This is a genomic window from Psychrobacillus sp. FSL K6-2836 (genome assembly GCF_038003085.1).
Taxonomy (GTDB): domain Bacteria; phylum Bacillota; class Bacilli; order Bacillales_A; family Planococcaceae; genus Psychrobacillus.
The window spans coordinates 2,710,559-2,768,229 of record NZ_JBBOOM010000001.1 but is presented as its reverse complement, the minus strand read 5'-3'; the positions used below and the strand labels follow the sequence as shown (position 1 = coordinate 2,768,229).

Here is a 57,671-nt window from a genome sequence, read left to right as displayed (position 1 = left end):
AGCTTACACCCAGTACGATAAGCTGGATCGACACCTAGAATCACTTTTCCTTTTAAAGGTGGTTGCAATAATAGATTACGTAGGTTTTCAGAGAAAATATGAATAGCCTGCGCTTCTGCTTTTTCAGTAAGCTCCGCTCGAATTTCTCGTTCTACAGAAGGCTGAATTAGTCGCTTATACGAATCTTCTACCGCCAATTCGATCTGTTCCACCGCATCACTAGAGGAAGATTTAACCCATTGAGCTTTCATCACGTTAGTTGCTTTCTCCATTGGAACTTGAAGACCAACTTTTAGGATATCCTCTTTTTCTCCGCGATTTAACGCTAATATACGGTGAGGAACTATCTTTTTCACAGGTTCTTCGTACTCGTAATACATCTCAAATACATTCTTTTCGTCTAGTTCAGCTTTTTTAACAGACGCAATAATTTTACCGTCCGCACGGGTTATATTTCGAATTTGCTCTCGTATTTTGGCATCATCGGCGAATTGCTCCGCCAGAATATCCCTAGCTCCTAGTAAAGCGTCTTCCACAGATAAGACTTCTAAGTCCTCATTCAGAAATTCTTCTGCTAGTATAGCTACAGACTCTTTAGGGAAAGTCATTATTAGATTAGCCAGTGGTTCTAATCCTTTTTCCTTTGCAATAGTAGCTTTTGTTCTGCGTTTTTGTTTATAAGGACGATATAAATCTTCTACTCGCTGAAGCACTGTTGCATTATTAATAGAAGTAGTCAACTCTTCGGTTAGTTTACCTTGTTCTTCGATTAGGCGGAGGATTTCTTCTTTTCTTTGTTCTAGTTGTTGTATGTAGTTATAGCGATCTTCGACGGCTTTTATTTGAACTTCGTCTAAAGATCCTGTTTGTTCTTTTCTATATCGAGCGATGAAGGGAACTGTATTTCCCTCTTCTAGTAATTTTATAACCTGTTCTGCTTGCGATGATTTAACACCTGTATCTTTTGAAACTAATTGGAGCATCTTCTTTATTTCCAAAACAAACACGTCCTTTCTTTATAGTACTCATTTTACCATATCTGGCGCCTTCTAGAAAAAGATCAAACAAAAAAGCTTACCCCTGATTAGAGTAAGCTTCCAACTATAAATGTAGAGTCGTCTCCATGTTCGATTTCCTTAAAAACTGTGTCATAGAGACATCGAGCATTTGCCGCAACTTTGATAGTAGATTTTGGACTATTCATCACAACACCATCGGAGTGCAGCATGAACAAATCATTTTTATCACATGCGTATGTTTGAGTATTAGTCCTTTGTTTTCTTCCAGACAAATATCCCATTACTGGTAAGGGATAAATCATTTTGTCTGTAGCACGTTTATACATATAAAACTTTACATTTCCTACACAGCTATAGGATATAGTTTGATTTTTATAATCTATTTTTACTAACGCTACTGCCGCACCGCGTTTTTGAACCATCAAATCATTGCAACGTAATAATAATTCATCTAGTGTTTCTTCTTTATATTGCTCTAAAATTTCGGGAATAATATCAGCAGACTCTTTAGCTACTGGCCCGTTTCCCAATCCGTCTGCTATAGCACAAAGCATAAAATCGTCTGTCTTTGTAATGTAATAGGTATCTCCAGATTCTAAATTTCCACTTTTGGCTTCTTGGTATACAAACAATTCTACTTTGTCATCTGAAAAATCCATCATTTTACTACTCCACCTGACGATAAAATGGCCTCTTGTAATTTCTTTATAGCTTTGCGTTGAATTCTAGATACGTGCATTTGGGATATACCGAGACGTTCACCCGTCTCTTTTTGACTAAGTTGCTCCATATATGTAAGTTGAATTATTTCTTTCTCTCGTTCAGATAAAACATTAAGCGCATTGGCTACAAGTAAACGCTGATCTGTTTTCTCGTACTCGCTATCCGTTTTACCTATTACGTCAAATAATGTAATTGTGCTTCCATCCGAATCCGATTCAAGCGAATGATCCATAGATAATGCTTGATAACTTTTACCCATTTCCATAGCTTCTAGCACATCTTCCACTTCTACCCCTAGGAAATCAGCTATTTCGGGGATAATAGGTGAACGTTGAAATTCAACTGTTAGTGTTTCAACCGCCGCTCGGATACGTGGTCCTAGCTCTTTAATCCTTCTTGGAACATGAATAGCCCACGTTTTATCTCTCAAAAAACGTTTTATCTCGCCGATAATTGTCGGAATTGCAAAAGCTTCAAAGTTTTTACCAAAGGATGGATCATATCTTCGAATAGCCCCAAGGAGACCCAGCATGCCTACTTGTGCGATATCCTCATGATGCGATTTACCATTAGAGTATTTTCGAGCGATAGATTCAACCAATCTAGTATAATTTAGCACTAAATTTGTTTGAGCCTCTTCACTTTCTGTCTCTTGATATTCCTTGATCCATTCCAATATTTTCTCTTTCGATTCTTTATTAGGAAGGGACGTGTTCGACATTTTCATCCACCTGCTCTACTCCGACATGTTTCGTCATAAATACAGTAACACCTTCTTGGTGATGGACTTTCACTTCATCCATTAATGTCTCGATTAAATATAAACCAAGACCGCCTTCTCTTAAAAAGGATATTTCTTCTAATTCGTGATATGGTCCTACTTTTGCTTTTGTTTCTTCAAAGTTAAAACTTTTCCCATGATCCGCAACCATGATTTCCATTTTTTCTTCGTACAAAGCGCAGCCAATGACCACTTCGCCTTCCTCATTATCCGCATAGGCATGTTGTACAGCATTTGTAATGGCTTCACTTGCAGCGATTTTTAAATCTTCAATATCGTCATACGTAAATCCGATGCGATTGGCTAAACCAGAAATTGTGAGTCGTGCAACGCTAACATACTGTGGCTTCGCAGGCACTCGGATTTCTACATAATCAAACGGTTTCATCTATTTTCACCTCTTTATCTGTAGCCTGGATATCCATAATTTCTACTAAACCAGTTATATCGAATAGGCGTTTTAATCTAGATGAAAGTCCCGTTAACTCCATATGACCATTTGCAGCATTTATACTTTTATAAAAACCAACAAAAACACCTAACCCTGTACTATCCATATATGAAACGTCCATTAAATTCAATTCAACATTCGTATTTTCTTGTAAGTCTATCTCCATTAGTTTCTCTCTTAGTATTGGCGCTGTATAAGCATCAATCTCTCCACCAATGAATCCTTTAATGTGCAACTCATCTAATGTATGTAATTCAACTGAAATATTCATTTATTGTTCCCCCGTTTTCGCTATATATAGTCTGTATACCACCAATTAGCTTTTGATAAACCTTAAATTACTTCTTTTTGAAAATAACGAGTGTAAAATCATCTCGTTGTTCAAACTCCTGCAATTCCTCCAGCTTATGAAATACATATTCCACCATATCTTGGGCGGACTGATCTCTTACGCTTTCAATAATATCCATCACGGTATTTTGGTCAATGAATCCATCTTTTGAACGACATTCAGTTACGCCATCGGTCATCATAACGATAAAATCGTCTTTTTCTAAGGAAATAGAATGTTGTTCATATTTAACATTGGAAATAACACCTAATAATAATCCCTTTGCTTGTAATTCTGAAAAACTATTAGATTTAGCGCAATAAAATAAAGGTGGTTCGTGTCCGGCTGATGCATATGTAAACACACTTTTCGAAGTGTCGTAAGTTCCATAAAACATAGAAATAAACATCGAATCACTTACACTTTTCTCAACGATTCTATTAATGACATCTAGTACTATTATAGGTTCAGTTTCTGCTCCATTCAAACTATCCATTCCATATTTAATCATGGACATGCACAAGGCAGCTGGAATCCCTTTTCCGATTACATCAGCAACAGCGATACCTACTGTAGTATCATCATTTAGAAAATGCGTATAATCACCGTTCATTTCTTTTGCAGGAACTGAGATCATCCCTATATCCAAATCGTTCAACTGTGGCACCTTTGTTTTCAACAAGGTTTGTTGAACATTAGACGCTAACTCCATTTCCATCTTAAAGTTTTCCTGTTTCTTTATTAACGTTTGATGTTCTTTTAATGCTAGTCCATATCTAATCATCACTTCTATTAATAAATCAAAAGAATGCCAAACATTGTTCGGCAAATCAGGCATAAGCTCTTCTAAAGAAGCCTTATGTATGCTTATAACTTCCTCTGGAGAAATATTCTTTTGGATGAGTTGTCTACTGAAATTTTGCCCCTCATACAAATTATGTTCTGTTTGTCTTTGCGTGTATTGTTCTAAAATCTCTTTGTATTGTCTCTTAAACTCTTGAGGCATACTTTAAATTCACCTCCTATCTTAATAACTTAGATGCACTAATTGTAGTGCCTTCTCCTAGTACAGTTTCAATTCTAAAATCATCCATTAATCGCTTTACACCTGGTAGACCGGCGCCAAGACCACCCGACGTTGTATACCCATCTTCCATGACTTTACGAACATCTACAATTCCTGGTCCGCTATCAGATGCAATTACTAATAGACCTCTCAGATTACCTTCTGTAATTTGTCTAATTTCTATTTTACCTTTACCTGCATATAAGTATATATTACGAGCGAGCTCACTAATCGCTGTCGTAATTCTTGCTTGGTCAACTGTACCGAAGCCAACATCTTTCGCTTCATTTCTTCCAAGTTGCCTTGCAGCAACGATATCCCACTCAGTTATTATATCAACAGAAGACCTTAAGTTCATATGGATTAGTCCTCCAATTCTCGTTCTAATTTTTCCAATCCATTTTCTAAGTCTAGAGCCGTGACTACATTCTCAAGCCTAATTCCTAATTCTATGAGGGTAATAGCTACTGCAGGTTGAATACCCGTAATCACTACCTTTGCACCCATTAGACCGGACATACTAATAACATCGCCCAGTACCTTTGCGATGAATGAGTCGATAAAGTCGATCGGCGTAAGATCAAGTACTACTCCTCTCGCTGCGGTTGTATGAAGCTTATCAAGTAAATCTTCTTGAAAAGCAAGAGCAGTTTGATCATCTAACTCCCACTGGATGGAAACGATTAAACAATCTCTCAGTTTTAAAATTGGTATTCTTGTCATCATTATATATTCACCTCTACTATTGCACGATTTGTCATTGCTAGGGCTTGTTCAACCCCTTTTTGTAAAGTGCTTGTTGTTGTGAAATCATTTAAATTAATGCCTAGAGTGACGATAGTTTGAGCAATTTCTGGTCGAATTCCAACTAGCATACATTTGGCTCCGACTAAACGTACAGCATCTGCTGCTTGAATAATATGATGAGCAACCATCGTATCTACTACAGGAACTCCTGTTATGTCTAGTAATACTACTTCTGCCCGATGCTTGACTACTCCCTGTAGTAGGTTTTCCATGATTAGTTTTGCTCGTTCTGTATCAATTGTACCTACTAAAGGCATAACTGAAATTTTTTCAAAAACAGGAATTAATGAAGCAGAAAGCTCTTGTAAAGCAATTTTTTGTAAACTCACTGTTTTTTCCCACACTACAGAATAAGCATCCACAATACTATGGTTTAAAGGAGTAATCCAATTAGTTAATAATTCTCTGTGTGATTTGAAATTACCTTCATTTAAATACTCTACTTCGTCCATTTTTTCATAAATTACTTCCGTAAAGTTCGTTAGTGCCTTTAATACAAAAGAAATAGACCACCCATAGCGTACAATCTGAACAGAGAAATCATTTAACTTTGCCGTGTATGTCGCTTTTTCTTCCGTTAGATTCGAAATCATTAACTCTCCGAATTCACGAACTGTGTTGTCAACAATTTTATCCGACATAATTTGGAAGAATCGATCATCTTTCTCTTCTTCCATTTTGACTCTCCAATTTTCTAAAATTTCATCAATATTTTCATGAATATACGAAGCAATTCTTTTATTCATTGTTCCTCATACATCTCCTCGTTGAATATTAGTAATTATATTGTACAGAATTTCATCTTACATTACATCTTTTATACATAGTTTATGTGATCTTTTATACTTGTCCATATTTTAAAAAGCAGAGATCCTGCATTACTGTTACTAGTTTCTTTTGCGTCGGGCAAGTTGAATTGGTAATGTTTCCCACTTGTTATAGGAATTATTTGTCGGAAGTTTTCAGACCTTTTATACACTTATTAACAAAAGTTTTTTACCTATTAAAAAACACAATGTGTCTTTGTCGGTTACACATTGTGTTCTTACTATGTATTAAAATTTAACGATACCTAAGCTAATCCCTAATGCATGATCCACATCTTCCATCACGTCTACGTCTAGGTGGGTGATTTTATCCGTGAGTCGAGATTTATCAATTGTTCTTAACTGTTCCAATAAAATAACCGAATCACGTTCAAAATCATATTCTTTTGCATTTATTTCTACATGCGTTGGTAATTTCGCCTTTTGAATTTGAGCTGTGATAGCTGCCACAATGACAGTTGGACTGAATCTATTACCGATATCATTTTGTATCACCAAAACGGGTCTGGTACCACCTTGCTCAGACCCGATTACTGGTGATAAATCCGCAAAAAAAACGTCTCCACGTTTTACGATCAAATTTTCATCCTCCACTTACGAGTCGCTCTGTTGTATGTTGAGCTTCGTATTCTGCATGTAAACACTCCGTACAAATGGATAGATTTATATGAGACATCTCAACATAGCCTTTCATCATCGCTTCTCTTATAAGATTTGCCTGACCATTTTTTACATATTCATTTGCTTGGACACGAACGAAACTTTCTACGCCAGTTAATGATTGTTTTACGGTTTTTACTCCTTCATTAACCAATTGATTTGGAAGCTGAATAATCGCTTCCTTTTTCTTTTTATCACTTACCACAGCAAACACCTCCGACAAAACATTTCCCTATATGACAATATACTTCATCTTACCATTTCTCAAGCTGAAATAAAAGACATTACGAGAAATGGTTAGACAAATTATGCATATATTCTTAAATTTTGTCGAAAGTTTACTTGCTATATATTCTGGGGATTCTATTGGAAAATGTGCAGCAAACTTCATAAGGGATAGTTTCCAGTGCTTCAGCCCATTCTTCAATAAGAATCTCCTCGGTTTCTTGTTTACCTATTAATACAACTTTTTCACCAATCTTTACTTTTTCATCGAGACGAATCATGCATTGATCCATACAAATTTTCCCGACGATTGGCATCTTTTTTCCTTTTATCAATACAGATTGATTATGTAGTTTTCTTAATAAGCCATCTGCATAACCAATCGGAATTGTTGCAATCCACTCGTCCGATGGAGCTACATATGTAGCCCCGTAACCAATGGTAGAGCCCTTCGGAACCTTTTTTACATGTGTAACCTCTGTGTGCAACGTAAGTGCTTTTTCTAATGGAAATGGAAGTTCTCCATTAACCCAAGGAGATGGCGCTATCCCATACATAGATATACCAAAACGCACAGCATTCCAGTGTTGGTCAGGATATATTAATGTCGCTGCACTATTAGAGGTGTGCACTAAGGTAGGTCTTAGCTCAAATACATTTAATAACTTTTCAAATCTTGACACTTGTTGTTGGAATACCGTTTGCTCTTCCTCATCCGCGGTTGCAAAATGCGTGAAAACACCCGTAACATGCAACCAGTCTCTTTCACGAATGAAAGCAAGTGCCTGCTCTAGCTCTGTTTCTTCCGTAAAACCAATTCTGCCCATACCGCTATCAATCTTTATATGCAGCTTTAAAGGACTTTGGAGATTCCGAGTAGCATTTAGCCACTCATATGAATATGCTGTAAGTGTAATGTTATGTCTGGAAGCCTCTTCTAAGAAAGAGAGCGGAGATGTGCCTAATAAAAGTATATCCGCTTGAATACCCGCTTCCCTTAAGCGTAATGCCTCTTCCGGCGTGGCAACCGCCAAGAGATTGGCTCCTGCTTTTAATGCAGCTTGTGCAACAGCAATATCTCCATGGCCGTATCCATTCGCCTTTACAACGGCTATTACTCCAGTATGTTCCGGAAGTATTTCCTGGAGTCGTTTTATATTATTTTGTATGGCTTGTAAATTTACTTTTATGAACGTTGGTCGGTAATACTTTTGCGACATATAGTTCCCTCTTTTAATCAGTTTAAACCGATTATCCTACTAGTGTAATGAAGTAGTCAACCCTAATCACTTTAAACCACCAGTAGTCATTGATGCTGCAACTTCAATCATCTCTTCTTTTGTTAAAGTTGATGAAGCAATAAAGAATGACATTCCATCCTGCTCCCAAGAAAGAGATTGGTCTGTTATTGCACCAATTGCAACTCCTAGGTCAACTGGATCTCCAGGTGAAAACACAGGAATGATAGAAGAATCGCCTTGTTCACTTCTATGTTGAATAATCGTAAATTCTTTATCTCCGCTATATGTTAAGATAATTCTTTTTTCTCCGTCTACTTCCATTACTTTCTCATCAATATTATGCACTTGTTCCCATTTTAACATTGGATAATATGTTTCAAATTCAGCATCATCAATTTCCGCAGATGCCTCTACTGTTTCTTCCGTGCCTTCTGCTTTACCAGTAGGTGTTTGTTCAATCTTATATTCTGCTGCAGCACGAGTTTTTCCTAGTGATACCTTGTCGAATTTAATATGAATTTGTTCTTCTTTATTTTCATTCATGATAGAAACATCCGTTGGTAGTAACGTCTTTTTGTTGATGTAAATTTTTTGATACGGCAACATGTTTTTATGGTTATTACTTGTTTTTGTTTCAAAGACATAATTGTCACCTTCTTCTTTGAAGGTTGCCGCCTTGTCTTTTTTTATGTCGTTTGCTAGTGAACCGATCAAATATGCTTGGCTATTTTCAGTTGGCCATTTGCTTTGAAACTTATATGTTTTGTTTAGTGCTGGTGTTACGACAAATACGCCTTCTGTGTTACGAATAATCATTTGCGTATTCTCAGCATTTGTATCCGACACCTCTACTCGGTAAAAATCAGGTTTAGTATGCCAAACTTCCACACCGTACACTCTTGGTTCATCCCCAGTTAAGATGCTCATCTCAGCTGTGAGCTCATATCCCTTTGCATCCACCCACTTGTTACTTAGTTTTTTCACAACATCTTCTTTTGAATCGGCTCCACATGCAGACAGTACTAAAATTGTTACAAATAAAAATAATAGTTTAGCCACTCGGCTCTTCAATCAGTCCATCCTTTCTATTATCACTGCGTTCATTCATTGTATGTAGATGGACGACCGGTTATGATTGTAGAATTACCTGAGCAGCCGCATAAACTTTTGTATGAGTGATAGAAACAAATCCATTAACTTCTATTCCCTTAAAATACAGGATTGGCTTACCAGAAGGCTCTTTTAGAATTTCAATATCTTGAAAACTGCAATCTTTTCCTATTCCAGTTCCTCGGGCTTTAGAAAATGCTTCTTTCGCTGCAAATCTTCCAGCTAAATATTCTATTTGTCTTGCCTCTGATAATTCGTTTAATTGAAGTCTTTCTTTGTCGGTAAGTACACGTTCTTCAAATTTACTTGTTTTAGCCTGAATTGATTTAATTCTTTCAATTTCAGTTATATCTAATCCTATTCCAGTAATCATAAATGTTTCTCCTTTCCAAATATCCTTCTTACAGGATATACTAATAGTAGAAAACTTGAGGTGAAATAATGTTTAGTAGAACAGAAAATTTCAAACAATACATAAAACTATATCCAGTTGTTTCTTCTTTGCTCGTATTAAATATCGCTATTCATATTTTAACGTTGGTTCCTATAGTTGGACCCCAACTCTATAATTTTGGTATTCATTTTAACCTATTGATTAGTGAAGGTGAATATTGGCGTTTGCTAACTCCGATATTCTTGCATGCAACCATTGCTCACTTATTATTTAATATGTTCTCCTTATACATATTTGGACCAGAGTTGGAGCAATTGGCAGGGAAAGCTCGTTTCCTAACTATTTATATGTTAGCGGGATTAGTCGGTAATGTTGCCACCTACCTAATACATGACTGGAATTATACGAGTGTTGGTGCAAGTGGTGCGATTTATGGGATATTCGGAGCTTTTGGGGCTTTAGTTTATTATACGAGAAATTTCATGCCACAGCTAAAACAAATCATTATCCCGATTATCGTTATTGGGGTCATTATGACATTCTTACAGCCACAGATTAATATCACTGCCCATATAGCAGGGTTGATAACTGGGTTTATACTAGGAATGATTTACTTCCATCCTAAGCGAATTGCAGCTTGGAAGAAACGGCAACGTAAGCTTAAATCTGTGTAAGGGAAGCATATTGGAAAACTGTGCAAAAGACGCCCGGTTTTTTAAGTTCAAAACCTGTTTCTATCATTTTCGAATGGCTTTGGACAAACGTTTTGCTATATGATTACCGAGTGAATTTTTCGGGATGCTAGTTAGTTGTGACGTCCGTCACAACTAACCAGCATCCCTTTTTTCGGTAATCTTATAAGAAGCACCCGAAGATACAATTTCGGGCGCTACCTCCTTCTTTATTGGGTAAACACTTACTATCCCCTACTCTTTCACTATTATATAAAAACTAGTAATTTATTTTCTAAATCACTATGAGAACGGTAGTTAAATAACACTAGACACTCTAATCTTAAATTTTTAATAGGTTGCACTAAATCTTTCTTGTGGATCCTACATTGATTGTAGTAAAAGGTGGCGACTTCAGCAGGAGGAGTGAGACAGATAAGCCATCACAATCGAACACGCAAGCGGTGGTGATGGCTTATTGCTCACCCGGCGGAGGCCAACAGGATGTTGGTCACGAAGGCGCTGCCACATGACGTGGCGCACTTAGCCTTTGTACCCCACCTGTAACGAAAATCACTAGTATTATTCATTCTTTAAAGTACTATGAGTGTTCACAGGACATTTTTATATACTTGCTTATCTATCAAAAAAGAACAACCTATAAAGGCTGTTCTTTTTGTATATCTACAGGTTCTATTCTAGCTGGTTCGTACCATTCCATTAGGCTTTCTGCATCAGCTTTTTCAATATGTTGAATAGTAGTAGCCGATCCAGACACACCAGACTTAATAGTAGTCATAATAGAAGAAATGTCTGCTTTTTTCTGAAAATACGTTGTACGTCCTGTCATTGCCTGAATACGTTTCTTTTCCATCCAAATAGATACTCTACTAAATAGGCGGTATTGTACAACTAGCTGTTTTTCATCCATCCAATATCCAGCCGTCTTGTGCTGCCACGCCCCAAATAGAAAGCTTAGCGGAAATAGTAATAGAGACAACAAACCAAACGGATAAAAGAAATAGCTAACTCCTGCTGCGACTGGTATCATCCATAAGAAATCTAAACGATAGAAAAACTTTCTAGAGCGCTTCGGAGCTCGTGTAAAGCTAGGTTCAAAGTCGTAATTAGGAAAAATTTGAACGAGAATAGGATTAATTTGGTCCTTTTTAATAAGAGGAATTAACCTAATTTTCTCATCCTTCTCAGCTAAAGACCCCCCAGCACTGTCAACAATGACTGTTGCATACCCCGTAAGCTGACGTAGCGGATTTTCCACAATACGTACTCCTTGTATGCGCGATAAAGGAATCGTAATCTTTTTCTTTTCGAGTAAACCTCTCGTTATAATGATTTCCTCATCTTCTACCCGAATAGTAAACTCATAGTAATTTATAAAAGTAATCGCCACTGATACAATCCAAGCAACAAATAGCACAAAAAATACAACTAAAGCGATTAGTAATGCCCCAAACCTGATAAACATAATAATTTCATTATAAATAGTTTCGTATGGAATCACTTCCGAGAATTGTGAGACAAACACAGCTAAACCTGAGAAAAAGACACCAACCCCGCCAGATGTACTAGCAAGAATGAATAAATCTTTTTGAGACAGACGGAATAATGGCTTCCGTTGTTCCACTATTAGCTCTTCTTGTTGTACCGTCTCATCAAAAATATCTGATTCCTTATTTTTAGCTAGATTCATCTCTTTTTTTATTTGTTCGGCTGCAACTTTAGATATTGCCGTCAACTCTGCATCCGCTTCTTTTGTTGCTCCTCCACCAGCTGTTTCTACTTTCACCTTTACCAACCCGAATGGTCTATGAAAGATACCCTCCGTGTAATTTAAGCTTTGAATGCGCTCAAATGGGATATATCTTTTTTTCTTTACGAAAAGACCATATTCAATACGGAGCTCTTCCTCTTCGAACCAATAACGAAATCTTTTCCATTTAATGATTCCGCTAACCAACATTGCAACTAATACTACTGCATAAATAATATAGATTATATAGGAGCTCCAGCCTTCAGAATCTCTGCCTCCTCCAAATCCATTTACCGCAATGACTACGACTAATGGTATAATCATTTCTTTTAATACTTTTACAAAGTTAATAACTGCAGATATAGGATGTAAAGTAAATTTCTCTTTAGACATCATCTTCCGCCACCCTTGCAAGTACAGAAATTCTGCCTCGAAGTTCGTCTGCCTCCGAAGTTATGAGTGCAGGAATTGTATGACTAGTTGCAGCAGTCGAAATAGTAATCGAGGATAAATCATACTTTCTCAAAATAGGACCCTGTTCAGTATCTACATGCTGCACACGAACCATTGGCACAAGCGTTCTTTTAACGATAAACAAACCATGTTGCAATTCGATTTCTTGTTCTCGCACCTCGTATCTCCAACGGGTCCATCTAATTTTTGGAAACAAATAAATTAATAAGTATCCTATGAGTAATATCACTACCCCATCCACTATGTATAACCATATATATTGTCCTGTGAAATAATTGATAACCCCTACCCCAATACCTACTAGTAAGGCAATTAAGGATTGAAATATTCCATAAATTCTCCAAACACGTAATCCTTTTTCAGATAACCGATTAATTGGTTCTTGTCTCATAATAAACCCCCTCTTTCATCATTGTATACGAAACCGACAATAAAATGTTTCAATATATTACAATTTTCTACGAGTATTAACTTACAGTTTTATTTTCCAAAAGAAAAAGGATGAGCTTACATCGAAATGTAAGTCCATCCTTTGAAATTTTGTCCAGCTTCAGTACCTAGCTCTTCGAGTCGCTTCAGAATTTCGATAAAGGCAAAGGACGCCTTTACCCGAAATCCTTCCAGCGCTTGTCAGAGCTTGCATAGGTGCTTACGCTTTTCTTGTCCAGCTTCAGCACCTAGCTCTTCGAGTCGCTTCAGAATTTCGATAAAGGCAAAAGACGCCTTTACCCGAAATCCTTCCAGCGCTTGTCAGAGCTTGCATAGGTGCTTACGCTTTTCTTATCCAGCTTCAGCACCTAGCTCCTCGAGTCGCTTCAGAATTTCGATAAAGGCAAAAGACGCCTTTACCCGAAATCCTTCCAGCGCTTGTCAGAGCTTGCATAGGTGCTTACGCTTTTCTAATTAGTTTTCGCTACGTGAAGAGCGAGTTCTTGTGCTGCGTTGTGTAGAGCCGTCACGGGGACCACTGCTACGACGTCCACCTGAACTTGGGCGTGAACCGCCACTTGAACGAGGTCCGCGATCGCTGCTTCCTCCACGACTACCCGATGAACTACGTCCGCCGCCGCTACGGTTACCTTTGTAACCACCGCCAGAACGAGAACTGCCTCCACCGCTACGTTCTCTACGAGCAGGTAGTGGACGTTCTTCAGAAAGAGAAATCGGAGTATCATCCGGTTCTTTCGTCATTGATTTTAAAGCTGCAGCAATTACATCTACTGCTTCAAATTTTTCAAGCATTTCTTGTGCTAATGGACGATAATCGCCTAAATCATTTTTGTTTACAATTTCAGATAAAGATTCTACCGCTACTCGTTTAAGTCCAACTAGTGCTTCATCTGAGCTTGGAGGGATTAAAGCTTCCATACGTTTTTTCGTTGTATTCTCAACGATACGTAAGTATCCCATTTCTCTTGGTGTTACGAATGTTGTAGCGATACCACTTTTACCTGCGCGTCCTGTACGACCTATACGGTGAACATAGCTTTCAGGATCTTGTGGGATATCAAAGTTATACACATGTGTTACGCCAGAGATATCTAATCCACGTGCTGCTACATCTGTTGCAACAAGAATATCAATTTTATTTGATTTGAATTGTTTTAATACAGACATACGTTTCGCTTGGCTTAAATCACCATGAATTCCTTCTGCAAGGTAACCACGAATGCTTAGTGCATGCGCTAATTCGTCAACTCTACGTTTTGTACGGCCAAAGATAATCGCAAGCTCTGGTTGATGTACATTTAAAATTCTTGAAAGAACATCAAATTTTTCACGCTCAGTAGCTTTTACGTAGTACTGCTCAATGTTTTCAACAGTCATTTCTTTCGACTTAATCTTTACTTCAACTGGATCTTTCATGAAGCGATCAGCAATTTTACGAATTGGTCCTGGCATTGTAGCAGAGAACAATAATGTTTGACGCTCAGGAGGTACGCTTTCTAAAATTGTGTTGATGTCTTCGATGAATCCCATGTTAAGCATTTCATCTGCTTCGTCTAAGATAAGTGTTTGAACTTGATCAAGCTTCAACGTACGACGGTTGATGTGATCAAGAATACGACCAGGTGTCCCAACAATAACTTGAGGTTTATTTTTTAGTGCACGGATTTGACGACCAATTTCTTGTCCACCGTATACAGATAATAGACGAACCTTTTTGTCATATCCTAATTTATAAAGCTCTTCCGAAACTTGGATTGCAAGTTCACGTGTTGGAGCGATGATTAACGCTTGGATATTCGGGTTTTTAGTATCAATTTTTTCAATCATAGGGATACCAAATGCAGCAGTTTTACCTGTACCAGTCTGTGCTTGACCGATAACATCGCGTCCACCCATAGCATGTGTAATAGTACCTTCTTGGATTGGTGTTGCTTCTTCAAACCCCATACGTTGTACGGACTTTAATGTAGAAGCGCTAATATTTAATTCTGAAAAATTTGTCAAAATTTTAATCTCCTTTTTGTTCTGTTTTGACAAATGGTTACATTTTCAGATGAAATTGCGGCAAATTCGAGCCTATACGAGGAACGTTTCCGTTACTTAAAATTCTCTGTGGTTTTAGATCAGAGGGGTCTTATATAAAGGGAAAGCCCGGTCTTTTGCCGAGCGGTCTGTTAATGAGTGATCGTGCAATACTACTTCAACAAACCGTTATGTTCAAAAAAAAGTACTCTTCAATAAACGCTGAAGAGTCTTCACACAAAATGTATCCATTGCTCTAAACGTAGTATATCATGCAACAAACTCAGTTGCAATGAATAAGCAACTGTTATAATTATTAGTTAATTACTTAGTCTCTTCCCCCTCCTCTTTCTCTAAAAAATTTAGTGCTGCGTTAAACCAATCTTCGCAGTCCTCGCTATAGCAAATATGGTGTTTCCCTATTTCCGAATAGACAATTTCCTTTTTCAAAGAACCAATTTCATCATAGATAAACTGGGCAGTGGCATAAGGGACAATACCATCTTTTTTACCTTGGACTATATAGACTGGTACTGTAATTTGACCATAATAGGGCTGAACTATACGTACTAATCGCATAAATTCTATCGTCGCTGGAATTGGAGTTCCTTTTACTTTATAACTGTATCGTTTATATAAAGAATTTTCCTCAAGTTTACCGACAAACGCTTCTTTTGCTATATCCTTTATATCTTGTAAAAGCTGTGCGGGATAAATGTATTTCGCTGCAGCACTCAATAAAACAAGTTTGTGTATTGGATAACGATTGGCTAAGTACATTGCAATAATTCCACCCATTGAAAATCCTACAATAATTACACGATCCACTTCATTTTGCAGTTGTCTCAGGGTTTGTTCTGCCGCCATCATCCACGATTCAGCAGTTACATTTCTTAGCTCCAATATTTCACCATGACCAGGTAACGTAGGGACAACAATATGCCAGTCTGTATGTGCTTGTAAATAGTCAACAAATGGTTGAATTTCATATGGTCCACCTGTAAAACCGTGAATACCTAATACTCCTGTTTTCATTGTCCCCACACCTGTCATATTATTTTTGAAACGGCTCAATAACTCTTTCTAACTGCATTCCCCTTGAGCCCTTCACTAAAACAATAGAGCGATCATTTATTTTATTTGCTAAAAAGGAAACAAGTTTTTCTGTGTCGTCATTGACCCAAATAAGTTGTTCAGCTGTAAATTCTTCGACCAGCTTGTTGTATAGCCACTCCATACGAGGTCCATATAAGCAAACTCCGTCAAATACCTTATTTGAAATCGATTTGCTCATCTCTTCATGATATTGCCGTTCATTGTTTCCAAGCTCCAGCATATCACCTAGCACCAGCCACTTTGCTGGCTTAATAGTAGACTTTTCAAGGAAAGAAATTGCCGCAAGCATGGAAGTAGGAGCAGCATTATAAGCATCGTTAATGAAAATCGCACCATTATTCCCTTCGATTACCTGCATACGCATATCAGTCAAAACTATTTGTTGTAAAGCTTCACGCATCTGCTCTGGAGTCAATCCAACTTCTTTTCCTATCAATAATGCCGCAAGTGTATTTTTCACTTGATGCTCCCCTAAAACAGGGATAGACATTTCCTCGTTTAGCTCGCCCGCTACACGGAAAGCACTTCCTTGCTCCGTAAAGCTAACTTCTGAAATCCGCAAATCATTTTGCTGCTGTACACCAAATGATTTCGCCTTTATATTAGGAGCATTTTCTACAAATGGACGAAGTAAAGGTTCATCCCCATCATAGAATAATTGCCCTTCAGTATCTAATCCTTCAATGATTTCAAATTTCGCTTTTGCAATACCTTCTCGTGAGCCAAGATCTTGCATATGTGCTTCCCCAATATTCGTAATGACTACATATTTCGGCTTAGCTAAATTTGATAAAAACTCAATTTCTCCAAAGGAGCTCATACCCATTTCGAGCACTGCAAACTCTGTATCTTCTTCCAGAGAAAGAATAGTTAAAGGTAAGCCTAATTCATTATTAAAGTTGCCCTCTGTCTTTTTCACGCGGAAATACGGTGAAAGCATACCTGCCACTAAATCTTTTGTGGACGTTTTACCATTAGATCCGGTAATGCCGATAAACACCGACTTCAGTTCAGCTCGATAAGCCTCTGCCATTTGCTGAAGTGCTTCTTCCCCACTTTCTACAAATAAAAGCGGAACGTCTTCAGGTGGATTCGGTTCGTCCTTCAGCCAAAATGATGCCGCTGCTCCTTTTGCAAAAGCATCCTGAACAAATCGATGACCATTGACTTGTTCTCCACGAAACGGAATAAATAAATCGCCTGGTTGAATCGTTCTCGTATTTATGGAAACTCCCGTAACGACGGGATTATCTGTTGTTTCCTTTTGAATGTGTAACCATTCTGCTATATGTGCTAATGTTTTTTTCACTTGGTCACTTCCCGTCTTTCGAGTGTTCAAGCTGCTGTTTTTCTTCATGGCGTTCAATTGCCAAACGAATAAGTTCTTCTATTAAATCGGGATAAGAAAGGCCTGATTCCATCCAAAGCTTTGGATACATGCTGATTGGTGTAAATCCTGGCATTGTATTTACTTCATTGATAATAACTTCTTCTTGATCAGTTACAAAAAAGTCTGCCCGGACAAGACCCGAGCAATCCAATATTTTAAACGCACGAATAGCAGCATCCTCTAACTTTTCTTGAAGATCCGCAGAAATTTTAGCAGGAATTGCGTAATTCGTCGTACCATCCTCATATTTTGCTTCGTAGTCATAGAAATCCTTCGTCGGTAACACTTCCCCCGCAACGGAGCATCTTGGCTCATCATTTCCAAGAACACTCATTTCAATTTCACGTGCAAAAATCCCTTGCTCTACTATAATCTTACGGTCATATTTAAAGGCATATTCTACCGCTTTGATAAGCTCTTCCCGGCTTGTAACCCTGCTAATCCCTACACTGGAACCAAGATTGGCGGGTTTTACAAATAAAGGCCATTGTAAGTTATCTTCTATTTTTTGAAGTAAAGCATCCTGATTTTTTTTCCACTCTTTACTTATGAAGTAGACATAAGGAACTTGAGATAAGCCAGCCTGTGCAAATAATTGCTTCATCACCACTTTATCCATGCCCGCAGCAGATGCCAATACGCCATTACCTACATATGGCAAGTTCAATACTTCTAACAATCCTTGTACTGTTCCGTCTTCCCCATTAGGTCCGTGCAAAAGAGGGAAAATCACATCTAGCTGAGTTGTATCGTCCCCTTGTTGCGGAAGAAAACTAGAAATGGTATTTGGGTTTGTTAATTCATTGCCGAATTTTAGAGATTCTATTGACTCTACCGGTGCAGTTAACTGACCTTCTTTTCTCCATTCACCTGTTTTCGTGATGAAAATTGGATATACTTCATATTTATCAAAATTGATCGCTTGAGAAACTGCTCTTGCTGTAAGTAGCGACACTTCATGCTCTGCAGATTTCCCACCGTATAATAAGCCCACTTTAATTTTCATTGATTAAATTACCTCCATGTTTTGGATACTATTAGTTTATCACGGACAGCCTCAATAGTTGAGTATTTACCCAAACAATTTAAGGCCCACTACCCCCATGATAATACAGCTTAGAAAGAACAGTTTCTTTCTACTTTTTTTCTCCTGAAATAGATACATCCCCAGTAGAACGCTTCCTGCCGCCCCAATTCCTGTCCATACAGCATAACCAGTACCGACTGCAATTTCTTTTAACGCTAAAGACAATAAGAAAAAACTCAAAGAAGCAGAGATCACTGTGAGAATCGTAAATTTCACATTTTTGAAGCCATCCGATAACTTCATGCAAATAACAAATGCCACTTCAAACAGCCCAGCAATCACCAATAAAAACCACTCCATTATGTCGCCTCCTCTTCATCATCCACTAATTTTAGACCGATAATCCCAAAAAGTAGGACAAATAAAAAGAAGAGCTTACCAGCGCCTAACTCTTCCCCAAACCAAATAATTCCTACAATAGCCGTGCCTGCTGCTCCAATGCCTGTGAATATAGCATATGCTGTACCAATCGGAATCGTCTTCATGGCTTTAGCAAACAGGAAAAAACTCACGATTAAAAAAATAATCGTTACAATAGAAGGAACAAGCTCCGTAAATCCATGAGCCTCTTTTAAACCAATTGCCCATATTATTTCTGTCAGTCCCGCAATTATTAATAAAATCCAGGCCATATATTTCACCTCATTACCTAATAAACGCTCCTGCCTCTTCCTAAGGCAAAAGCGTTCTATTTATACTTCTATCAAGACATCTAAGGGCTTAGACATATGCAACTTTAAATCTCCCAAAACTTCATCTGGGAAAATATTCTCAGGGAGAATCCGAATTTCAATACCATAATTAGATTTATCTGTTTTAAACAAAGACATAAGCACACCATCTTCAAACAGTTCATTATGTTCTGTTACTTTGTCTGCTGACAATTTTGGTAACACGATATTGTTCTTTTTACGCCAAAAAGCAGTTGACTTTGACTTTTCACCAATCAGTTGGGTAAAGATATTTGCAACTAAATGGTTAAAATCTTCCAAGTCTCGGAAATATATTTTTGTAATTTTCTCACCTTCGTCCGATAGATAGACAAATCTATTTTGTAGGTGATGATAAAAAGGAGAACGAAAAGTTTCTTTTTTATGTGCTATGTATAGTAGCTCCGCCTGTTCTTGAGGAGAAAGCATATTCAATTTGCGCTCATCTTCAAAATCCATGAAACAAACTTCAAAAGGTCCTTCGGCAAATTCCTTTATAAAGTGGTTGTATTGCTCGGGAACTATAAATTCAAGCTGTGTATGCATATTAAAAGAAGCATCATCATAACTATGCTTTAGCAATAAAAGAGCGGACAAGTCAGAGAAATTCCTTATAAATTGTTGAACCGTAATACCGCTGAACAGAGCAAAGTGCTCTACCTCATTCACGTGAACATATAAATGAGTTAAATACTCATCCGTATCTCTCACTTCTTTTTTTGCCACTAAAATCACTCCTTTATCTGTTCATAATAATAGCATGAATTATCCAAGGAAACATCTTTATTCCTCCTCACGTCTCTATTAAACCGGCAAGCAAAAAATATCATAATACGCTATAATAAGTGAATGAAATTCGAAGGAAATATAGGTGACTTACATGGAGAACAAAAAAGGCTTTGCTGATCGCTTCGATTGGACACTTGCTTTTATCATATTACTATTTCTAATCATTAGTTTATTTGCTATTTCGTCAGCGCAAACGACAGGACAATATGGTCCTACTAACTTTGTATTTAAACAGTTATTTTGGTATGGGGTTGGAGCTATTATTATTTCAATGACCATGTTTTTTGAACCAGAGCAATATAAAAAATTATCATGGGTTATTTACGGGATAGGCGTCTTCCTATTATTCATGTTATTTATCCTGCCTGGCAGTTTAGATCTAGTAGCAGAACGTAACAATGCAAAAAGCTGGTTTCATCTTCCTTTTGGTATAGGAAGTATTCAGCCAGCTGAATTTATGAAGACCTTTTACATTTTAGGACTTGCTCGATTGATAACCAAACATAATGAAAACCATCTTATGAAAACTGTTAAAACCGACTTTATACTTTTAGGAAAAATAGCATTAGTATTAATTGTTCCTTTAGCATTTATTCTAAAACAGCCGGATTTAGGTACTGCACTAGTTTTTATGGCAATTACTGCAGCTTTAATAATCGTAGCCGGAATTACTTGGAAGATTATACTTCCTATATTTGTGGGTTCAATTGTAACGGGTGGAACATTACTTTATTTCGCTCTTTATCAACAAGACTTTTTAGCTAATACATTTGGCTTTAAAGGATACCAATTCGCACGTATATATTCTTGGTTAGATCCCTATTCTTATGCAAAAGATGAAGGGATGCATTTAATCACTTCCTTGAATGCAATTGGTTCTGGAGAAATTTTTGGTAAAGGCTACGGAGAACGTATTGTGTATGTTCCGGAAAATCATACGGACTTTATATTTGCCGTTATTGGTGAAGAATACGGTTTTGTAGGCGCAAGTATTGTGGTCAGTCTATACTTCTTACTTATTTTTCATTTGACGAAAATTACGCTTCAGTTAAAAGATGCGTATAGCACGTATGTATGTGCAGGTATTATTGCAATGATTACGTTCCATGTATTTGAAAATATTGGCATGACAATTCAATTATTGCCTATTACGGGGATACCTCTGCCGTTTATAAGTTATGGTGGTAGTTCGCTCATGGGGAATATGTTAGCCATTGGTTTAGTATTTAGTATGAAATTTCATCATCGAACTTATATGTTTGCGAAAAACGAAGACGATTGATTAGTAAAAACTTGTAGAGAAAGGGATTTAGGCCCGATCTTTTCGCGTTTTTTGTTATGAAAAATCAGATAAAAGATGGCTGGTCCTTGAAAGTCAAAGCCTATTTCCGTCGTTTTCAAAGTGCTTTGGACAGATTGATTGCGATATGATTAACGAGTGATAGGGATATTGGTTGCGACTGACGTCACAACCAATATCCCTTTTCTTCGTTAATCTTATGGCGTTTTCTGTCCGTCGTCCTCATACAACTTCTAGAAACAGGTTAATGCATTTTTGGGTAACTAGATAGCAAGCTCACGAAGATACAATTTCGTTCGCTATTTCGCTTCTTTATTTAGTAAACACTTTATTTCCACTAGTATAAAAAAATCCACTTTCTTCATCCATTTTACAGAATAGTACTTCGCTCTAATTGATTGTAAGTGGAAGGTGGCGACTTCAGCGGGATGAGTGAGATAGATGAGATATCACAGCGGCGCAGAGTGACGGTGATAGCTCATCGCTCCCCCCGCGAAAAGCGTCTACCTGAAACGGAAATCATAGGATTATTCATTCTTACAAGTCCCTTGAACCCAGTTTGCACGGGACATTTTTATATACTTTATTCTTTAAAAAAGAAGGTGACTCTATTCGTTTCTTAACGAAATTTAAGAGTCACCTTCTTTTTAGTTTTGTGCATGAGGACTTTGTGCTGGTGGTGCTAAAGCTTTAAGTAGGTCAAGTCTAGATTTCGTCATTGTAACAGTAACACCAAGCTTTGAAAGATTACTTACAATTTTCTTCAAATCAACTTCCTTTGCCATTGAATCCACCTCGTCCTTCTATTTAATAATTACGTTTTTCTTTAAAAAAAGTTTCTATTTTTAAACTAATTTCTTTATTTTATTATACCACTTATTACCTAAGTTGAATCTTTCAATTTTGTTACATATATTATGGACTTGTAAACCATGCTATTCCCTAAAGGAGTGAATGGTTTGAATATAAGAGATGTAATGAGTAAAGAAGTAGTAACCTGCAATCCACAGGATTATGTAAGTGAAGTGGCAGATCAAATGCGAACACTAGACATTGGCTGTTTACCCGTAGTCAGTAACAACAAATTAGTTGGAATGATTACGGATCGGGATATTGTGACAAGGTCGGTTGCCAAAGATATGAAAAGCAAAGTGGAAGATGTCATGACTAAGTCCGTTATCTCCGTCTCCCCAGAAGATTCCACATCCGAAGCTTCTATTGTTATGGCACGCAATCAAGTTCGACGACTTCCCGTAATGGACGATGGTAAACTCGTAGGCTTCGTCTCCTTAGCCGATTTAGCTTTTCCTTTCCCACATGTCCAAGAAATTTCTAATGCTATGGAAAGTATATCCGAACCGCGGCAATTCTAAACATACAAGCTATCCTAATTAGGATGGCTTTTTGCATTTCACCACTGCACACTGCTAGTACTTTATTGGAATTTAGCTCGGTTTCTGCTTCTTAAATGCTATTTGACTACAACGTGTCAAACAGGATAAAAACGTGTAGTATAGAGGATAGAAGATTTGCAGAAAGCAGGTTTGATGCATGAATAAGATTATATTTATATTAATGTCTATCCAATTTTTGGTTTATCTTGGCTTTGGAATTATCATTCCTGTATTGCCAGAGGTTATTTTAGAGCAAAATTATAATGAAATTCACGTTGGTGGTCTATTGACGGTCTACTCTTTAGCTTCCTTCTTCACTGCTCCATTATGGGGAATGCTATCAGATCGTATTGGACGAAAAACACTTATTTTAGTTGGTTTAGTGGGCTTCAGTTTAAGCTTTTGGTTATTTTCTTTATTTTTTGATTCGCTGTTTATGCTCTACTTGTCTCGTGTAGTTGGTGGATTATTTTCTGGTGCCCTATACACTGCAGTTACTGGATTTGCAGCTGATTTATCAAATGAAGAGAATCGTAATAAATATATGGGTTTCCTCGGCATGTCGATTGGTTTAGGTTTTATTTTTGGTCCAGCAATCGGCGGAGTATTAGGGCATATAAATTTGGCACTTCCTTTTACCGCTTCCGCGATTTTATTGCTCGTTATTTTTGTTTATGCTTTTATTATTTTAAAGGAACCAGAACGTACGGGTGAAGCAAATAAACGTGCACTCCTTCCGAAAGGAGCAGCAAGTCTATGGAGCTATCGCATTAAATATCTATTCCTATTTTCGTTCATGGTAACATTTTTATTAGCAGGTCTTGAAGCTACATTCCAGCTGTTTCAAATCGAAAGAATCGAAATTACTCCACTACAAATCGGCTATTTGTTTATGTTCAGTGGATTTGTCGATGCAGCAATTCAAGGTGGTGTCGTGCGCCGCATTAAAAATGGCACGGAAACAAAGTGGTTATTATATGCTCAAGTTGTTACAGCGGTTGGATTATTCATGACTGTCTTCACTCAAAGTATTTTCTGGGCGGGACTGTCCCTATGTGTGTTCACCGCAGGAAATGCGCTAGCGCGAACTACAATTGTTTCGCTAACTACGAAAGAATCTGGCGGACGCTATGGTACAGCTGCCGGGATGTCCTACTCGATGGATAATCTAGGTCGCATTATCGGGCCATTATTATTCGCTTGGCTATTTACAATGCAACCCGACAATATTTATATGTTATCTGGGGTACTTGCAGTTCTTTCTATCGGTTTAATCTTCGCATACCGCAAGTCATCTAAGTCATTGAAGAATATTGCGTAGGATTGCGCTCTTTAATAGAAAACAGGTGAAAGGAAATAAATCGTTTTCCTTCACCTGTTTTTTTATGGATTAAGCTCTCTCGAATAGGGTTCATTCACTCTATTATAGCTGGTAATCCCTCTCGTATAGGCATGGCTCTCTCTCGCATAAGGGCTATTCATTCTCGTATAGAATAGTTTCTCTCTCGCACCACAAAACCTGATTAGCTTTCCGTTTTCAAATACTCTACTTTTTTCTGTCCGAGCTCCGGATGTGCGGATCTAACTACAGAAGGTCTTGCCAAGAATAGAACTACTAGTATCAACAAAACGCTTGAAACAATTAAAATACCTTCCGCCGGGAAGACGTCATATAAAAATCCAAATAACACCATACCAATTGGCATAAGAGCCATTGCACATGTTTCTATTATCGAGAATACGCGTCCCTTATAATCATCCTCTATCATTTTCTGCATCATCACCTGTATTGGAGTGTTTGTTATAATCATTGATGCTCCAAAGAAAAACATTAACGCGACATAAAATACAACTATTACTGTATAGGACATATCGATCAACAACGGTATAGAAACCGCTCCAATAATAACACCCATGAAAACAATGCTCCATTTAGATACTAGAAACGGAAATTTCAATTCCTTACGTGCAGAAAAATAAATTGACAATAGAAGCATCCCAACTGCAAATGCCCCCTCTGTAAAACCAAAGTGTTGAGCACTAATCTTCAATTTTTCAATGAGGATAAATGAGTATCCTACCTGATAGGCACCAAACAAAAAGTTGATGAATAAGGAGATAACAACCATTGTTTTTAAAATAGGTTTCTTCATTAAGTAACGGAAGCCTGCTTTCATACTCTCTAGCATTGGTTCCTTCGGTTCACCTTCCACTACTTCTTTTCGCTTCGCAAATAAATTAAAGTCCATCGTGGATTCCAAGACTACAGCAATAATCGAGGCCACCATATACATTATTAGAAATACTGGCATAGACACAGCTCCGTAGAGAAGTCCTCCTACCGCCGGGCTACCAATTGCCGCAAACGAAATGGACATTTGATTAAGCGACATCGCTTTCTGAATTCGCCCCTCATCTACTAATCCAGTAATAGACGAACTGAAAGTTACTCCAGAAAATAGAGAAGTTAACGATAAAATCACAGTCGTACTATAAATCGCAATTAAAGATAAACCCATCGTCATGCTCACAATAAGTAATCCGCCAATTGCAATTGTCGTAGCAATCTGGGATACGATGACAATCATTTTACGAGAATATTTGTCTGCAGCGTATCCTGCAAACGGCGCAACAAGCGTCCTCGGTAAAATATTACAAATTAAATTTAACGCAAAACTAGATGCAGATCCTGTTAATTGCAAAATGTAAAAGCTAATTGCAAACGAATACACCTGTGCACCAAAAGTGGAAACTAACTTACTGATAGTAAACGTCCACAAGTGGTACGTCGCCTTTTTAAGCTTTAATATTTCATCCATCTTCCCTACCCCTTCGTTTTAAGAATTATCTAAAAGTTTAATTTGATTAAACAAAGAATACCATAATTATCCTTCCAATTCAACTAAAAGTTTAATATAATTAAACTTAATAAGAGGTGAAAAAATGTCCACATTAGGCGAACGCATTCGTACATTACGTAAACAACAGAAACTGACGCTTGAAAATTTAGCAGGCACAGAGTTAACTAAAGGCATGCTCAGTTTAATAGAAAACAACAAAGCAAATCCTTCTATGGAAAGCTTAAACTATATCGCTTCACAGCTTGGTGTTGAAGTAACTGAGTTACTGGAAGAAATAAGCGGACAAGAGTTGCGAAATGTAATAGATCAAGCAGAATTATTACTCAACACAAAGGATTATGAGTTTGCAGATGAGCTTAAACAGGTGAAAAATCTAATAGAACCATATATACCAAAACTAACTCAAGGGTATGAGGCAACGCGTTTACTCGATATATACGGAAGATGCTTAGCTTATTTTTCTCCAGATGAGTCTGTTGCGTTAATGAAAAAGGTTGCAAAAATGTATGAAGACTTACATATGATTACTAAAAGCGCTGACATAAGAAGAAATCTTGCAATAATTCCATTTATGAATCACCAATATCAAATCGCGCTAGATGTTTTGTTAGAGGAACGAAAAAAACTGGACGAAAACCCTCTATGGATTGATCCATTATCACGAATGGATTATGACTATTTAGAAGCAGTACTTTACTTTTCAGTAGGAATGAATACAGAGGCCATTCAAGTGATGAACGATGCTATTCTCTATTCCAATGAACATAAAATATTTAAACAAATAGATAATCTATTTAGACTAGCAGCAGCACATGCAATGATGGAAGAAAATGTAGAAAAAATGAACTATTATTTAAAAAAACTGGAAGCCTATAGTGAATTTGCCGATGACGAGGATTCTAAAGCTTTTATCCATTATGCTAATCTACATTACTTAAATACCTACAAAAAAATGTATCTAGAAGCAGATGCTTTATACCATAAATTCTCTCTTGACCAGATTAATATAAAATTATTTACTCACTACTACCAACTTGAAAGAGCTAAGACTTTATACGGTTTAGGAAGAATTACTGAAGCATTGGACAAACTCAATGAGGTGAAAATTCCTAACGTCGTCCACCATCCAATCGATTTATCTATTTTCTATGAAAAGGATGCATACATTGCATTATGCTATCTAGAACTAAACCAAGTTGAAAAGGCAGTATTTGCTGTAAAAGATGCAATGACCAACATTGAAAAGATGCCAGACACACCATATAAAAAATTTATCCATACTACGTATGAGAAAGTAATGATGCGTTTATAGGGGGGATCAGATTATTGAAGAAAAATTGGTTTTGGGGTATTGTTATTACTATTTTAATAAGCTGGATTGCTAATATAGTTTACTTTGAACTGCATCAATTAAAAGAACCCGTCGTATTAAATGCTTACATTGATATTCCATCTTCTGAAAAAACCAATTTCTCGTTATTTTATTTGACTAATAGCAGTGAAGTGGTAGAGTTAGAATCCCTAATAGCCGATGGATTTACCTATAGCAATGAACAAAATTTTTTCCCATGGTTTGGGGATGTGACTGCTCAATCATACAGGCAGCATTTTACTCATCAATATTTGAAACAAGCAAGTTTTACATTTGATGAGCTATCATTGAAACAAATTGTAAAAGGGTTTCAATCCAATGAGCTATACGCTCGTTTTACAAATGGTCAGGTTGTACCTGTCCAATTGGAAAAGCTAAATTTCAGAACACCACTTAGTGAAACGAATTACATTTCGAGTACTGCTGGGTTTGGAAGCAACCAAGGGATTCAAGGAAATTTGTTTGAGGCAACCGAAACTGTTAGGATGGATGCGATTATACTACCAGATTCACTAAAAAATCAGGTAGCGCTTAAAGTGCAGTTATTATCCGATACCTCCACCAATGCACAAGTTGAGAAACTGGTGAACAAGAAATGGGAGGATATAGCCGCTCCACTATACACTGATATAGAGTGGCCTTTAAAAATTCAGAAAGGTGATTCCGTTGCACTAATATTTCAAACAAAGTATAGCGATTCTTACGTAAATGTTGTCAATGAGTGGTCGGGCATAACGGAATCAAGAGAATCCTTTAGCCATACTTTCCCTCTACTAATTGAACCCTATCTTTTAAATCAGGATGTTAATGACATCGTCCAGAAAGCAAGGGGTGAGCATAAATGAGACAGGGATTCAAGCAACTCATTATTGGCTTTCTATTCGTTTTTTTAAAGATACAAATTATTGTAGATATTCTACCAGATTTTATTGGCTACATCTTCATATATAACGGTATTAAGCAAATCGCAACTTTATCGTCTCAATCATATGATAAATTAAAAATACTATGCATTGTTTTAGCTATAATATCTGTTCCTAATTTCTTCTTAAACGATCAGATGATTCAGCAAATTGAGTGGCTTAAACATTACCCAAGTTTGTTAGCTTTAGTCAAAATAGTGCTCGTTTATTACCTATTCATCTTACTACTTGGCGTTGCTAAATTACTTCCTACAGATGAAGCGCTTTTTAGAACAAATAGAATGTTCACCTGGTATATGGTCATAATGCTTAGTACATCATTAACCCAGTCTTTTTTTATGAACATTTCAATGAATATAAGTATCCCATTAATGATTATCGTTATTATTGCTTCTTTCATTATAGAACTAACATTTCTTATATACTTACGTAATATACAAAAACAGTTCCCTAAAGATAGTGTGATTGAAAAGTTCGTATAAGAAAAATCGGGAATAAAATGCCCGGTCCTTCAAGATCAAAACCTGTTTCTATCGTTTTCGATGGTCTTAGAACAGGACAGTTTGCTATATGATTATCGATTGATTTTTAAGAGAGGCTAGTCGTGACTGACGTCACGACTAGCCTCTCTTTTCTCAGTAATCTTATTGCGTTTGAAAAGGACTAATGAGGCTGGGACAGAAGTAGAAATTTTATTGGATTAAAATTGGTTGGAATGGAGGGGCGACTCCTACGGGAATAGCGTGACGCCTGAGACTACAGGCTCAGGCCACGCCCGTGGAAAGCGTTCCTGGAATGGAAATCAATTTTGTGAACAGCAAAAAAACAGCATTTTTCTCACAGAGAAAAATGCTGTTTTGGGGTTCTGTCCCAGCCTCATCGGCCCTTTCTCTATTAGATTCTCACAATTAAAATCTGACGAGACATTAAAAGTTTCCTTGGTATAAGCGGTAGTTATCTAGCCAATCCATGAACTTCACCCAGGCGTTTTCAAAATCTGGTTGAATACAGGATATTTGCAGCAAACCCTTTGCGATTAAATAATCACTTTTATAGTGAAGGTCGAATCCGGACATTCTTGCATCCTCCGCTAGATACGGAAACTTTTCCTCTTTCCATGTGAAAATCATCGGATAATGGTTATCCGAAAGCAATTCAATTCCATGCTTAGACACTTCCTGTTCGACAAATTGCATGCGGCTATGTAACAAATCGTACCTTACTCCATTTTCATAGGACTTTAACGCAACCTCTAAACTATGTACAAACTGGGAGGGCATCGTAAAAGGTATTCCATTATTAACACTTAACCCCAGATCTAAATACGCAGGAATATTATAACTAGACGTTATTTCTGAGTTAGCAAATACAAAGGCTAATCCGCTCATTGTACCAATCGCTTTCCCACTGACACCAGTAGCTAGGTACACGTTTTCCATATTAAATGGAAGTGCCCCAAAAGAACTTACACAATCCACACATAGCAACACATTATATTGGTTACATAGTATCGTTATTTCTTCCAAGCTATTTAACATACCAGTAGATGTCTCGCCATGTACCATTAAGAGCCAACTGTATGCCCCGGAAGCCAATTTCTCCTCAATATGCTTCAGGCTATAGGGCTGTCCCCATTCGAAAGATGCGACATCAAAAGATAGCTGCCAACGTTCCGCTTGGTTTTCCAACCGATCTCCAAAGGCTCCGTTTTTGACGATTAAGCCCTTCTCTCCCAATACGTGTATCTGCGCAATCATTGCCTCATTTGCAAGCGTGCCACTGCCTAATAACAAGTGTGCATATGCTGTACCACTCATCGATAATAGATCTTTCCTTACTCGTTCTAGCATGACTTTAAACTCATGTGTTCGATGAGACACAGGTCGAACAGAGAATGCTTGCTGAATTGCTTCAGACTGTTCCACAGGTCCCGGATAAAAAGAATATCTCTTTTGTTTAAATCGAGCTGCGACGGAAAGGTCGAAACGATCTCTAGTTAGTACCATTGGGATAAATTTGGCTTCCTCTGTACCCACTGGATCTGCAAAAGGTTCAAAACCAAGCTGATTATATAATTTCTGTTCCCTTACAGTTCCCGATATTACAGCTGCTCCGTATCCATTTTCATAAGCGTAATCGGATAGAGCACGTGCTAAGTAATAGAACACTCGTCCGTTTCGATGTGCCTTATCAACAGCCATTAATCTTACTTCACATAGCGATCCGGTTAATGCATCCTTTGGAAGGAATTCTTCCACCGGACCAAGCTTTAAATCGAGTGAAAAGGGACGCGCAGCTCGAAACGCCACCATCCCCGCTAACTCCTGATTCTTTAGAACAATGACGTATACATTTTCATGATGAAACGCATCGACCCGCATCCCACTAGGATCCGGCTCATGCTGTGGTATCTCTTCCACAAACGTTTCATAATTTAGTCGTGCGATAGCTTCAAATTCTTTTTCCGTTCTAGCAATTTTACACCAATACATCCGCGTCTCCCCCATTTATTCACTGGAATGATAGCGTTCCGTTCTTTTTTCCAATAAAGTAATTCCTACTACCAACAGTAATAGTGCAATAACAACCATCATACTTACATACGTCCAAACACTACTTAAAGTTCCCTCGTAAATCGTCACTCGTTTCATAGACTCCATCGCATAATAAATAGGGGAAATCCATTTCATCGCAAGTAATCCCTCCGATTGGACTATTTCCAGAGGCCAGTACGCTCCGCCAATCATTGCAAATGCCACTGCGACAAGAGAAATGACAACACTACTTTGGCTTACTGTTTTCACTAAAGAGATTACAAAAACAGAGAACGCCATTACAAGCAATACATAGAAAGCAGCAATAATCACTACTTTCCAAAAACCATCGTACATATTAGTCCCTAATACATATCGGAAAATGAACAGGACTAGGAGCACTTGCACAAGCCCAATAATATAACTAAAAGAAAGATGCCCAAAGTATAATTGGAATCTACTAATCGATGCTAGCTTCAAACGATTCCATACACCCGAACGCTTATCATCTAATATAAATTGAACATTAATGGACACCGTATAAAAAACAAAGAATAACATAAAACCAAACAAGCTTTGAAGAGCATTATCGTAACGAAAGACCTCTGACTCATCCATTGCCTCTGTTTGAATGAGGAATGCTTGGTTTTCTCGCAAACTCACTTCTAACTCTGCCCATGCACCCTCTCCTCCTGCCTGAATTACTTGTTGTTTAAAACTAATATCACTATAAGCAGATTCAACTATTAGAGATAGATTTCTCACACTATCTGAATCCGAGGCAGAAAAAATGGTATAAGATGTTTCTTTCAATGCAATACCGATCATTCGAATATCTTCTTTTGCTTTTTGTTGTAGCTCTTCTTCTGTATTTTCTCGGAGGGAATATCCTTCCTCTTCCTTTAGTTTTTCTAGTACGGCTTGAGTCGTTTCAGAGCCATCCACTGACACTGATATACTCATCTTCCCATTACTGGTGCCTCCTACTAAATATGCCATTACTAAGGTCATTACCGTCATCATGATTAAAACGACAGGCTTACGTATCAAATTTTGAAATCTAGCAATCCATATTCCCGTCATTCTGCCACACCTCTTCTCGGAAAGAAAACAATGGAAAGTAATATACAAACAACGACAAGTATATATAGAGCAAACATAAATGGCCAAATAACTGATAAATCCTGACCTTTTTGTATAGATAGTACGGCAGACATCGTTGCTCCATTTGGAGTTAAGTCTCCAATTTTCCCAAGCACTTCAGAAATATCTCGGATGTTAAAGAAAGATCCACCTAGGAAGGAAAATACCGTGATGAATAACCCGTTGAACACATTCGCAATACCTTCTGTTTTTGTTCGAAACTGGAGAGTTGTCATTAATGCTGATAATGCACCAACAAATACACTATAGCTAACAACAATAACGGTCATGCCTTCTAAGCTAATCCACTCTATTCCTAATACTAACATCCCAAATATTAGCATAATCGCTTGTTGGATAAAGGCTACTAGTGTTCCTGTAAAGAAAATCGAAAGTGTATATAAAATAGGCGAGACTCCAGCCAATAAAATACGGTCATATACTTTCCACTGTACTTCCTGCAGAGCAAAGCCTGCTAGAAAAGCAGGAATATATAACGCGAACATCACTAACATCCCAACTGTGTAGTAAATAGATGCAGGAATCTTCCGCTCATTTGCCTCTAAAACCTGCTCTATTTTCTCAACACTGCTGAGATTATTCATTATCTCCTGAGGTGATAAATTAGCCTCTAATAGTGCTGCTGATTGCGTATATCCACTTTGCCAATCTGCTAGAACAGATTGAATTATGGACGCACGAATGTCATTATCTTGGTTTAAGTATAAAGATAGTTCAGCAAAGTTCCCATTGTTAAAGTACGCTGATTTAATATAATTCAGACGAAAATCAGTTGGAATATTTAGTATGCCATCTAAATTTTCATCCTGCCTTGCAGCCTTTAAATCAACTGTCTGTTTATAGTCCACTGCAATATACTTTTTCATTTCATCTGAAGCCAAAATGGTGTCTTTTAATAATTCAACTGGATCACTACTTTTAAACTGCTTGAGCAAAGCATCCAAGGGTGGGCCCGTGACTCCTTCTCGTTCAAGAAAAAGCTTAATTGCTTCTTTCTCTTGAGTCCATGATGAATCATCTACTATGAGTAAATTCGCTTGAATGGCCGCTTCTTCTCCGCCATCCATTATACTTCCTAACGCATTTGAAAGAATTGTTATTAAAACGAGTGGCATAACTAACAAAATAATTAACGGTTGCTTATTTCGGATAAGCATTTTCATTTGTTTTGCAATTAAACTAAACAGCATGACTCAAGTCTCCCCTCTCAATCTCTCAGTGCTTTTCCGGTCAAATGCAAAAACACATCTTCCAGAGATGGCACTTTGACAATTGCAGAGGTTATCACTACATTATTTGATGCAGCAATCGCAAAAATAGTAGCTAGTGGCTCTTCATTTTTGGACATTGAAATCGTCAGTATCTCTTCTTCTATTCGAAGAGTAGCTTTTGGGAACTGTTTCTTCAAGGCTTTTTCAAAATTCTCCGTAAGTAAATTCAATTTCAATTCAATTGTTTGGTTATCAGAGACTAGCGCTTTAAGCTCTTCTTTTGTACCATATGCAATTATTTCTCCTTGATCCATAATATAAATTTTGTCACATAGCATTTCTACTTCTTCCATATAGTGACTGGTATATAAAAGGGTCATTCCCTCTTCCACAAACTGTTTTACAGTTTCTAAAATATACGTCCTCGATTGAGGGTCAATCCCGACAGTCGGTTCGTCCATGATTAACATAGAAGGCTTGTGTAGAAGAGCTGCCCCGATGTTTAGACGTCTTTTCATCCCACCTGAAAAAGTTTTAACGATATCCTTTTGCCTTTCAGACAATCCAATTTTCATAAGCACTTCCGTTATCCGAGTTTCTAAAAGTTCACCTTTTAACCCGTATATTCTTCCGAAAAAAGCTAGATTTTCTCTTGCGGAAAGCTCGGGATATAAAGCTATTTCTTGAGGAACCACACCTAATGTTTTACGCAAAGGCTCTGGATCTTTCGCAATGGACTTTTCATCCCATAATATTTCACCACTTGTCGGTACGACTAGAGAAGAAAGCATGGAAATAGTTGTCGATTTCCCTGCTCCATTTGGACCTAATAGCCCTACTGATTCCCCTGCCAACAGTTCCATATTAATCGCTCTTACTACTTCCTTTGTTTTAAACTTTTTTGAAAGATTTATTGCTTGAAGCATTTTCCCATCTCCTTACAACCTAGTTAAATCGATTATAGCAAACTACTACACCAGTTTATGTAAAAATTTTTTAAATATTTTGTATTCACAAAGATTAAAGGTTACCTCTGAGAGTGTATTTTTAAATATAAGAAAAACCGCGCAAAAAAGATGCATTAGAAATGCGATTATCCAATGGTCGAGGAAGAAAGTAAATTTTCTTTTATCCTAGTGGAAATAAAGAGAAGTAGTAAGTGTTTTCCAATAAAGAAGCGATATAGCGAACCAAATTGCATCGTCGGGCCCCCACGATGTGGGTCAGGCAGTCGTTGCGAAATGTTTTTTTATTTTGCGACGAGCTTTGCGCAGGAGCACCACGATGTCGCGTACTTAGACTGTCATCTTCTCTATGAATAGGAAATTAGCTTTTCTCTAGTTATCCAGAAACGAACTAACCTGTTTTCTAAGAGTTGCAGTAGGGCGACGGACAGGCAAACGCCATAAGATTACCGAAAAAAAGGGATATTGGTTGTGACTTCAGTCACAACCAATATCCCTAAAAATTCGCTTGGTAATCATATAGTAAAATGTCTGTCCAAAGCCCTTCGGAAACGATAGAAACAGGTTTTGATTTTAAAGGACCGGGCCTTGAGTTCAAGGGGTGATTTTTTATATCTTCAATAAGAAACTGGGACAGAAGTAGAATTTTTATTGGATAAGGAGAAACCTTTACTAAATAATGGATAGTTAATAAAATTGATTGGAATGGAGGGGCGACTCCTACGGGAATAGCGTGACGCCTGAGACTACAGGCTCAGGCCACGCCCGTGGAAAGCGTCCCTGGAATGGAAATCAATTTTGTGCACAGCAAAAAAACAGCATTTTTCTCACAGAGAAAAATGCTGTTTTGGGGTTCTGTCCCAGACTCTTCTAATTATTTTATGCTTCGTCTGTTGCGATTTTGTCTAAAGGTGTATTGTATAGGTCTTTATCTAGTTCACCAGTGATTTTCGCAGTTGCGACACCAGCTGTCATAGATCCACTTACATTTACTGCGGTACGTCCCATGTCGATTAATGGTTCTACAGATACTAGAAGCCCTGCTAATGCAACTGGTAAATTTAGTGCGGATAGAACTAGAATCGCAGCAAATGTTGCACCGCCCCCGACTCCTGCTACACCAAACGAGCTAATCGCTACTACTGCGACTACAGTTAAGATGAACATTGGATTTAACGGATTGATACCTACTGATGGAGCTATCATAAATGCTAGCATCGCTGGATAAATACCAGCACATCCATTTTGTCCTATTGATAAACCGAACGAACCAGAGAAGTTTGCCACCCCTTCTGATACACCCATTTTAGTTGTTTGTGTATTGATATTAATCGGTAGCGTACCAGCACTTGAACGTGAGGTAAACGCAAAGATTAATGGTTCTGCTGCTTTTTTCACATACGTTATTGGATTTAATCCAGAAAGTGAAATGATCAATAAATGAATTGCGAACATTACCGCTAACGCAACATATGAAGCAAGAACAAACTTACCTAAATTGTATATGGCACCAAAATCAGATGTTGCAACGGTTCTTGCAATAATTGCTAAAATTCCGTATGGAGTTAAACGAAGTACTAGTGTTACTACTCGCATAATTAATTTGTAAACAGCATCGATGCCTGTTTTAATAATTGCTGCCGTTTCTTTCTCTTTACGTGCAATTCCTAAATAAGCAAACCCTAAAAATGCCGCAAAGATAACTACACCGATAGTTGATGTTGGACGTGCTCCCGTGAAATCTAAAAATGGATTTGCAGGCAATAAGTCTAACATTTGGTCTGGAAGTGCTTTATCTGCAACTTCTGCAGAGCGACCTTCATAGTATTCTGCACGTTCTGTTTCTGCATCCCCTTGAATGATTTGTTCTGCATTCAAATCGAATATTGCCGCAGAGCTAATACCAATAACAGCAGCAATGGCAGTTGTTCCTATTAAGAAACTTAAAATAATCGCCGCCATTTTACCAAAATTTTTACCAATCGTAATTTTTGTAAACGCCCCTAAAATAGAGATGAATACTAATGGCATAACAATCATTTGTAATAATTTTACGTAACCAGTACCAATCAGATTGTACCAAGGCACTGTTTCCGCTAATACTTCCGAATCTACCCCGTAGGCAAGATTCAATACTAACCCTAGTACAATACCTAATCCTAGAGCTGTAAATACACGCTTCGAAAATGAAACATGTTTTTTCTGCATTATGATTAATACCCCAACTAATAGTAGTAAAGCTACTATGTTAAGAATAACAAATAATAAATTCATATAATGTCCTCCATCTCTTGTGCTCATCATATAATAATACTTTTATCCCTATGGGTCAAGTAGGAATTACTTTCTAATTAATATATGTCTTCCCTACTTTCTTTGAGACAAATCAGCTATACTAGAAATAAATAAATAAATGAATCATTAGACAGGCACCGGGGGTGAAAATTTGATAGCAAGTTTTTATGGTATTATCGTTTCCGGCATTTTAATATTAAATATTTCTTTGGCGATTGCTCTAATATTTTTAGAACGTCGAGATGCCTCTGCTACTTGGGCATGGATTTTAGTCCTTTTCTTCATACCTATTTTAGGATTTGGTATTTATTTATTGTTTGGTAGAAAGCTACGTAAAAAAACATTATTCCGCTGGGAAGGAAAAAACAAGATTGGTATCGATAAGCTCATTGAATTTCAAATGGAGGCTATTGAAGATGACTCCTTCGATTTTCGTTTAGATGATGCAATGCACTACAAAGAGTTAATCGTCATGCATTTACATAATAACCAAGCCGTCTTAACTCAAGACAATAAAGTGGAAATTTTCACTGATGGACGAGAAAAATTTGATGCACTTCTACACGATATTGGACAAGCGAAGGATCATATCCACATCCAATACTATATATTCCGATTAGATTCCCTAGGGCAGCAAATTTATCAGGCTCTGTTAGCAAAGGCCAAACAAGGGGTAAAAGTAAGAATCTTATACGATGATACCGGATCACGTTTCTTAAGAAAGAGACAATTTAAAGAATTAATTGCACTAGGTGGTCGTGTAGAAGCATTCTTCCCTTCTATCTTTCCACTGATCAATCCACGCATGAATTACCGGAATCACCGGAAAATCGTCGTAATAGATGGACGAATCGGGTATATCGGAGGATTTAATGTCGGCGATGAATATCTTGGACTAAAAAAGAAATTTGGTTATTGGCGTGATACGCATTTACGTATTGAAGGTAGTTCCGTGCATCCGCTTCAAACTCGATTCATTCTCGATTGGAACCAAGCCTCAGCAGAGCATGATATTGAGTATTCTGATATATTTTTCCCAGCTATTCCGATGAAAGGTTCCGTTGGTTTACAAATTGTTTCTAGTGGACCCGATTCCGAATGGGAGCAAATAAAAAATGGATACCTTAAGTTAATTATGATGGCCAAAAAGTATATTTATATTCAATCTCCATACTTCATCCCAGATGCTAGCTTCATGGATACGTTACGCATCGCATGTCTTTCCGGCATTGATGTAAGAATCATGATTCCAAATAAACCTGATCATATTTTTGTTTACTGGGCAACTTATTCATATGTAGGCGATTTAATAAAAGCAGGAGCTAAAGTGTATATTTACCAAAATGGATTTTTGCATACAAAAATGATTGTAATTGATGATGAAGCTTCTACAGTGGGCACAGCAAATATTGATGTGCGAAGTTTTAAATTGAATTTTGAAGTAAATGCATTTATATATGATCGTGAAACTTCTCATCAGTTAGCAGAGACATTTGAAGAGGATATGAAGTTATCTACAGAGATGACGGCAGAGATATATGAAGAAAGAACAAGAATGATTAAATTCAAAGAGTCATTAGCTCGTTTGATTTCACCAATACTTTAATAAAACTATGACTTATAAGGAACAGTAAGCACCCTTTAAGGTCAAACCTGTATCTATCGTTTTCGAAGTGCTTTAGACAGAGTTGTCGCTATATTATTACCGGTTGATTTTTTAAGAGGCAGATCGTGACTGAAGTCACGATCTGCCTCTCTTTTTTCGGTAATCTTATGGCTTGCACCTGTCTGTCGCCCCTCCAAAACTTTCGGAAACAGATTAGTGCATTTTTTGGTAACTTGAGAAAAGATACTTCCCTATACTTAGAATCAGCGCCAGAAGATACAATTTCTGGTCTCCTCTAAGCGATAAGCTAAACTAAACCTTATAGTGGAGTACTACACACTAATTGATTGTGGGGAAGGGTGACGACTATTGTGCTTACGCATCCACCTGCAACGGAAAACACTAGTGGTATTCATTCTTTAAAGTACCATGAACACCTTATTCACGAGACATCTTATATTCTTCATTCTTTCAAAAAGAGGTTTCCTTAGATGGAAAACTCTTTTCTATATTCTAATTCTTGGGGCAATTAGAGATCCAGGAACTCTTCTAATGTTACGTTAGCTTCATATACTTTAAGCGCTAGTTCTTCACCAATATAACGGAAGTGCCACGGCTCATACATATAGCCTGTAATTTTTTCTGCACCATTAGGATAACGCATGATAAATCCATACTTATGAGCATTGGCAGCCACCCATTTGCCGGCTTCTGTTTCACCGAAGCTTTCCCTTGCAAAATGTTGCTCAAAATGTTGTTCTCCGATATCAAAAGCAAGTCCAGTTTGATGTTCAGAATATCCAGGACGCGCACTATAACGATCCGCCGCCTCTTGCCCATCATTCGTTACGTAGCGATCATACAACTGAGTTTGATAGTCAAAAGATCGATACGTACTGAATGCTATAAGTTCGTATCCAGACAAAGTAGCCTCCGCTGCCATTTCTTGAAATGCTGCTCTTGCTTCTTTGCTTTCACCAGGTGCATAAGTTGAAGGAAGAGGATACTTTTTACTAGCAATTACTATACCTTCTTTTACTGTCGGTTCCTCAGGCAGTATTTCATGACCAACGTAGCCTTTTGCCCCAGACATATCTACTTCTTCCACAACAGGCTCCTCCTTAACAGGGATTTCCTGTACTGGTTCTTCTGCGATAGGCTCCTCTATAATAGATTCTCCCGTTCCGTCCTCTTCAACCGTCTGTTTTACCTCGGTTAGATTACGAAGTTCCTCTATACTTTTATCTATATTCCAATCATTCATCGCCACCCACACTACCGTTATTCCAATCAGTAGTCCTGCAACAGTTCCGGAAACAATATACGGCCATTTTCTCTTCTTTTTTTCTTGTAACAAATTATATCTAGATTGCATATTTTCGGACTTCCTTCTTTCTTATTACGTTATTTCTAGTTTAACATTTTTCCGATAACTATACTCATATCCTAATCGAACTTTCACAAAATAATTATAACCATCGTTTCCGATAAAAGAATCCTCCTAAATAAGGAAAAGCGCATCTACCTGCTATAGGTAAATACGCTCTTATCAAAAAAATAATAAAAATAATACGACAAAAAATAGGACTGCAAACAAAATGGACATACCCTTCATCCATTTCGCCTCTTTGACGAACCCTTTTTCCTTAAAGCTTATCGCTCGAAAGCCGTTACTTAATGCAAAGATTGCTGTCATAAACAAAACAGCCATATTAATATTTCCTTTAATGATAAAAACTAATGCAGAAATACTCACTGCAGCGATCAGTAGACCAAAAATCCAATTTCTTTTCATCTATTACACCTCCTAAGAAAAGCGTAAGCACCTAGAAAGGTACCGAAGTCTGGACACTCAAGAAAAAAACGAAGCAGCAAGCGCTTCGTTTTCATGTTATACAGATTCTTCTGCTTTTTCTGGATGATTTGAGTAGAATTTACGCCCCAAATATGTTTGGAATATTAGTAATAGTCCTCCAACAGCCCAATATACTGGCAATGCAGCCATAGAACTGAAGGAAATAAACATAATCATAATAGGCGAAATATAAATCATCATCTTCATTTGTTTCTGTTGCTGTTCAGGGACTGTCCATAATGAAACTTTTGCTTGTATGAAATAAACTGCCCCAGCAATAAGTGTCATCGCAATATCAGGAGTACCTAAGTTAAACCATAAAAATGGATGCGCTTTAATTTCGGCAGAATATAGAATCGCAAAATACAATCCCATAACTATAGGCATCTGAATAATCATTGGCAGACAACCCATGTTTAGTGGGTTTACTCCATGCTTACGATATAATCCCATCATTTCTTGTTGTAGAGCCATTTGCTGTTCTTTATCTTTTGTCTCTTTTAGTCTCTTTTGGATATCGTCCATTTCTGGTTTCAGCTTGTCCATTTTTTGTTTCATGCCTTGTTGATTTTTATAATTTTTAAGCATTAAAGGCATAAGAGCAAGTCGAATCAGCACGGTAATAGCTATAATCGCTAATCCGTAACTACCATTGAACATTTCTCCAAAGAAATGTATAAGAAATTCAAAAGGTCGAACAAAAATATTATAAAAGGTACCTTCTTTGTTTTCTACTCCAGAACATCCACTAAGCACTAATGCCGCAAATACAAGAATAGAAAATAAACTAATCTTCTTTTTCAAATCTATTCACCTTCACTCATCAAACTATAAAGAAGTATACCTTACTATGAAGCTATTTATCAAATTTAATCCAAAATATTTAAACAGATTTTTGTTCATTAGGAAAATTATATTTAAAACTTGGATATTCTTGGTTATCTCGATATTGCTTCGGAGTTAATCCTGTATACTTTTTGAATATGCGGGTGAAATAGCTTTGATTGCAAAAATGAAAACTATTCGAAATGTCGGATATAGCTTTATTTGTATTCCTTAGAAAGTATTGACATTCTTCCACTTTACGAACATTTAAATATTCCACAAGCGTCACACCCGTATGTTCTCTAAAGATACGAGAAAGATGACTAGTACTTATATTAAAATGTATGGCAATATCCTCTACCGTAAGATTTGACTCTATTTCATCATTAATGTAGAGGATTACTTTGTTAACAGTTTGATGCCCAAATGATGGTTTTTTCCTTTCGGTTATTACCATCACAAAAAATTCTACAAGTTCATCCGCGCATAGTAAGAATTGTGCGTCACTCATTTTCGTTTCAATCGTTTCTACACACGCAATATTGAATGCCATCACTTTATCAGCTGGTACCTGACTTTCATTTAACTTTCTTGCCATAACAGCTGATAATTGTATGTAATAATACTTTACGTTTAGAATCATATTCTTACGTGTTCTAGCTATTAATATATCGATCATGCTTCTTAAAATTTGTTTCGCTTCAGTTATTTCAAAGGAAAACATTTTTTGAAATAGCTGTTCTTCTAATTCTAAGAAAGAATCAAAACCCTCCACTTTTATTATCGAGCCAATTTCATTATTATATACTTTGGAGAAGTTCTCTAAAAATTGCTTTTCTACAGTCCTCATATGTCCCTCTTTTTCTCTCCAATTAGGTCTTATTGATTACTTCGACCTATTAGGTATGTTGAATTATTCTATATCATTATCCTGGAAATTAAGAGTTTTTTCAACTGTTAAGTTTCAATTTTTTTGGGAAATTAGCATTTTTATATGTTTGTGCAATACTTTTATTTTCAATAGTGTACAATCTCCTACACCCCCATCTACATTACAATATAAAGGTTTTTCTGATTCGATAAATAAATGGATCGATGCGATCACTTCAGCTACATTATCATCTTATATTGCTCCAAATAATATTTTATCAACCATTCTATCTATAGAAGCTAATCCTGCCTGTTTTATAATATAAATATATAACTTTCCATCATTTATCCCTACAAATTTACCATTTTTTTAAATCCTTCCACTGAATTCGTTAAGACAACTAGTGAAAGCAAGAGTGCACCCTTCCAAATACCTAAATAAAGCATCTCCATTTATTCAATAGATATATGATGTAGTTGTTCTACAAGACTATACCGTTTTACTACAAATAAATGCTAAACTATAAGTAATGTTCATTATAGAAATGAGGAGCAACGATGCACTTTTTCGTATATATTATTATTTTTTTCTCGTTTTTCGATTTATTTTCCCAACTTCCAATTATGAGTCCGTATGCAGAATCACTTGGTGCTACGCCATTTATAACCGGTTTAGTCGTAGGAATGTACTCTCTTTCGAATACAATCGGCAATATTGTTTCTGGGTTTTTAACCGATAGAAAAGGACCCTTTTATATATTAATCATCGGTCTGTTTGCGACGAGCTTTGCTTTATTCCTTTACCAATTTGCCAGCGATCCTATTGGTCTATTAGTTATACGTTTTTTACACGGTTTAGTTGCAGGACTAATTGTACCTGCAGCGTTTACCTATTCGGCCAATAAAACTTCAAAGAATAACCGTGGTAAAGGAGTTGCACTATCTGGAGCCTTTGTTGGACTTGCTGCAATCGCAGGTCCAGCAACTAGCGGAATTCTCGCTAGTAAAAAAGGTGAGCTATTTGTTTTAGGGATAACAGGTTTCATTATGCTTGTATTAAGTATATTATCTTTAGTTTTGTTAAAAAAAATTGCTATTGAAAGAAAGGAAAAGGAGGCTTCCTCTTCTCATTCAGTTCGCTTTATATTTCAACAGAATGGAATAGTTAAATCATTTGCAGGTGCCTTTTTCTTAATGTTTTCACAAGGGGTTTTAGCATATATGCTACCTTTAAAGGTATTACATCTTGGATTTGACACTAAAACAAGTGGGTTACTATTAAGTACGTTTGGTTTGGTGGCAATTTTAGTGTTTATTCTACCAATCAATCGAATATTTGATCGTGTAAAGCCCGTCTATACGCTTGCTTTTGGGATGGGCATCATGGGAATCAGTATGTTATTACTTGGATATACTGACTCACTGAACTTACTTTACATCTGCATGGGGTTATATGGAATTGGGTTTGCGTTTCTATTTCCTTCTATTAACTCACTTTTAATCGATTCCAGCGAACAGTCATACCGTGGTAAGGCATACGGCTATTTCTATGCATTCTTCTCTATTGGTGTCGTTGTGGGATCAAGTATTACTGGTTTTCTGGAACTAGATGCCACGGGCGGATTTACGATGACAGGAGTTATATTGATCTTTGTGTCTATCTTGGCACTTGCCTGGAGGAAATAATAAGAAAAACCGGGCAGAAAAGATGCCTGGTCCTTTAAGAACAGAAATATAGATATGCGCCAACAGAATGTTGGTCACGAAGGCGTTACGATCGCGACGTGGCGCACTTAGCCTTTGTACTCCACCTGAAACGGAAATCAACATTACTATTCCTTCATTAAAGTCCCAAAAAGCCAGTGTTCACGGGACATTTTTATATAATGTTTTTAAAAAGAGGCTGGGACAGAACCCCAAAACAGCATTTTTCTCTGTGAGAAAAATGCTGTTTTTTTTGCTGTGTACAAAATTGATTTCCATTTCAGGGACGCTTTCCACGGGCGTGGCCTGAGCCTGTAGTCTCAGGCGTCACGCTATTCCCGTAGGAGTCGCCCCTCCATTTCAATCAATTTTATTAAATATCCATTATTTAGTAAAGGTTTCTCCTTATCCAATAAAATTTCTACTTCTGTCCCTGCCTCTTTTATTATGCATTATAATGTTATTTGATCATTAAGATTAGGTTTCTTTTCTGCATCTGCAGTATCCTTAGAAGACTTCTTAGACTTGTCCTGCACCTCTTCATTATAGTACTGAACACTTGTCATAGCCCCTTCATCCACCATTTTGTTATCTGGTATATCATGAGGATCTGGATGCCCCGCTACCGTTAAATCAGACTTTTGATGTTTCTGCGAGTCTATGTAAGCATTCACTTTAGATTTTGTATTATTAAATGCTACCATTGCTTTATCACGATTCTCTTTTTTACTAAAATACGCATAAGCTCCTGCTGCTAATCCTGCCAATAAAAGTGATTTGTTTTTTGCCATCATAATTACCTCCAAGTTTATATATAGTTTATATACCCTACTTTAAATAAGTTCACACCTATTAAACAAACTAATTTTTGGGGAGAGTTAAGTACCAAATTAATAGTTTTCCCATTTTATATTACATTTTGATTTCTAATTGATTTTAATTCTATATATTTGTAGAAGATTATAGTTATTTTTGTTATGATTACAAAAAGAATTCAGAGGTGATTTCAAATGATTAGGGCGACTACGTTAGATGATATTTCGATGATTCAACAGATCGCAAAGGTCAGTTGGAACGATACATATAAAAATATTATACCTATTGACATACAAACGCTTTTTTTAGAAAAAGCTTATTCCCCTATGATGCTAGTCAAAAGAATAGAAAAAACTATTTTCTTAGTCGCTGAATATGAAGGTAAGCCTATTGGTTTTGCCAATTTTACATATGTGGACGAAGATGGAGATGCAGAACTAACCGCAATTTATGTATTACCTGAGTACAAACACATTGGATATGGGAAAAAACTATTATTAGCTGGGCTAAATGAGATGCCAGCTGGTCGACAACTATTTGTTTATGTTGAAAGCGAAAATGATAGCGCTCGTCATTTTTATGAAAGTTTCGGCTTCGAGTGTTTAGAAGAATTCGATGAATATTTTGAAGGACATCCTTTAACTACAGCTAAATATGTATATCTATTGAAAACACCGGCCTATTAGGTCGGTGTTTTTGTGAATTAAAGTGTCTTCTCTGTCGTATAGAATTCCTCTTGGAGTTGAACTGGTGGTTTGCGGACAAAGCACATGATTGCCGCGATATACAATAGAAGAGATGTTGGTGATAGTATACCAGCAAATAGACCTGCTATGATGAACATAATTCCTGCTAACTTCGGGTTTTTGTTTTTTGAAATAGAAACTATTCCGATAATATTCAAGATTAAGCTAATCACAAGAATGATGATAAACACCCAGCCAAATATGTTAAACGCATCAATAACTAAGTGCATATTATCGTCTATCATTTGCAAATCAGATTCCGTCATAGTTGGTTCCTCGGCAATGACGTTCTGGAATTCAGTTGTGAAAGCCTCATCTTTCAATACATTGCTTCCACTTATCACCAAAATTGTTACTAAAACAATGCTAAGTAATGTCATAAGTGCACTAATAACACCTAATACTATTTCTCCCGTACGCGACATAGAATTCAGTCCCCTCCTTTTTATATGTTCCTTTTAATTCTACGATAAATACTTGAAAAAGTTTCGTATAATTTTAAAGTCCCCTTCATAATATAGTTTAAACCTGTTTAAAAATTCAAGGACAAGGGTATTAATAAACTATTAACGAGAATAGAGAGGATGAGTTTCATGGAAAAAAAATTAATTTTTAGCCAATCAGATTTCCTTTATACGTTGGCAGGTGCATCTGCATTAACAGGAATTTTAGTATTTTTTACACAAATTTAATAAGATTATTGTAAAAAGGCAATCCTTTTCTATAAAGAAGCGGATTGCCTTTTTGTTTTATGCTTTTACATCATCATATTCGGCAGATTTTGAGAAGGCTGCTACTACATATGAGCAAACCGGCTCCATCTTTAGCTCCTGCTCTCTCGCATAAGAAGCAGCGCTATCTAATAATTTCTTAGCAACTCCCTGACCTCTTAGTTTATCAGAAACATAAGTGTGATCCATCACCATTACATCCCCAAGTAACGTCCAGGTAATTTCCCCAAGTCTTTCTCCATCCTGTATATATTGATAGGCATATACTTCGTTTCCTAATTCTTTGAATTGAAATTCCATCTTCAACCACTCCTTTTCTGAATTTTAGCATATTTATTTATTGATTGACAACGGACGCAACTTTGCTTCAATTTCCGTTCTTCTTGTTTCTAGAAAAGGTGGTAGTGCTAATCTTTCTCCTAAAGTTTCCATTGGTTCATCTGTATCGAATCCTGGCTCATCCGTAGACAGCTCAAACAAAATACCATTCGGTTCTCTGAAATAGATTGCCTTGAAATAGTATCGGTCCACTAACCCAGACGTTGTAAAACCATTTTCGCGTAAACGCTCCTCCCATTTAGGATAATCCTCCATTGTGGGAATTCGAAACGCTACATGATGTACACTTCCGCGTCCAGGTCGCTCCATTGGTAAATCTGTACGTGTCTCCACATGTACTTCGCCAGCTGGGCCGCCTTTTCCTGTCGTATAAACCTCGATACATGGCATTTCCCTGATGTCGGATGGATAAGACCCCGCTAACTCAAAGCCAAGTATTTCTGTTAATACTTTTTTTGTAGACGCTGGTTTTCGGACAGTTAGTTTGATTGGACCTAGGCCAACAATTGCATTGTCAGCTGAAATTTCCTCTTTAACCCAAGCTTCACCATAGGGAATTCCAGTCCCATCGTCGACAACTAGCATATGCCTTGCCCCTTCAAAATCTTCAAAATAAAGCGTACTACGACCAAATCGTTCTGTTATGGAATCATGTGATACACCCAGTTTCACAAATCTATTTTTCCAAAATTGCAGGGCTTCCTCACTTTTTACACGAAAGCCTGTATTACTAATACTGGATACCCCAGGATATGTTCTTCCTGCTTGTGGTATGTCAAAGTATGTCATATCTGTTCCTGGTGAGCCTACCGCATCTGCGTAAAATAAATGATAGGACGAAGGATTATCCTGATTTACGCTTTTTTTTACTAATCGCATTCCTAATATTCTTGTATAGAAGTCATGGTTTTTATCAGCATCAGCAGTAATTGCTGAGACGTGGTGGATTCCTGCTAATTTCATTTGTTTTCCTCCTTTTAATAATTATTTCGAATTCAAGATATATTATTTGTTATATTAACAAAGGATTGAACCTTTTGCAAATAAAGTGAATATAAGAGAGCCCTCCTGCTATGCGAGAGAAACAATACCTATGAGAGTGAGTATCTATCCATTACTTTACTACATCAAACAAAACCCTCCTGTCTAAAAATAGACGGAGGGCTCACATATCAGTTGAAGATAGAGCGAATCGAATCAATTAGATCTTTAAAGAAGTTTTTGACACCTTCCCAAAATCCTTCATTGTCGACAATTTCAGCTATTTTATCTTCTATGGTTTTACTTAAATCATTCAGTTCCTCTGACCACTGACTGAAATCGATATCTAATTGACGAATCCGGTCCATTAAATCGATTAATAGTTGGCGATCTTTCTCTGAAAGCTCAATTTTTAGATTGGCTAATTGTTCGGAAACAATTTTCTCCACTTCTTCACGGGAAACTGGATTTTGTTCAGCAATCTGCTTTTTAATTTCCGTTAGTAACTCACTTACCTTCGCTTCATCAATACCCGCTTCTTTTGCTAAATTAGTAGCAATGGATAGTTCGTCATTTGCTACATCTGTACGCTCTGGATCTAGTTTTTCACCTGTAACCTCATAAGCTTTGTATATTCCTACTAAGGCTGAATGACCAGTCACAGGTTTAGGTGCAGCAATTTCTACTACTGCATCCTGAATTCCAGCCGTAAGCATTGCATTTGCATACATTTCAGTTGTTACTTCTGTAATATCATCTGGCGTCACAATGCTTATCACTAGACCTTTTCCTGCATCTTTTCTTGTAATCTTAGCAGAAGAGAACATTCTTGCAGATGCGTCTCCATCTTGCAAATAAGTTGCTAGATCCTGACCAGTTACTTCTATTTCTTGAACATCTGATTTATCTGTTAATCTCAAGCTTTTCTTTACGCTATCTTTTTGTTCAGCAGTTAGGTTTCCACCATATACCACAATAGGTGCACCAAATTTTTCGTTTACAACTTCTTCAGTGGAGCCATCTGAATCTGCCATTGAAGAAGTAGGTGCGATAACCATACCAATTAATAACATCGCTGTAATGAATGGCAATAACAATTTCTTCATTCTATTACCCCTTTCCCTTCTATTCCTTCAATAATACGAAAATAGGAGTAAAAAGTTCCGACTAATCGATTCCTTTTACTCCATATGAATTACATTTTCAATTGTGTCCAACCATCTTCTTGAACAATTTTTTTATCTTTCATCAGTTTACCAAGGGCACGTTTGAACGCCGCTTTACTCATGCTGAACATTTCTTGAATTTCATCTGGAGATGACTTATCTGTAAATGGCATTTTACCGCCGACATCATTTAAATAACGGAATATAGATTCTGCATCGTCCTCTAAACGTTCATGTCTACGTGGTAGCAGTGAACCATTCAATGATCCATCCTCTTTCACATCAATAATTCGAACAGTCAAATCTTCCCCTAGTCTTGGTTCATTTAGTCGTTCTGACTCATGCACAAAAATACGATAGTTTTCTGGAACACTTAGCAAAAAAGTACCTACTGGTAGCAAACGATACGCACGTGCTTGAAGATTCTGATTGAATAATGTCGTTGGAGCATCTATATATAACTCCTCTACTCTATCCTCGGTAGCTAAACGACCGAATAACTCACCATCTTTATCTGTACGGAGCGTCATATATAAATGATCACCAACAGCTGGCCATAATTCTTTTATCTTTGGTAAATCGTCTTCTTTTACCTGAACTTCCTTGGCCGTACCTATATCGACAAATACACCTTCCCTATCTGCTACTTTAATGACACGCGCCCAACCGTATGTGCCCTTTTGGATAGATGGAAGTTGCGTTGTGGCAGAGAGATTCCCACGTCTGTCCACAAACAAGAATGCTTCAATTGTGGAACCAAGCTCTAAGTCTTCCGGTGCTTCAGATGCATTTAACGGAATATCAATTCCATCATAATTTAAAATCCATTTCGATCCATCTTGTTCTTTCACTTGTAATTTTACTATTTCTCCTGATGCTGTTCCTATCAAAATTACCGCTCTCCTTCTGACCATATATGGTACTGATCTTTACCTGCTATTTTTGAATATATAAAACGTTATCAGACTACGTCACAGTTTGTGCTACTTCCCTATAACCGAATCATCTGAATCATAAACCATAGTTATAAATTCATGAACACAAAAGCGCAATGAATCCTTTACTTTCAAAACCGGACCCCATATCCTTCTCAGGAGGTTGTATGTATGCTGCATTTGTCATTTCAAAAACTCAAATGAAAATTACTCTCTATCCGTGTCTTCTAATTCCAAGAGCTTTGACTGTAATGCTGGATTCTCTTCTAAAAATAATACTAAATCTGCAATACGGTCGATGGAGTTCCAACTTAAATGGTGTTCTATTCCTTCTACATCATTGTAAATATTCTCTTCTTTTACACCGATAATGCGTAAGAAATCTTCTAAAAGTTCATGCCTTTTCACTAGTTTTTTACCAAGTTTCATCCCTTTTGCGGTAAGAGTTAGTCCACGATACTTTTCATATATTAAGAAGCCGTCTTTATCTAATTTTTGTACCATTTTGGTTACGGAAGATGGTAATACAGACAATGCTTCTGCAATATCAGACACACGAGCATATCCTTTTTGCTCTATCAACAAATAAATTTGTTCAATATGGTCTTCCATGCTTGGTGTTGGCATATTTATCTTCCTCTCATCATTGCTCTATATATTTTACTACAATAAAGACCCTATCACAATTATAGATATTTTTTCCTATATTTCTAAATGTGCAGGCGCCTATGTCAGCCCCGCAAGTCTGAAACGACTCGAGGGGCTAGGCGCTGGAACTAGACAGAGTCTGAGTAAAAAGCAATTACTTATTGATATCGGGACATATGAAAAACCTTATCAAATACAGACAAGGTTCTAGTTGCGATGTGGGTACTTTCCCACAACGTAAATGGAGTGGATAATTCTTTTGTTGATCCATTCTAAGTTTTCTGGTGTGTTTAAGCGTTCGAAAACGGCGCTTCTTCCTTTTTCTGTTGTAACATAATGAGCTGGTAATGTATTTAAACTCAATGCGATAATATCTCGTTCGCATTGTTCACATTTGCAGAAGGTTTGGTATTCAGAACCTCTCATCAATAATCTGACCAAACTATGAACTATTTCTTGCATCACATTCGTTAGCAATGACTCCACTCCTTTCATGCATAAATAATGGAAGCATGTTTAATACTATACCCAAAAGGGTAAAATTTTAATATCAACATGACTGCTAAATAAAATATAGAAAGGATGAATATACAATGGGTAAACTTTTATGGGGAATTATCGTCGTATTAATCGTACTTTGGTTACTTGGTTTAGTATTGAAGATTGGCGGAGGACTTATTCACGCACTATTAATTATTGCAGGTATTATTTTTGTTGTTCAATTAATCACTGGAAAAAGATCAGTGTAAAGAAAGGTGTTGCCGAACTGGCAACACCTTTTTCTATCTTTCATTTACTTATAGCTAGCATCCAAAAGAGTAGAAGATTGGTTAAACTTTAAATTATCTACTCTTATATTGTCAATATTGTTAAATTGGACTATTGCCATTGCCTAACTTTAGCGTATATACATGTATCTCTCAACTTTTTCCCATCCGCAGATAAAGAATCGTTTTGTAGTATGCCTTCCAATGTATATCCAGCTCTAATTGCAACAGAGCGACTCCGGACATTTTCACTATCACAACGTATTTCTACTCGATTGGCATGTAATTCCTCAAATGCAAATTGAGTTATACGTTCACAGGCTTCCGTCATTAAACCTTTCCCTTCAAACTTACTATCAATCCAATAGCCAATTTCAAATTTACGAACATCCCAATCTATTCGATGTAATCCTGAAGCACCTACAAATTCACCCGTTTCTCTTAAATACAGCTGAAGCCGTAAATCCTTTCGAGTAATAAAATCTGCAACCGCTTGGCGTAAGTTAGTAGTGATTTGTTCCAATGTCTGCTTTTTTTGCGCCCACGGCATCCATTCTTTTAATGCTGTATCCGAATTGATTACCGCCTTCCAAATTTCTTCGGCGTCTTCCACTTTAGGTGCACGTATCAACAAATGCTCTGTGTAAAATTCCTCAGGAAAAGAAAGCTCTTCTTTAACAGGTAAAGGTTTATGAAAATCTTCATCCCATTTCACTGGAGTGGCAGTCCCTTTTAAGAAATCCTCTCTCGTCAGACCATAGGTCACTGCATCATAGTAGGAATCCTCTTTAGGAGAGAACCATGCTTGACGCAGCTGAGCTTCTTTTACAAATCCAGCTCGCTCAAACGTTTTTCGCATTGCAAAATTATCCTGTCGCGTATGTCCTTCTAAACGAATTTTTGCTTCTGGCAGTTGGAATACATACTCTGCAACAAGCTTTAATGCATTTGGTCCATAGCCGCTCCCCCGAGCATGATCAGCAATGCGCAAATCAAAAAGGGGAATTTCATCTTGTAAATCATAAATTTTAACGAATCCGACTTTTTCATTTGCTTCGTTTTCAATCCAAAAGGTTTTCACTTCATCCGATTGATATCCACCCTCTTCAATCGTTTTCTCTATTAGCTCCCTTGCTGGGTGCGAGTTTCCATGATACGGCCAACTATTTGTCGTCATAAAGTGGATCAGCTGCTCTTGTTCTTCCATCGTCCATTCCGTAAGCTTCATTTTACCGCCTCCGTACGTGCTATTTATTTACCTTCATCCCGCATTAACGGTCAGTACCCGCCCATATCTGTAAAGATGGCAATCCATAAAGTTAACCATCCTGGAATAATGAGGAGCAGTGCAATTACTTTTAATCCTAATGCAAACATAATATTTTCTTTAATAATATGCAATGCTTTTCGACTCAATCGGATTATATAAGGCAATTTTTTTCAATCACCATCCATTAATGCCACGTCCGCTGTTTTTAAGTGCTGCGTCGGTTGTTCCTGCTCCGCCCATTGCAATACTAACAGTTGCTGCTGATGCAAGCATGACTGTATCTTCTTCCCCTTGACGTTGCTCAAATCTAGCAATGACTTCAATTGAAACAGTGCTCATAGAAGATATCCACCTAACACTTCCGACTGATCATTTTGTTCCGTCAATTCCCCCCTCTGTCCCTTTACCTGTCTAAACCATTTATGAAATAGAAAATTATATATTTACATGTACAAAAAAACACTTATCGATTCGATAAGCGTTTCTCTTTATTAGGTTTAGAGCAATTAAATTTCATTCTGTTCAATACGTTTAATTAATTCTTTAAGCCAAAAAGTAGCGTGCTCTACTTTAGTCTCCATGTATCCACCAATAAGTTCCAAAAGTTTTTCTTTACCGCTACCTACTTGCACGTGCGTATCATAATTTGTAATCTGTTCCCAACGTACAATATAATTATCCAATTTCTTTTCTAGTATTTCTACTACTTTATCACGTTCTACATATTCAATACTTGCGATGCCAACGAGCATCTCACTAATCGTATCTGCAGTTTCAAACAACTTATAAATTTTTTTGGGTAATTCTTCACGACCTTTTGCAGTAATAGCAAATACTTGCTTATCTGGTCTATGTTCTTCTTTAATAGTTTCAAATGCTTCAATTAAACCTTTTTTAGCTAATGTTTCGAAATGATAATACAGTTTGCTTTCTGTTAACCCACCAAGTTTATCCAATGGAATAGGTTCTGAAAGCTCTTTTTTTAGTTTATATGGATAACTGTTATCCTTCATCAGTTTACTCAAAATATAAATTTGGATTGCCATTGATTACGCCCCTTTTGGCGAGATTTACTTCAATTGTAACAAAACTAGGCTATTACTTCAGTACTAACCTTCTCATTTTCTACTTTGACTTTCTCCTCTAATTCCGTTACTGGTAAAGGTTTGTGGAAAATCCACACGATGAATATATTAATCAACATTGCTCCTAAACCTACAGCTATCATTCCCCAAATGTAGGGTGCTGGGCTTATGCTACCATACATACTGGCAAAGTACGCTTGTACGGAATAATACATTGGTGAAATGTAGCTCATCCATTCATATGGTGCGTACATCATGTCACGCGAGATAGTAGCCCCATTCGCTAATGTTTGTATTAATAAAATCGGTAGGTTTAAAATCATACCGCCTTCGCCTATTAGGAATATGAAAATTGCAGTGAAATTAAACGCTACCATGTAATTCAATACTTGGTGAGCTAGAAGACTTAGTAATATGTCGCCACTTGGCTCATTTACTAAATATGTAACACCAGCAGCAGCAAGTGAAGAGACAACTCCAATTAATATTGCTGTTAATTGGACATATATGAATAACCTAGTTTTACTAGCTTTCCCACGGCTCGCTTTAAATGATCCAACTAACTGCATTGCACCGATCATTGCACCTGTATAACCAGCCATCGTTAAGAACATTGGCAGCATATTATTATGCATACCATCTGGAATCTCATTAATTGTTATGAAATTTCCTACATAGGAGTTCTCAATCATATCCGCCATTTCAACAGCTTGTTCCTCTGGAACGTTAAAATTCATTAACACACCTTGTGCTGTTTGTTGTGAAAACTGTGTACTTAGTTGGTTATTAATTTCTGTTACAATCGAAGTCATTGTTGAAGAAACAACTGTTGCTCCCGCTTCGTTTACCGTGAAGTCAATACTCGAGGATATTTCTCCGTTTTCCATGTCCGCTGAGAATGTTTTAGGGATATGTACAACTAAAGCTATATCATTTTTTTCTAATTCTTTTAATGCTACTTTATTTGTTATATCAGTTTGGATTTCTTCAAATGGTAGTTGCTCTCCTAGATTTTTTGCGATCATTTTACCATATTCGCCTTCATCATCATTAACAATGGCTATCGGTAATTGATCAATATTCCCTGGTATAGCTGTATAACCTGGCAAGAAAATACCTAACATGGCTACTGCATAAAATATTGCCATAAAGATCGATGCAATTGCACCTTTAGTTTTTAAAAACTCTACAAATTTCATTCTTTGCTTCCTTCCTCATATTAAACAAATTTAGTATAACACCTTCACAAAAAGTACTCTAATAAAAGTACTTTAATTAAACTATATTGATACAATAATCTATTTTACTTTTAAAATCAAATACAAAATTCTTAAATTCAACTAATTAAATATAAATTTGTCTAAAAAGTGAAGGGAAGTGATAATTTATTGGAATATAAATAAAGCAGCCGAAGATAGTTAATCTTCGACTGCTTCATTTAATTAGCTTTCAGTATCAATTCATATCCTTCTTGAATATTCCCATCTATCACAGTCGCATGATAGTTTCCTTCTGCCCAATCATCCACTTGGCTATGATACCATTCGGATTTCATGTGACCACTTTGTCCCGGTCCCACAATATGATAGGCCTCATTTAGATTAGCCAAATCTGCCACAAATCGCCAAGACGCTCCGTGATCCACTTTTCCATCCTCTCCGTAACCAGCTGCTTGAACTGTAATATTGGAACCTCCAATTGGTACCGGGTCTGGATTTAGTAGATAAGCTAAAATGGGAGAAGCCCCTCCTAGCGGATGATCAAACGTTAGCTGGTGGTAATCTCCCCATTTCCATTTCTTTTCGTTCGAACCAAACTCTTCAGATATTTCTTCTGTAGCTTCTACAAATGAATCATATACCCATTTGTCTACACCACCGTACGTTTCTAGCCAAGCACTTTGCTCGCTATTGTAGCCTTTTCGTAATAATTGATCCGAAATATTACCTTTACCAGGTAGCATCGAATATACATCTTCAGGCATTTCTTCCTCTAGCAAAGTTTGTGGTAGCTCCTTCATCCATTTATGAAACACGAGTGGCGCTGCTTGGTCCTTATCATCGACTTGATCCCACTGCTTCAGCAAAGCAAGAATTTCTTTATATTTACCCTTAGCATCTAGGTTTTCAACCGATCCAAGCATTTGTGTCAAAAACTCTTTAGCGTATAAATTTGTTTGATCCATTTGTAGTTTCATCATATCTTCTTTAGTGAGGTCTGATTTACTTTCAAGTACTTCTGCTATTCGCTCATATCGATACGATTGAGCCCAAAAATTAGTAATATGATATGGATAGGAATCATCCACGACCTCATTGTTTGCAGTTGCTATAAAGCCTTCCTCAGGGTTCACAACTATTGGAAGTTCGTCATAAGGAACAAAGCCTTCCCAACCGTAGTCTGCAGAGTCTCCAGGTACAGGCAATTGACCATTCCCCGTCTTCCTTAGAGGTACCTTACCATTCGCTTTATATGCAATCGTCCCATCTTTGGCTGCAAACACAAAGTTTTGCGCAGGTGCATGGAAGTCCTCCAAAGCTATTTCAAACTCTTCCCAGCTCGATGATTTATTCATTTTTAAAATTGCTTGTAATTCTAGCGTAGGTTCTAACGCGGTCCATTGCATGGAAAATAATGCAGATGCTTCCTCATCTTTGAATAAGACATCCGAAATTATAGGGCCATGTCTAGTCACCACTACTTCAAATGGAACGTCATCCTGTCCTTTTACTTTAATAGGTGAGTGACGAACTTCCGCTTGCTCCCATTCCCCTTCGTATAAAAATTGTGTACGATCATCTGGATTTGGTGTTTCAATATAAAGATCCTGTACATCTGGCCCAACATTCGTTACTCCCCAAGCAACCTCTTCGTTATGACCAAGAATGATACCAGGAACACCAGCAAATATAACCCCACTCACATTTTGTTCTGGGGACTCTAAATGCATTTGATACCAAATGGAAGGCGTACTCAACCCTAAATGTGGATCATCTGCAAGTAAAGGAAGCCCACTAGCTGTCTTTTCTCCACTTACTACCCAGTTATTACTACCATTAAATTCATTCTGTAGAACCGACGAGTTAAAGTAACCACTCACATTTACTGGTTTGCTAATATTCGCCTCAATAATTGATTGGGCATTTTCAGGATAAGTTATAAAAAGCTCCTTCGCCTTTTCTTCATCTAACTCGGTTAGAGCCCAATGTCTGATTGCAAGTGTTGACCAGTTTCCTCCTAAATCATATGCCATATATTTCCCAATCGTTAGTGAGTCAGTTGGAGTCCATTCTTCTGGCTCGTACCCTAGTAACTTAAATTCATAGCTTAGTTTATTTTCTTTTTTTGCAAATTCGATAAAATCATTGACTCCTTCTGCATACCACTTTAATACTTCCTTCGCTTCCTCACTATATCCATCATAAGATTTCTCGGCAGCATCACGTAAGCTGAAGGTTAAAAAAAACTTGTCGGTATCAACAGCAGCTCCCCCTACAACTTCTGCCAAACGCCCGCTAGCTTGCCTTCTAGCCAAGTCCATTTGAAAAAGCCTATCCTGCGCTTGCACGAATCCTTGCGATCGATAAAGATCAGCATCTGATTGTGCAGTAATATGCGGAACCCCTTCTGCGTCACGTACAACTTTTACATCCGAGTCCAGTACTTCCATCGTAAGTTCCCCTTCAATAATTGCTTTCGTGCTAGATAAATACTTGTTCAACCCAATAACGATAATAATTGCTAATACAACAATAATACCTATAATCCAGGCAGTTATTTTCCACCCTTTTCTCATATGCCCTACCCCCTTTGTTCTTTTACAGTATTCGACTTTTTTTAAAATTTCCCTTCCCTTTACTGAACAAACTTGTAGGATATTAATACAACTGGTTGCATTCTTGAAGCACAAGCATCCTATCTATCTCGTATAGAACTAGAACTCTCTCGTTTGCACATGAATCATTCTCGTATAGCATTATATCTCTCTCGTTTGAGTAAAGCTCTCTTGTATAGCATTGAGTTGCTCTCGTATAGCTTTATATCTCTCTCGTTAACACATGCATCACTCTCGTATAAATCCGATATGTTGGATCCATATAAAAAAAGACCCATGAATAATTATATTCATAGGTCTAGGCTTGTATTAGTCTATATTTTCTCCAACAATTTTTACTTCTAGCTCTAGCTCGACACCAAAGTTTTCTTTTACTGTTTTTTTCACCATTTCAATCGTGCTAATATAATCGGTTGCAGTAGCATTATTTTTATTGACGATAAAGCCGGCATGCTTCGTGGATACCTCTGCTCCACCAAAGCCTTTACCCTGTAAGCCACTGTCTTGAATGAGCTTTCCTGCAAAATATCCTGGTGGTCGTTTGAATACACTACCAGCAGAAGGATATTCTAATGGTTGCTTCGATTCTCGTTGAAAAGTAAGATCCGCAATTTTAGCATCAATCTGTTCTTGATTTCCTTTTTCCAATAAAAACTCCGTTGATAATACATAATAGCCTTGCTTCGTAATAATACTCTTTCGATACCCTAGCTCTAATTGCTCTTTTGAAAGAACAAGCTTTTCTCCAGCCGGAGTCAGCACTGTACATTGCACAATTATATCTTGGATTTCTCCGCCGTATGCTCCTGCATTCATCGCCATTGCCCCACCAATAGAGCCGGGAATACCACAAGCAAATTCTAAGCCTGTTAGGGATTCCTGCGCTGCCGCCTTTGATACATCAATTATATCAGCACCACTCTCGGCAATCACACGGTTACCATCAATTATGATTTTATTTAAATTTTCTAGCCGTAGTACAATTCCTCGTACTCCACCATCACGAACGACCATATTTGAGCCGTTTCCAAGTAGTAATAACGGTATATTATGTTCATATGCATATTGAACGACAAAGGCTGCCTCATCTTGAGTTGAAGGTGTAACAAATAAGTCTGCCTTACCACCCATTTTAGTTACTGTATGCAAATTCAATGCTTCATCTATTTTAATATTTTCCGGATTTAACTTTTCGTTTAAGCTTTGAAACCATTTTTGTTTATTCAAAGAGAGACAATCCTTTCTACTTTAACCTGTTACCCTTACATAGTATGCATTTTCACTCATAATATATCAAGCGAAACTGCTATAACCATTCTTTAGACCAAGTCTCGATTCCGCCAACTACTTCTTTTAGC

Annotated in this window: 59 protein-coding genes and 1 pseudogene (2 of these 60 running past the window's edge); 11 read left to right on the top strand and 49 right to left on the bottom strand. The window is 37.2% G+C overall.

Going from position 1 to position 57,671, the window contains the following annotated elements:
- The 14 genes from MKY37_RS13175 to acpS form a co-directional block, all read right to left on the bottom strand.
- Window positions 1-998, bottom strand: the start of a protein-coding gene (locus MKY37_RS13175; RefSeq protein ID WP_340777814.1) for a Tex family protein. It extends 1,168 nt beyond the left edge of the window; the window shows 998 of its 2,166 coding nt (coding positions 1-998); the start codon lies at window positions 996-998; the stop codon falls past the left edge of the window.
- An 86-nt stretch (window positions 999-1,084) separates the two neighbouring features.
- On the bottom strand, window positions 1,085-1,681 hold the full coding sequence (locus tag MKY37_RS13170) for a PP2C family serine/threonine-protein phosphatase (protein ID WP_340777812.1): 597 nt from the start codon (window positions 1,679-1,681) through the stop codon (window positions 1,085-1,087).
- The gene (gene sigB / locus MKY37_RS13165) at window positions 1,678-2,463 is read right to left on the bottom strand and encodes an RNA polymerase sigma factor SigB (RefSeq protein WP_340777809.1); all 786 of its coding nucleotides are present in this window, start codon (window positions 2,461-2,463) and stop codon (window positions 1,678-1,680) included. The genes MKY37_RS13170 and sigB overlap by 4 nt, the downstream gene beginning before the upstream one ends.
- The gene (gene rsbW / locus MKY37_RS13160; RefSeq protein WP_211895672.1) at window positions 2,441-2,911 is read right to left on the bottom strand and encodes an anti-sigma B factor RsbW; all 471 of its coding nucleotides are present in this window, start codon (window positions 2,909-2,911) and stop codon (window positions 2,441-2,443) included. The genes sigB and rsbW overlap by 23 nt, the downstream gene beginning before the upstream one ends.
- The gene (locus MKY37_RS13155) at window positions 2,898-3,245 is read right to left on the bottom strand and encodes an anti-sigma factor antagonist (protein ID WP_340777806.1); all 348 of its coding nucleotides are present in this window, start codon (window positions 3,243-3,245) and stop codon (window positions 2,898-2,900) included. Before MKY37_RS13155 ends, rsbW begins: the two co-directional genes overlap by 14 nt.
- A 67-nt stretch (window positions 3,246-3,312) precedes the next feature.
- Window positions 3,313-4,311: a PP2C family protein-serine/threonine phosphatase gene (locus MKY37_RS13150; RefSeq protein ID WP_340777802.1), complete on the bottom strand. Its 999-nt coding sequence runs from the start codon at window positions 4,309-4,311 to the stop codon at window positions 3,313-3,315.
- A 16-nt stretch (window positions 4,312-4,327) separates the two neighbouring features.
- Entirely contained in the window at window positions 4,328-4,729 is a 402-nt protein-coding gene (locus tag MKY37_RS13145; RefSeq protein ID WP_340777801.1) for an anti-sigma regulatory factor, read from the bottom strand.
- Between the two features lie 5 nt (window positions 4,730-4,734).
- Window positions 4,735-5,097 carry an STAS domain-containing protein gene (locus MKY37_RS13140; protein WP_340777799.1) on the bottom strand — a complete coding sequence of 121 codons (363 nt, stop codon included), beginning with the start codon at window positions 5,095-5,097 and terminating at the stop codon, window positions 4,735-4,737.
- Window positions 5,097-5,924, bottom strand: coding sequence for an STAS domain-containing protein (locus MKY37_RS13135; protein WP_340777797.1), 828 nt, complete (start codon window positions 5,922-5,924; stop codon window positions 5,097-5,099). The genes MKY37_RS13140 and MKY37_RS13135 overlap by 1 nt, the downstream gene beginning before the upstream one ends.
- A 309-nt stretch (window positions 5,925-6,233) precedes the next feature.
- A complete protein-coding gene (locus MKY37_RS13130) occupies window positions 6,234-6,584 on the bottom strand; it encodes a type II toxin-antitoxin system PemK/MazF family toxin (protein WP_090566493.1) in 351 nt (116 codons plus the stop codon).
- A gap of 4 nt (window positions 6,585-6,588) precedes the next feature.
- On the bottom strand, window positions 6,589-6,870 hold the full coding sequence (locus MKY37_RS13125; RefSeq protein WP_241597902.1) for a transcriptional regulator: 282 nt from the start codon (window positions 6,868-6,870) through the stop codon (window positions 6,589-6,591).
- A 133-nt stretch (window positions 6,871-7,003) separates the two neighbouring features.
- A complete protein-coding gene (gene alr / locus MKY37_RS13120; RefSeq protein ID WP_340777790.1) occupies window positions 7,004-8,110 on the bottom strand; it encodes an alanine racemase in 1,107 nt (368 codons plus the stop codon).
- Window positions 8,111-8,176: 66 nt separating this feature from the next.
- Complete coding sequence (locus MKY37_RS13115; RefSeq protein WP_340777788.1) at window positions 8,177-9,202, bottom strand: LolA family protein; 1,026 nt, start codon at window positions 9,200-9,202, stop codon at window positions 8,177-8,179.
- Between the two features lie 58 nt (window positions 9,203-9,260).
- Window positions 9,261-9,614 (bottom strand): holo-ACP synthase, encoded by a 354-nt coding sequence (gene acpS / locus MKY37_RS13110; protein ID WP_340777786.1) that lies wholly within the window; start codon window positions 9,612-9,614, stop codon window positions 9,261-9,263.
- A gap of 68 nt (window positions 9,615-9,682) precedes the next feature.
- Between acpS and MKY37_RS13105 the strand changes: the two genes are divergently transcribed.
- Window positions 9,683-10,309, top strand: coding sequence for a rhomboid family intramembrane serine protease (locus MKY37_RS13105; RefSeq protein ID WP_340777783.1), 627 nt, complete (start codon window positions 9,683-9,685; stop codon window positions 10,307-10,309).
- 655 nt (window positions 10,310-10,964) lie between these two features.
- Here the strand turns inward: MKY37_RS13105 and MKY37_RS13100 are convergent.
- From MKY37_RS13100 to MKY37_RS13060, 9 genes are all read right to left on the bottom strand, one after another.
- Complete coding sequence (locus MKY37_RS13100; protein WP_340777781.1) at window positions 10,965-12,470, bottom strand: PH domain-containing protein; 1,506 nt, start codon at window positions 12,468-12,470, stop codon at window positions 10,965-10,967.
- A complete protein-coding gene (locus tag MKY37_RS13095; RefSeq protein ID WP_340777779.1) occupies window positions 12,463-12,942 on the bottom strand; it encodes a PH domain-containing protein in 480 nt (159 codons plus the stop codon). The genes MKY37_RS13100 and MKY37_RS13095 overlap by 8 nt, the downstream gene beginning before the upstream one ends.
- Window positions 12,943-13,454: 512 nt before the next feature.
- On the bottom strand, window positions 13,455-15,005 hold the full coding sequence (locus tag MKY37_RS13090; RefSeq protein ID WP_340777778.1) for a DEAD/DEAH box helicase: 1,551 nt from the start codon (window positions 15,003-15,005) through the stop codon (window positions 13,455-13,457).
- Between the two features lie 342 nt (window positions 15,006-15,347).
- The gene (locus tag MKY37_RS13085) at window positions 15,348-16,058 is read right to left on the bottom strand and encodes an alpha/beta hydrolase (RefSeq protein ID WP_340777776.1); all 711 of its coding nucleotides are present in this window, start codon (window positions 16,056-16,058) and stop codon (window positions 15,348-15,350) included.
- Between the two features lie 19 nt (window positions 16,059-16,077).
- Complete coding sequence (locus tag MKY37_RS13080) at window positions 16,078-17,448, bottom strand: UDP-N-acetylmuramoyl-tripeptide--D-alanyl-D-alanine ligase (protein WP_340777773.1); 1,371 nt, start codon at window positions 17,446-17,448, stop codon at window positions 16,078-16,080.
- 4 nt (window positions 17,449-17,452) lie between these two features.
- On the bottom strand, window positions 17,453-18,535 hold the full coding sequence (locus MKY37_RS13075) for a D-alanine--D-alanine ligase (protein ID WP_340777771.1): 1,083 nt from the start codon (window positions 18,533-18,535) through the stop codon (window positions 17,453-17,455).
- A gap of 66 nt (window positions 18,536-18,601) precedes the next feature.
- Window positions 18,602-18,916, bottom strand: coding sequence for a DMT family transporter (locus tag MKY37_RS13070; protein WP_340777770.1), 315 nt, complete (start codon window positions 18,914-18,916; stop codon window positions 18,602-18,604).
- Window positions 18,916-19,248, bottom strand: coding sequence for a DMT family transporter (locus tag MKY37_RS13065; protein WP_340777769.1), 333 nt, complete (start codon window positions 19,246-19,248; stop codon window positions 18,916-18,918). The genes MKY37_RS13070 and MKY37_RS13065 overlap by 1 nt, the downstream gene beginning before the upstream one ends.
- Before the next feature lie 60 nt (window positions 19,249-19,308).
- Window positions 19,309-20,052 carry a hypothetical protein gene (locus MKY37_RS13060; protein WP_340777766.1) on the bottom strand — a complete coding sequence of 248 codons (744 nt, stop codon included), beginning with the start codon at window positions 20,050-20,052 and terminating at the stop codon, window positions 19,309-19,311.
- A 154-nt stretch (window positions 20,053-20,206) separates the two neighbouring features.
- Between MKY37_RS13060 and MKY37_RS13055 the strand changes: the two genes are divergently transcribed.
- Window positions 20,207-21,397 carry an FtsW/RodA/SpoVE family cell cycle protein gene (locus MKY37_RS13055; RefSeq protein WP_340777763.1) on the top strand — a complete coding sequence of 397 codons (1,191 nt, stop codon included), beginning with the start codon at window positions 20,207-20,209 and terminating at the stop codon, window positions 21,395-21,397.
- A 665-nt stretch (window positions 21,398-22,062) separates the two neighbouring features.
- On the opposite strand, the gene MKY37_RS13050 is transcribed toward MKY37_RS13055, so the two are convergent.
- Window positions 22,063-22,200 carry an Lmo0850 family protein gene (locus tag MKY37_RS13050; protein ID WP_211895692.1) on the bottom strand — a complete coding sequence of 46 codons (138 nt, stop codon included), beginning with the start codon at window positions 22,198-22,200 and terminating at the stop codon, window positions 22,063-22,065.
- Window positions 22,201-22,374: 174 nt separating this feature from the next.
- On the opposite strand from MKY37_RS13050, the gene MKY37_RS13045 reads away from it, so the two are divergent.
- Window positions 22,375-22,788: a CBS domain-containing protein gene (locus tag MKY37_RS13045; protein ID WP_340777759.1), complete on the top strand. Its 414-nt coding sequence runs from the start codon at window positions 22,375-22,377 to the stop codon at window positions 22,786-22,788.
- A gap of 178 nt (window positions 22,789-22,966) precedes the next feature.
- A complete protein-coding gene (locus MKY37_RS13040; RefSeq protein ID WP_340777757.1) occupies window positions 22,967-24,130 on the top strand; it encodes an MFS transporter in 1,164 nt (387 codons plus the stop codon).
- A 202-nt stretch (window positions 24,131-24,332) separates the two neighbouring features.
- On the opposite strand, the gene MKY37_RS13035 is transcribed toward MKY37_RS13040, so the two are convergent.
- Complete coding sequence (locus MKY37_RS13035; protein ID WP_340777755.1) at window positions 24,333-25,628, bottom strand: MFS transporter; 1,296 nt, start codon at window positions 25,626-25,628, stop codon at window positions 24,333-24,335.
- Window positions 25,629-25,752: 124 nt separating this feature from the next.
- Between MKY37_RS13035 and MKY37_RS13030 the strand changes: the two genes are divergently transcribed.
- Genes MKY37_RS13030 through MKY37_RS13020 form a run of 3 tightly spaced genes read left to right on the top strand, consistent with a single transcriptional unit; the run spans window position 25,753 to window position 28,447 of the window.
- Window positions 25,753-26,982, top strand: a complete 1,230-nt coding sequence (locus MKY37_RS13030) for a helix-turn-helix domain-containing protein (protein ID WP_340777753.1) — start codon at window positions 25,753-25,755, stop codon at window positions 26,980-26,982.
- A 14-nt stretch (window positions 26,983-26,996) separates the two neighbouring features.
- Entirely contained in the window at window positions 26,997-27,887 is an 891-nt protein-coding gene (locus MKY37_RS13025) for a hypothetical protein (RefSeq protein WP_340777751.1), read from the top strand.
- A complete protein-coding gene (locus MKY37_RS13020) occupies window positions 27,884-28,447 on the top strand; it encodes a hypothetical protein (protein ID WP_340777750.1) in 564 nt (187 codons plus the stop codon). Before MKY37_RS13025 ends, MKY37_RS13020 begins: the two co-directional genes overlap by 4 nt.
- A gap of 444 nt (window positions 28,448-28,891) precedes the next feature.
- Here MKY37_RS13020 and MKY37_RS13015 read toward each other — a convergent pair whose 3' ends face one another.
- The 5 genes from MKY37_RS13015 to MKY37_RS12995 form a co-directional block, all read right to left on the bottom strand.
- On the bottom strand, window positions 28,892-30,457 hold the full coding sequence (locus MKY37_RS13015; RefSeq protein ID WP_340777748.1) for an aminotransferase class V-fold PLP-dependent enzyme: 1,566 nt from the start codon (window positions 30,455-30,457) through the stop codon (window positions 28,892-28,894).
- A gap of 15 nt (window positions 30,458-30,472) precedes the next feature.
- Window positions 30,473-31,582, bottom strand: coding sequence for an ABC transporter permease (locus MKY37_RS13010; protein ID WP_340777746.1), 1,110 nt, complete (start codon window positions 31,580-31,582; stop codon window positions 30,473-30,475).
- Window positions 31,579-32,853, bottom strand: a complete 1,275-nt coding sequence (locus MKY37_RS13005; RefSeq protein WP_340777744.1) for an ABC transporter permease — start codon at window positions 32,851-32,853, stop codon at window positions 31,579-31,581. Before MKY37_RS13005 ends, MKY37_RS13010 begins: the two co-directional genes overlap by 4 nt.
- A gap of 17 nt (window positions 32,854-32,870) precedes the next feature.
- Window positions 32,871-33,800: an ABC transporter ATP-binding protein gene (locus tag MKY37_RS13000; RefSeq protein WP_340777743.1), complete on the bottom strand. Its 930-nt coding sequence runs from the start codon at window positions 33,798-33,800 to the stop codon at window positions 32,871-32,873.
- 918 nt (window positions 33,801-34,718) lie between these two features.
- The gene (locus MKY37_RS12995) at window positions 34,719-36,113 is read right to left on the bottom strand and encodes an L-cystine transporter (RefSeq protein WP_340777740.1); all 1,395 of its coding nucleotides are present in this window, start codon (window positions 36,111-36,113) and stop codon (window positions 34,719-34,721) included.
- Window positions 36,114-36,285: 172 nt separating this feature from the next.
- Between MKY37_RS12995 and cls the strand changes: the two genes are divergently transcribed.
- Window positions 36,286-37,740: a cardiolipin synthase gene (cls, locus tag MKY37_RS12990; RefSeq protein ID WP_340777738.1), complete on the top strand. Its 1,455-nt coding sequence runs from the start codon at window positions 36,286-36,288 to the stop codon at window positions 37,738-37,740.
- A gap of 529 nt (window positions 37,741-38,269) precedes the next feature.
- Here the strand turns inward: cls and MKY37_RS12985 are convergent.
- From MKY37_RS12985 to MKY37_RS12970, 4 genes are all read right to left on the bottom strand, one after another.
- Window positions 38,270-39,115, bottom strand: a complete 846-nt coding sequence (locus tag MKY37_RS12985; RefSeq protein WP_340777736.1) for a M15 family metallopeptidase — start codon at window positions 39,113-39,115, stop codon at window positions 38,270-38,272.
- A gap of 174 nt (window positions 39,116-39,289) precedes the next feature.
- The gene (locus MKY37_RS12980) at window positions 39,290-39,535 is read right to left on the bottom strand and encodes a hypothetical protein (protein ID WP_340777733.1); all 246 of its coding nucleotides are present in this window, start codon (window positions 39,533-39,535) and stop codon (window positions 39,290-39,292) included.
- Window positions 39,536-39,631: 96 nt separating this feature from the next.
- On the bottom strand, window positions 39,632-40,399 hold the full coding sequence (yidC, locus tag MKY37_RS12975) for a membrane protein insertase YidC (protein ID WP_340777731.1): 768 nt from the start codon (window positions 40,397-40,399) through the stop codon (window positions 39,632-39,634).
- A gap of 79 nt (window positions 40,400-40,478) precedes the next feature.
- Entirely contained in the window at window positions 40,479-41,270 is a 792-nt protein-coding gene (locus MKY37_RS12970) for a helix-turn-helix domain-containing protein (RefSeq protein WP_340777730.1), read from the bottom strand.
- Between the two features lie 578 nt (window positions 41,271-41,848).
- Here MKY37_RS12970 and MKY37_RS12965 point away from each other — a divergent pair.
- Window positions 41,849-42,976 (top strand): MFS transporter, encoded by a 1,128-nt coding sequence (locus MKY37_RS12965; RefSeq protein ID WP_340777727.1) that lies wholly within the window; start codon window positions 41,849-41,851, stop codon window positions 42,974-42,976.
- Between the two features lie 470 nt (window positions 42,977-43,446).
- On the opposite strand, the gene MKY37_RS12960 is transcribed toward MKY37_RS12965, so the two are convergent.
- A complete protein-coding gene (locus MKY37_RS12960) occupies window positions 43,447-43,785 on the bottom strand; it encodes a hypothetical protein (protein ID WP_340777725.1) in 339 nt (112 codons plus the stop codon).
- Between the two features lie 219 nt (window positions 43,786-44,004).
- On the opposite strand from MKY37_RS12960, the gene MKY37_RS12955 reads away from it, so the two are divergent.
- Window positions 44,005-44,496 (top strand): GNAT family N-acetyltransferase, encoded by a 492-nt coding sequence (locus MKY37_RS12955; RefSeq protein ID WP_340777724.1) that lies wholly within the window; start codon window positions 44,005-44,007, stop codon window positions 44,494-44,496.
- A gap of 17 nt (window positions 44,497-44,513) precedes the next feature.
- On the opposite strand, the gene MKY37_RS12950 is transcribed toward MKY37_RS12955, so the two are convergent.
- From MKY37_RS12950 to MKY37_RS12920, 7 genes are all read right to left on the bottom strand, one after another.
- Window positions 44,514-44,981: a DUF4064 domain-containing protein gene (locus MKY37_RS12950; RefSeq protein ID WP_340777722.1), complete on the bottom strand. Its 468-nt coding sequence runs from the start codon at window positions 44,979-44,981 to the stop codon at window positions 44,514-44,516.
- Window positions 44,982-45,305: 324 nt separating this feature from the next.
- A complete protein-coding gene (locus MKY37_RS12945; RefSeq protein ID WP_340777720.1) occupies window positions 45,306-45,587 on the bottom strand; it encodes a GNAT family N-acetyltransferase in 282 nt (93 codons plus the stop codon).
- A 33-nt stretch (window positions 45,588-45,620) separates the two neighbouring features.
- The gene (locus tag MKY37_RS12940; RefSeq protein WP_340777718.1) at window positions 45,621-46,589 is read right to left on the bottom strand and encodes a ring-cleaving dioxygenase; all 969 of its coding nucleotides are present in this window, start codon (window positions 46,587-46,589) and stop codon (window positions 45,621-45,623) included.
- A gap of 209 nt (window positions 46,590-46,798) precedes the next feature.
- Window positions 46,799-47,713 carry a DUF1002 domain-containing protein gene (locus MKY37_RS12935; protein ID WP_340777716.1) on the bottom strand — a complete coding sequence of 305 codons (915 nt, stop codon included), beginning with the start codon at window positions 47,711-47,713 and terminating at the stop codon, window positions 46,799-46,801.
- A gap of 89 nt (window positions 47,714-47,802) precedes the next feature.
- On the bottom strand, window positions 47,803-48,663 hold the full coding sequence (locus tag MKY37_RS12930; protein WP_340777714.1) for a CvfB family protein: 861 nt from the start codon (window positions 48,661-48,663) through the stop codon (window positions 47,803-47,805).
- A gap of 252 nt (window positions 48,664-48,915) precedes the next feature.
- On the bottom strand, window positions 48,916-49,335 hold the full coding sequence (gene mntR / locus MKY37_RS12925; protein WP_340777711.1) for a transcriptional regulator MntR: 420 nt from the start codon (window positions 49,333-49,335) through the stop codon (window positions 48,916-48,918).
- A gap of 228 nt (window positions 49,336-49,563) precedes the next feature.
- Complete coding sequence (locus MKY37_RS12920) at window positions 49,564-49,842, bottom strand: late competence development ComFB family protein (protein WP_340779924.1); 279 nt, start codon at window positions 49,840-49,842, stop codon at window positions 49,564-49,566.
- Window positions 49,843-49,949: 107 nt separating this feature from the next.
- Between MKY37_RS12920 and MKY37_RS12915 the strand changes: the two genes are divergently transcribed.
- Window positions 49,950-50,105, top strand: coding sequence for a lmo0937 family membrane protein (locus tag MKY37_RS12915; RefSeq protein ID WP_340777710.1), 156 nt, complete (start codon window positions 49,950-49,952; stop codon window positions 50,103-50,105).
- A 130-nt stretch (window positions 50,106-50,235) separates the two neighbouring features.
- Here the strand turns inward: MKY37_RS12915 and MKY37_RS12910 are convergent, their stop codons facing one another.
- From MKY37_RS12910 to MKY37_RS12880, 7 genes and pseudogenes are all read right to left on the bottom strand, one after another.
- Window positions 50,236-51,351, bottom strand: a complete 1,116-nt coding sequence (locus MKY37_RS12910) for a GNAT family N-acetyltransferase (protein ID WP_340777708.1) — start codon at window positions 51,349-51,351, stop codon at window positions 50,236-50,238.
- Between the two features lie 50 nt (window positions 51,352-51,401).
- A pseudogene (locus MKY37_RS12905) lies at window positions 51,402-51,669 on the bottom strand (cation-transporting P-type ATPase); the annotation flags it as partial.
- 230 nt (window positions 51,670-51,899) lie between these two features.
- Complete coding sequence (locus MKY37_RS12900; protein ID WP_340777706.1) at window positions 51,900-52,439, bottom strand: PadR family transcriptional regulator; 540 nt, start codon at window positions 52,437-52,439, stop codon at window positions 51,900-51,902.
- Between the two features lie 44 nt (window positions 52,440-52,483).
- Entirely contained in the window at window positions 52,484-53,677 is a 1,194-nt protein-coding gene (locus MKY37_RS12895) for a YhgE/Pip domain-containing protein (protein WP_340777704.1), read from the bottom strand.
- Between the two features lie 239 nt (window positions 53,678-53,916).
- Entirely contained in the window at window positions 53,917-56,274 is a 2,358-nt protein-coding gene (locus MKY37_RS12890) for a penicillin acylase family protein (RefSeq protein WP_340777699.1), read from the bottom strand.
- Window positions 56,275-56,622: 348 nt separating this feature from the next.
- Window positions 56,623-57,540 (bottom strand): UDP-N-acetylmuramate dehydrogenase, encoded by a 918-nt coding sequence (murB, locus tag MKY37_RS12885; protein ID WP_340777697.1) that lies wholly within the window; start codon window positions 57,538-57,540, stop codon window positions 56,623-56,625.
- Window positions 57,541-57,619: 79 nt separating this feature from the next.
- A protein-coding gene (locus MKY37_RS12880; RefSeq protein WP_340779922.1) for a winged helix-turn-helix transcriptional regulator crosses the window boundary here: on the bottom strand, window positions 57,620-57,671 show its 3' end. Its footprint extends 254 nt past the window's final position; 52 of the gene's 306 nt are visible here — the last part of the coding sequence; the start codon falls outside the window, past its right edge — the gene reads right to left on this strand; it ends in the stop codon at window positions 57,620-57,622.

Coding starts and splice junctions, on each gene's coding strand:
- MKY37_RS13170 (WP_340777812.1), bottom strand. CDS start 1,681: ATGATGGATTTTTCAGATGACAAAGTAGAATTGTTTGTATACCAAGAA.
- sigB (WP_340777809.1), bottom strand. CDS start 2,463: ATGTCGAACACGTCCCTTCCTAATAAAGAATCGAAAGAGAAAATATTG.
- rsbW (WP_211895672.1), bottom strand. CDS start 2,911: ATGAAACCGTTTGATTATGTAGAAATCCGAGTGCCTGCGAAGCCACAG.
- MKY37_RS13155 (WP_340777806.1), bottom strand. CDS start 3,245: ATGAATATTTCAGTTGAATTACATACATTAGATGAGTTGCACATTAAA.
- MKY37_RS13150 (WP_340777802.1), bottom strand. CDS start 4,311: ATGCCTCAAGAGTTTAAGAGACAATACAAAGAGATTTTAGAACAATAC.
- MKY37_RS13145 (WP_340777801.1), bottom strand. CDS start 4,729: ATGAACTTAAGGTCTTCTGTTGATATAATAACTGAGTGGGATATCGTT.
- MKY37_RS13140 (WP_340777799.1), bottom strand. CDS start 5,097: ATGATGACAAGAATACCAATTTTAAAACTGAGAGATTGTTTAATCGTT.
- MKY37_RS13135 (WP_340777797.1), bottom strand. CDS start 5,924: ATGAATAAAAGAATTGCTTCGTATATTCATGAAAATATTGATGAAATT.
- alr (WP_340777790.1), bottom strand. CDS start 8,110: ATGTCGCAAAAGTATTACCGACCAACGTTCATAAAAGTAAATTTACAA.
- acpS (WP_340777786.1), bottom strand. CDS start 9,614: ATGATTACTGGAATAGGATTAGATATAACTGAAATTGAAAGAATTAAA.
- MKY37_RS13105 (WP_340777783.1), top strand. CDS start 9,683: ATGTTTAGTAGAACAGAAAATTTCAAACAATACATAAAACTATATCCA.
- MKY37_RS13100 (WP_340777781.1), bottom strand. CDS start 12,470: ATGTCTAAAGAGAAATTTACTTTACATCCTATATCTGCAGTTATTAAC.
- MKY37_RS13095 (WP_340777779.1), bottom strand. CDS start 12,942: ATGAGACAAGAACCAATTAATCGGTTATCTGAAAAAGGATTACGTGTT.
- MKY37_RS13085 (WP_340777776.1), bottom strand. CDS start 16,058: ATGAAAACAGGAGTATTAGGTATTCACGGTTTTACAGGTGGACCATAT.
- MKY37_RS13075 (WP_340777771.1), bottom strand. CDS start 18,535: ATGAAAATTAAAGTGGGCTTATTATACGGTGGGAAATCTGCAGAGCAT.
- MKY37_RS13070 (WP_340777770.1), bottom strand. CDS start 18,916: ATGGAGTGGTTTTTATTGGTGATTGCTGGGCTGTTTGAAGTGGCATTT.
- MKY37_RS13065 (WP_340777769.1), bottom strand. CDS start 19,248: ATGGCCTGGATTTTATTAATAATTGCGGGACTGACAGAAATAATATGG.
- MKY37_RS13055 (WP_340777763.1), top strand. CDS start 20,207: ATGGAGAACAAAAAAGGCTTTGCTGATCGCTTCGATTGGACACTTGCT.
- MKY37_RS13050 (WP_211895692.1), bottom strand. CDS start 22,200: ATGGCAAAGGAAGTTGATTTGAAGAAAATTGTAAGTAATCTTTCAAAG.
- MKY37_RS13040 (WP_340777757.1), top strand. CDS start 22,967: ATGAATAAGATTATATTTATATTAATGTCTATCCAATTTTTGGTTTAT.
- MKY37_RS13035 (WP_340777755.1), bottom strand. CDS start 25,628: ATGGATGAAATATTAAAGCTTAAAAAGGCGACGTACCACTTGTGGACG.
- MKY37_RS13030 (WP_340777753.1), top strand. CDS start 25,753: ATGTCCACATTAGGCGAACGCATTCGTACATTACGTAAACAACAGAAA.
- MKY37_RS13020 (WP_340777750.1), top strand. CDS start 27,884: ATGAGACAGGGATTCAAGCAACTCATTATTGGCTTTCTATTCGTTTTT.
- MKY37_RS13015 (WP_340777748.1), bottom strand. CDS start 30,457: ATGTATTGGTGTAAAATTGCTAGAACGGAAAAAGAATTTGAAGCTATC.
- MKY37_RS13010 (WP_340777746.1), bottom strand. CDS start 31,582: ATGACGGGAATATGGATTGCTAGATTTCAAAATTTGATACGTAAGCCT.
- MKY37_RS13005 (WP_340777744.1), bottom strand. CDS start 32,853: ATGCTGTTTAGTTTAATTGCAAAACAAATGAAAATGCTTATCCGAAAT.
- MKY37_RS13000 (WP_340777743.1), bottom strand. CDS start 33,800: ATGCTTCAAGCAATAAATCTTTCAAAAAAGTTTAAAACAAAGGAAGTA.
- MKY37_RS12995 (WP_340777740.1), bottom strand. CDS start 36,113: ATGAATTTATTATTTGTTATTCTTAACATAGTAGCTTTACTACTATTA.
- MKY37_RS12985 (WP_340777736.1), bottom strand. CDS start 39,115: ATGCAATCTAGATATAATTTGTTACAAGAAAAAAAGAAGAGAAAATGG.
- MKY37_RS12980 (WP_340777733.1), bottom strand. CDS start 39,535: ATGAAAAGAAATTGGATTTTTGGTCTACTGATCGCTGCAGTGAGTATT.
- MKY37_RS12970 (WP_340777730.1), bottom strand. CDS start 41,270: ATGAGGACTGTAGAAAAGCAATTTTTAGAGAACTTCTCCAAAGTATAT.
- MKY37_RS12965 (WP_340777727.1), top strand. CDS start 41,849: ATGCACTTTTTCGTATATATTATTATTTTTTTCTCGTTTTTCGATTTA.
- MKY37_RS12960 (WP_340777725.1), bottom strand. CDS start 43,785: ATGGCAAAAAACAAATCACTTTTATTGGCAGGATTAGCAGCAGGAGCT.
- MKY37_RS12955 (WP_340777724.1), top strand. CDS start 44,005: ATGATTAGGGCGACTACGTTAGATGATATTTCGATGATTCAACAGATC.
- MKY37_RS12950 (WP_340777722.1), bottom strand. CDS start 44,981: ATGTCGCGTACGGGAGAAATAGTATTAGGTGTTATTAGTGCACTTATG.
- MKY37_RS12945 (WP_340777720.1), bottom strand. CDS start 45,587: ATGGAATTTCAATTCAAAGAATTAGGAAACGAAGTATATGCCTATCAA.
- MKY37_RS12940 (WP_340777718.1), bottom strand. CDS start 46,589: ATGAAATTAGCAGGAATCCACCACGTCTCAGCAATTACTGCTGATGCT.
- MKY37_RS12935 (WP_340777716.1), bottom strand. CDS start 47,713: ATGAAGAAATTGTTATTGCCATTCATTACAGCGATGTTATTAATTGGT.
- mntR (WP_340777711.1), bottom strand. CDS start 49,335: ATGCCAACACCAAGCATGGAAGACCATATTGAACAAATTTATTTGTTG.
- MKY37_RS12915 (WP_340777710.1), top strand. CDS start 49,950: ATGGGTAAACTTTTATGGGGAATTATCGTCGTATTAATCGTACTTTGG.
- MKY37_RS12910 (WP_340777708.1), bottom strand. CDS start 51,351: ATGAAGCTTACGGAATGGACGATGGAAGAACAAGAGCAGCTGATCCAC.
- MKY37_RS12900 (WP_340777706.1), bottom strand. CDS start 52,439: ATGGCAATCCAAATTTATATTTTGAGTAAACTGATGAAGGATAACAGT.
- MKY37_RS12895 (WP_340777704.1), bottom strand. CDS start 53,677: ATGAAATTTGTAGAGTTTTTAAAAACTAAAGGTGCAATTGCATCGATC.
- MKY37_RS12890 (WP_340777699.1), bottom strand. CDS start 56,274: ATGAGAAAAGGGTGGAAAATAACTGCCTGGATTATAGGTATTATTGTT.